We start from the raw sequence: 57,671 nt of genomic DNA, 5'->3' as shown, positions 1-57,671 counted from the left end.
GTACGAACGCTTGATGCGCGTCGTTCCCTGCGCGGCTTGCGGCGGCAAACGCCTCAGAAAAGAAGCGCTCGCGGTCACGCTCGGAGAAAAAAATATTGCGGAATTATGCGATAAAAGCATAAAAGATCTGCAAATCTTTTTCGATGATCTCGCGTTGAACGATCGCGAAAAACTGATCTCGAATCAAGTGATGAAAGAGATCAAAGCGCGCCTCAATTTCTTGGTCAACGTCGGGCTCGGATACCTTACGCTTTCGCGCTCTTCCGCGACCCTTTCGGGCGGCGAATCTCAGCGCATCCGACTCGCCACGCAGATCGGAAGCGGACTCGTCGGCGTTTTGTACGTTTTGGACGAGCCGAGCATCGGACTCCATCAAAAGGATAACGAGAAACTTATCGCCGCGCTCAAACGCCTACGCGATCTCGGGAATACCCTGATCGTCGTCGAACACGACGAAGACACGATCCGAAGCGCGGATTATATCGTCGATATCGGTCCGATGGCGGGCGTCCTCGGCGGCGAAGTCGTGGCGACGGGAACCCCCGAAGATATTCAAAAATCTCCTCGCTCGATCACGGGCAAGTATCTCTCGGGCGAGATGAAGATCGAAATTCCGAAAGAGAGAAGAAAGCCCGACGGACGCTTTTTGGAAGTCCTCGGCGCGAGCGAAAACAACCTTCATAATATCGACGTAAAGATCCCCGTCGGGCTCTTTACCTGCGTGACGGGCGTCAGCGGAAGCGGAAAGAGCAGTTTGGTCGGCGGGATTTTGTATCCCGAACTAACGAAGAGGCTGAACGGCGCGAAAAAAGTCGTAAACGGAAAATGCAAGGAGATCCGCGGGATCGAGAATTTCGATAAGGTCATCGATATCGATCAATCCCCGATCGGGCGCACGCCGAGGAGTAACGCCGCGACGTATACGGGCGTTTTCAACGACATTCGCGATCTCTTCGCGCATTCTCCCGACGCGAAAGAGCGGGGGTACTCTTCAGGGCGGTTCAGTTTCAACGTCCCGGGCGGCAGATGCGAGAATTGCTCGGGCGACGGCGTGATGCGCATCGAAATGAATTTCCTTCCCGACGTCTACGTTCCCTGCGAAGTCTGCGGCGGGAAACGCTATAACCGCGAAACCCTCGAAGTCCGTTACAAAGGAAAAAATATCGCCGAAGTCCTCGATATGACGGTCGAGGAAGCCTGCGATTTCTTCCGCAATATTCCGAAAATCTATAATCGAATCAAGACGCTTTACGACGTGGGTCTCGGCTATATCAAGCTCGGACAACCCGCGACGGAGCTTTCGGGCGGCGAAGCGCAGAGGGTAAAACTCGCGACCGAGCTTTCGAAGCGCGGCACGGGAAAGACCGTCTATATTTTGGATGAGCCCACGACGGGATTACACAGCTACGACGTGGATAAACTTATAAAGATTTTGAATCGCTTGACCGAGAGCGGGAATACCGTCCTCGTGATCGAGCATAATCTCGACGTGATCAAGGTCGCGGATTATATCGTCGATCTCGGACCGGACGGCGGCGACGGCGGCGGTAGGATCGTTGCCGAGGGAAGCCCCGAAGAGGTCGCGAAAGTCCCCGGCAGTTATACGGGCGAATTCTTAAAAAAGATTCTTTCTTAAAAAGAGATCCGACGCAGACGGCGTCGGACTTCTTTTTATTTATCGGATTTTCCGATCAAACAAAAAAAACCGCGATCGGGCGAACGCTCCGTAAACGGATTTTAAGATTGCTGATTTTCGGCAAAAGTGCAGAAGGGTTGCAAGTGCGAGGCTCGACGAGGAATCGGGTATAGCTATTTCCAATGAGATCGGAGCGCAGTGATTAGGCGAACGCTCCGCAAGCGATCGGATGGGAGAATACTGCTTGTATATGATCGACGAGAGCGATGCGGTAGAGAAGCATAAGCGCCCTATATGATCTCATTAAAAAATGTGTTGCCAATGAAAACCCAATATATGCGGGGTGTTTTCGCACATTTCGACGATGATCGCCGCAGTCGCCGTCGCGGACTTATCGTCCTCCGCTTCGATATATCCGATAAGCTCCGCGATCCTCAAAACCATCTCTTTCGTCTCGTTATGCGGAGTGACCGCTTCAAGGAAACTGCGCTTTCCGAGCCATTCTTCTTGCAAAGATTTCGCGGCGGGGAGCGCGGTCCGAACGTCCGCTTCCACGGCGCATTTTACTTCTTTCGCGCTCGATCCCATTTTATCGTAGATCCTGACGATGCAGATCTGTTCCGCGATCCCGGCGGCGAGGATCAAGAGGAGGACGGACAGGGCGAGGATCAGCCGTCTCATACCGTTTCTCCCGTAATGGCTTTTCCCTTATAGGGTTGCAAAAAGACTTCTCGGTTTTTATCCACAGTCAGCAAAAGGACGTCGCTTTTTCGGATCCCGTGCCGTTCGAGTAGCGTGCGGATCGAGTCTTCGCCTACGCCCGTGATCACGAGGTTTTCGGAGAAAGTCGCGCCTTCGCAGATGATCGGGTAGGGCATTTCGCTTGCGTCCACCGAGACTTTCATATCGTTCGGCGTGACGGGCGCGAACGCGCTTTTCGGCAGGACGCTGAGCGTTCCGTTCGTCTCCATAATCGCGTACGCGACCTCGCTCGGATAGAAGTAACCCGCCGCGCGAAGCGCGTGCAAAAGGTCGGTCACGTTCATATCCAATTTGTCGAGAAGGCGATGATCGATCCCGCTCGGCGAGATGACGACGACGGGTACGCCGTTCAAAAACCGATTGAATTTATGATTTTTACTCGCAAGTTTCGTGATCGCGATATGAAGGATAAACATCGTAAACATCGGAATGATCCCATAAGAAAGCGGGATCGAAGTGTCCGACATCGGGATGCAGGCGAGTTCCGCAACAATCAATGTTATGACGAATTCGAAGGGCTGCAACTCGGATAATTGGCGTTTGCCCATAAGGCGCATTATGAACAACAGAAAAACGTAAGTGATGATCGATCGAATAAAGACGGTTAGCATAATGGTAGGTTGCGCGATCCGTTCTCTTTTTATCACGAACGGCTTCGACGAATGGAATCGAAAACGTCCCATTTTTCGTGCGTACTTCGAATTATCTCAAATCGTAAAGCAAGAGGCGCATTTCGAAAGCCTCGGAATCGGAGCTTAAAAACGGGATCGAAACGTGAGTAAAATGCGAATAATATGCATTTTGAATTTTGAACGGAAAATTTATGGCACGAAGTTTGCAATTTTGAACAAAAATGAATTATGATTAAAATATGGGCGAAAAAGGCTTAAAAATCGCCAAAAATTGACTTTTGTTCAAAAATATATCCAAACATACGAAAGATTTAATACGTTCTTTACAATTTTTGTTTTTATGCGAAAATAGTGACACGTCCGCATTGACTTTTGAGGGAAACGTGATATATTGATGATGTGAACATTTGTTCGCATTACAACGGGCGATTTTGAGAAGGAGGATAAAAATGGAAGACAGATTGTTGGTAGCAAAGGCGCTCGTTTCGTGTTACGCGCATATCGATGACGTTTGCGAAGCGCTGGAAAGGAGCGCGGAGAAATGCGCTCTCGATGGGTTCTATGCAATTTATCCGAGCGATCAGATGAGACTTTACGAACGCCTTATTAAGAATAACGAAAGAAAAAGAAATTTGGTAAATATGAAATACGTGATCGAGAGGGGACTCTCCGGAATCAAAACCGGAAACGCCGCCTTGCTTCGCGAGAGATACGAATTCACACTGGCAAGATCGGATCTGATGAAAAAACTCGGGATCTCGCTTCGAACGCTGTATCGAAGGTTCGATCGGGCGCTCGAAGAATTCGCTTGCGCGCTCGATCGATTCGGGTTCGATCAAAAGAGGATTCTTCGGGAATTCGGTAACGAACCTTTGTTCTCCGTTTCGCTGAATCGGGTCATTAAAGAGGACGACGAGGCGCGAGAGATGCGCGAAAAAATGAAGAACGCCGCGTTCGATGCTTATTCCGAACGGTATCAAACGCGCGTGATCGTCTTCCAGCAAACGGCGGAAAGCGGATTCTCGCGAACGGAACAATGCGTTTAAGACGAGGAGGAAATTTTTACAAGATCAATCGTCGTAATAATCGTCGTAATCGTCCTCGCGGTCGTAGCGGCGGCTCCTTTGCGGAGCGGAAGGGCGGCGACGGGGTTTGAATAAAAGAAAGACGATGACTAAAAGGGGAACGATCATTCCGATGATCAGAAGCAGTCGAACGACGTCGAAAGAATCTTTCGTCGGCTCGGATGAGGCTTCTTTCCCGCTTGCGGGGTTCGAAGGATCGGGCTGAACGACGCTGTTTGGATGAACGGGCGCGAAAGAACTTTCGAGCAGAGATAAATTATTCGTCAGCGAACAATGCAAATAATAGACTTCGTTCGCATACAAGACGGCGAACCAGACGGGCGTGTCGTACGTCCCTTTTTCTCCGTTCACTTTCCCGAGATAGGTCAAAGAAAGCCCGCTCGCGGCGATCTCGGTGCGCGAGGAAAAAGAGGGGGAAGAATATAAAACCGTCTCTATATGCGCGGTGACGGAAGTCGACGTGTAATAAGGATTCGGGACGTTTTCTTCCGGCGTATCCGAAAAATCGGAAATTTTGATCAAGCCTTTGACTCCGTTATACTCGATCAAATGATAGGTCGGAGCGTAGGAGAGGCGAAGGATCTTTACGTAGTAGGTTTTCGGCAGAGTAAACATCGCGGCTTGGATCGCGGTGTTTTCATAAAGAGAGATTCCGTCGCGCTCGACTTTCAAATAAAAAGAGGTTTCCGCGGAAGCGGAAGCGGGAGCGGCAAGGGTAAAGCAGGCGATCACCGCAAGGAGAAGAAAAACGGGCAAAATGCGTTTCATACCGCTATTATATATCATTTTTCGAAAAATGGGAAGAGCGGAACGCAAATGAAGGTGTCGGGAAATGAAAAAAAAGATCGGACAAGAAGAGATCATACGGAAGATCGCCGAAATCGAGCGACTGCAAACCTTTCGGGAAAAACACGATAAGCTCGGAAAATACAACAAAGAAAAAGTCCACGAAAAGCAGATGATCTTCCATAAATGCCCGAAACGCAATCGCTGGGTCTTCGGCGGGAATCGCAGCGGAAAAACGGAATGCGGCGCGGTGGAAGCCGTTTGGTGGGCGAGAGGGATCCACCCCTTTCGGCAAAACAGGAAAGACGTCTGCGGTTGGGTCGTCTCGCCGACGTACGAAGTCCAAAGAGAGGTGTCGCAAAGTAAGATCTTATCCTATCTTCGACCCGAATGGATCGAGGACGTCACGATGCAATCGGGCAGAAAAAGCGCGCCCGAAGGCGGCGTCATCGATTATATAACGATCCGTAACGTCTTCGGCGGCGTCTCCCGCATCGGATTCAAAAGCGCGGATCAAGGCAGAGAACGCTTTCAGGGCGCGTCGCTCGATTTCGTCTGGTTCGACGAAGAACCGCCGCGCGACGTTTACGAAGAATGTCTGATGCGCGTAATGGATCGAAAGGGCGAGATCTGGGGAACGATGACGCCTTTGAAAGGCAGGACGTGGGTCTACGACGAGATCTTTATGAACCGAAAGAACAATTCGGAGATCTGGTCGATCACGATGGAATGGGCGGACAATCCTTATCTTGATCCGTCGGAGATCGAGCTTTTGACCGGCGCGTTCGACGAGGAAAGCGTCCAAAGTAGGCGATACGGAAAATTCGGCGACGAAGGGGGATTGGTCTATCCCGAGTTCGACGAAAGCATCCACGTCGTCGATCCGTTCGAGATCCCGCGGGAGTGGTACGATACGATTTCGATCGACCCCGGACTTCATAATCCGCTGTCCTGCCATTTTTACGCGGTCGATTACGACGGAAACGTCTACGTCGTCGCGGAGCATTACGAGAGCGGAAAGGATATCGATCACCACGCGAAACGCATTCACGAGATCGCGGACGAACTCGGCTGGCATCGGGATGAAAAGGGAAGACTTCGCTGCATTATCGACAGCGCCGCGAATCAAAAGACGCTCGCTTCCCTGCGGTCGGTCGCCGATCTTTTCTATGAAAAAGGCGTCATCTGCAACACGTCGGTCGACAAGGATCTTTGGTCGGGGATCGCGCGCGTCAAAAGTTGGTTCAAAGAGCGACCGCCGCGCATCGTCATCTTTCGGAATTGCGTCCATATGATCCGAGAGATCAAGGGCTATTATTGGGGAAACGGTGACGCTCCCGTAAAGGCGGACGATCACGCGATGGACGAACTCCGATATTATCTGATGAGCAAGCCGCGCCCTTGCGCTCCGAAAAAAGAAGAACTGACGCCGCAGGCGAGATTTAAGAACAAACTGCTCGGTCGGCGCGGGAAAAACTATTGAGAAGGAGGAAACAATGATCGATGAAAGGCTCGTAAACTCTCTCTACAAAAAGGCGATCGGCTACACCGCAAAAGAAAAGACGACGGAGTATTCCGCGGAAGGCGACGTCATCAAACAAAAAGTAACGAGCAAGCATTATCCGCCGGACATCTCCGCCTTGAAAGCCTATTTGGAGATCGTCTCGGAGGAAGGGGCTTTGGAAAAAATGACGGACGAAGAACTCGCGGAAGAAAAGAAGCGATTATTAAAACTCTTGGAGGAAACGGAAAATGGAACTGATAAAACTGAAAGTCAAAGCAAAGTGCGACGTCGGGTTTTGTAAGAATCTCGCCGCGTTCGCCGTGGCGCCCGATCTCTCTCGGCCGCGCGTGCCTTGGAAAAGGGAAGCGGGCGGCTTGTATCTTTGCCGCGCGTGTATGGAAAAGATGTACGAATTGTTCGGAAGGGAGATCGTCCCGAAAAGCCCGGACAGCCTAATCAAGAAAGCGGAAAAAAGGAGGGAACAGAATGAAAAAAGATGAGTTCGAAACGCAGGAAGACCTCGTCGCGGAGATAAGAAAGGATTTCGAGGCGCGTCGCGAAGCGAGGAAAAACCTTGAAATGCAATGGCGATTGAATTTGAATTTCGTCATGGGGAATCAATACTGCGAGATCGGGCAAACGGGGGATATCGAAGACTACGGAAAGCAGTACTTTTGGCAGCAGCGCGAAGTTTATAACCATACCGCGACCATCCTCGAAACGCGAACGTCCAAACTCAGCGCCATTAAACTCGGCATGTCCGTGCGCCCGCTGACCGCCGACGAATCGGATAAAGCCGCGGCGGCTTTTTCCGGAAAGATCCTGAATTCCGTCTTCAACGAGTTGAATTTACAGCAGCTCATTTACGAAGCGAATATGTGGAGCGAAGTTACGGGAACCGCGCTTTACAAGGTGACTTGGAATAAGCATAAGGGCAGAAAGATCGGGAAAAACGGGAAGGAAGAACTCTTTGACGGCGACGTCGAGATCGAAGTCGTCCCGCCTTTCGAGATCTATCCCGACAGCGTGACGAACGCGCACGTCGACGACTGCCGCAGCCTGATCCACGCGAAAGCGTATTCGGTCGAGGAGATCGAGGATATTTGGGGCGTGGAGGTCCCCGCCGAAAGCGTCAGCGGGTTCGTGGTCTCGGGCGGAAGCACGATCGGCGGGCTCGGTTACAGCGGATTCGTCCGCGCGATGGGAGCGGAAACTCTAGAAAATCACGCGATGGTGATCGAGCGTTACGAACTGCCGACGACGGCGTATCCCCAAGGCAGGCTCGTCATTTGCGCGGGGAATAAAATCGTCTTCGACGGACCGCTTCCCTATATCAATAAGGAAGGCTCGCTCAGAGGATATCCTTTCGCGAAGCAAACCTCCGTCATGAATCCGGGGAACTTTTTCGGCGCGTCGATCGTCGAAAGGATCATCCCGATCCAACGCGCGTTCAACGCCGTCAAAAACCGTAAGCACGAATATCTGAACCGAATGACGATGGGCGTGCTCGCGGTCGAGGACGGAAGCGTGGACGTCGAGAACCTCGAAGAAGACGGGCTTTCGCCGGGGAAAGTCATTATCGTCAGGCAGGGCGGAAGGATGCCGCAAATGTTGGAGATCGGTTCCGTCCCCGCCGAACTCGTCCGCGAAGAGGAGAGACTCCTCGAAGAGTTTACGATCATCAGCGGCGTCAGCGCCTTGATGAAGTACTCCGAAGCGCCGTCCACGAATACCAGCGCGAAAGCGATCTCGCTTTTGATGGAGCAGGACGATTCGAGACTCAAAGTTACGGCGAACGAGATCCGCGGCGCGATCAAAGAAGTCGCGAAGCAAGTCCTGCGGCTTTATAAACAATTCGCGGTCAAACAGCGGATGAAACGGATCGCCGGTGAGAACGGGGAGATCGAGTACAAGCTCTTCGATCGAAACGATATCAGTTCGGACGACGTCGTCTACGACGTCAGCGGCGACGTCCTCGAAACGGCGTCCGCAAGGCGCAATCGCGTGATCGAGCTTTTGAACCTCGGTCTTTTGGCGGACGACGACGGAAGAATCAGCGCTTCGAACAAACGAAAGATCCTCGAAATGCTCGGCTTCGGAAACTGGGAAAGCGCGAGAGAACTCGACGATCTTCACGTCAATCGGGCGAAAGAAGAGAACGAGCGCGTCCTCAAAGGCGAAATCGAATGCGAGGAAGTGGATGACGACGCGCTCCATATTGCGGAACATACCCGCGCGATCATCGGAAAAGAATATCCCTACGACGAGGCTGCGAAGAAACGCCTTCTCGATCATATCAAAATGCATAAACGCAGACAAGCGCTCATCAAGAGCGTGGAAGCAGGCGCGTAAGCGCAAATATAAGGAGGTAAATTATGCTTGAAGAAATGGAACAAACGGCGGCTTTGCCCGAAAACGACGATCAAAACGAACGCGTTTCGGATAACGAAAAACCCGTCTCCGTCGGAAAATTCGCAAACGGCGAGGAACTGTGGAAAGCGTATCGAAATCTCGAATCGGAATTCACGAAGAAATGTCAGCTGATTAAAGAGTTGGAGGAGAGAAGCGCATCTTCCCCCGCCGAAAAGGGAGGCGAAAGATCCACCCCTCTGTACGAAAAGGAAAACTGGGATGATAAAGTTGCGTCCTTCGTCGAAGAATATCCGATCGCGAGAGAGTACGCGACCGAGATCAGTTCGATCTTGAAATCCGATCCCGAACTCGCGGGAAACGAGCGTTGTCTCGAAATCGCGCTCGGGAAAGCCGTTTCGAAAAACTACAAAGATCCCGAAAGCATAATGCAAGACGGAGAGTTTTTGGAAAAGTACGTCTATAAAAACGAAAAGATTCGCGATAGATTCGTCAAAGAGTATCTTTCCGAACTCTCTCCCCTCAGCGGCGTTCCCGATTTGATCACGCATGGCGGCGCCGCTTCCGTTTTACCGCCGAATCGAGCGAAAACCTTCGAAGAGGCGGGAGCCATGACGGAAAAAATGATAATGGAAAGGAGGATGTAATATGATTTCTTTATCGACTGCCGATAAAGCGTTGAAGACGCTTTATCTCGGAGTAATCACCAACCAACTCAACACCAAAACGAACGCTTTTCTCGGAAAAATCGAGCAATCCACCGCAAACGTTTGGGGTAAAAACATCGTCCGTCTCGTGCCGTACGGCGTAAACGGCGGCGTAGGCGCGGGAAGCGAAACGGGCGATCTCCCCGCGGCATCCGGCAATTTGTACGTGAACTTTACGACCACGCTCAAAAACCTGTACGGAACGATCGATATCTCGGATAAAGCGCTCCGCGCCAGCGAAAACAACGCGGGCGCGTTCGTCAATCTGTTGAACAGCGAGATGGAAGGGCTTCTCAAAGCGAGCAAGTTCCATTTCAGCCGTATGCTGTACGGCAACGGATCCGGAAAACTCGGCGTCACCGTCGCGAATCCCGGAAATAGCGACAGAAACCTGATCAAGTTCAGCAACGTCAGAAATTTCCTCGAAGGAATGTTGATCGACGTTTACGCCGACGGGCAAAACACCCCGATCGTCTCGCAAAGGCGCATTTTGGCGGTGGATCATAACGAAAACACCGTCAAGATCGACGGAACCGCGCCTTCGGAGCTCATCGGCGCGAACTATTTCGCGACCCTTCAAAACAGCAAGGACTCCGAGCTGACCGGATTGGAATCTCTTTTCAATATGAGCGGTCTCGTTTACGGGCTCAACCGCGCGACCTACAAGTTCCTGAATCCTTATATCCGAGCCAACGCCGGCGCGATCCATTCGGGAATGATCCAAGAAGCGATCGACAAGTTGGAGGAAGTCTCCGCGTCCGACGTGGATTTCATCAGCACGTCTTACGACGTCAGACGTTTCTACCTCGATTATCTTGCGATGAGCCGCACGAATATCGACTATATGAATCTCGACGGCGGCTTCAAGGCGATCTCCTATAACGGAATCCCCGTCATCGCGGAACGCTTCGTGGATAACGGGACGATGTATCTTTTGAGCAGCAAAGACTTCAAGATCCATCAGCTCTGCGATTGGAGATGGCTCGAAGGCGAAGAGGGCAAGGTCCTTACGCAAAAGCCGGGAACCGCGACCTTTACCGCGACCCTCGTCAAGTATGCGGATATGATCTGCGACAAGCCGGGCGGTCAGGGTAAGATCACGGGCATTACCGCGGCTTCGGCATAACGCGGGAGGCGGCGCATATGCGGAAAGAACGATTGATCCCGATCCGAAGCGACGTGTTCGACGTGTCGGATCGGATCCGCGAGGTGGACGAGCGGTATCTTTTGTTTTACAACTTGGAGCGATCCCGTTTCGAAGTCCGACTGAACGGAAAAGAAGACGAGATCGTCGTAACTTGGAACGACGCGCTCGACGCTCGCCTCGTGACGAAACTTCGCGAAACGCATGTGCGCCGCATAAAACGATTCTTGGAAGAACTCGAAGAACGGGAGCGGAAAGCGAAGCTTGAAGAAGAGCGCGAGATCTGCGAAAAGGCGGGCGAGACCGCGGAAGCATTTATGAACGCCGCGTGGAAAACGCGGGGATAGGAGGAATTATGCAAGTCAATGAAATATTGAATAAAGCGGCGACGCTGCTGGGCGAAAACCTAACGGCGGAAGGCAGCCCGATGGACGAGAGAACGGCGCGCCTCGTAAACGCGCTCGGCGTGGCGTATATGCGCTTGATCACCGAGTACGCGCCCCTCGAAGAAGAGGAATCGATCACGGTTTCGAACGGGTCGTTCGAGCTGTCCGCTCTTACGAAACGGTTTTTCGACGTCGTAAAACTCGTTCGTTCGGGCGGCGGGAAGGCAAAGTGTAAAGTTCGCGGGGGAAGCTTGTTCGCCGAAGACGGATCGTACTCCCTGCGATATTGTTACACGCCGAATTCCTATCCCGCGCTCGGCGGGACGATCGAAATGCCGCCGCGCGTCTCCCCGGATCTTTTCGCAAGCGGAGTCGCGGCGGAGTACGCGCTCGAATCCATGCTTTTCGAAGAAGCGACGCTTTTCGAAAAACGTTACAAAGAAGGGTTGGCGAACGTTCTTTCTTCGCGTAGGGAAATTACGTTGCCGTTCGGGAGATGGTTATGATCCGACGCTTTATCAACTCGACGCTGTCTTCTCCCGCCCGAAAACGCTTTAAGCTCTCCTCGTTCAAAGGCGTCGATACGCGCGTCGCCGAAGAGGAACTCCCTTTTTCGTACTCTCCGAAGAGTTATAACTTCGCTTTCGAAAAAGGAGTTTTGGAGACGGGAACGGGGTTATCGCTCGCCGCCGAAAAGATCGACGGCAGAACGTGGCATATCCGTAAGCCCGACGGAGTCCGCTTCCTGCGGCTGTTTTCCTACACGATGCACGCCGCGCAATATCGGACCGATCGCTTGATCGCCTATGCGGACGACGGAATGCTGTACGATCTTCGCTTGAATGCGTTCGTGATGTTTTCCGAACTCGACGCTTACGGAGAGGTCTTATGCGCGATCCCGTATTTGTTGGACGAGAGAGAAGGGCTTCTTTTCTCTTCGACGCAAGGACTCTTCTTTTTGCGCGGAATGACGGCGCAGAATCTCGGAATGAACGAGCCGATCACGACGATGTGTTCGCATAGCGACCGCGTGTTCGCTTGCTTCGGAAGCGATCCTTTCACGCTCCGATTCAGCGACGATTTCAATCCGTCGAATTGGAACGTTTCTTTGAAAGAGGGCGGCGCGATCTCGTTTTCGAGCGAGATGGGGCAAGTGATAAAAGTCCTGAGTTTCGGCGGCTACCTGTACGTCTTTTTCGAGCACGGGATCGCGAGGATCACCGCATATAACGATCAAACGCAATTCGTCGTCAAAAAACTCTTTCTTTCGGTCGGATTGATCCATAAAGACACGATCACCGTTTGCGGCGACAGGATTATGTTCAGCGCGTCGGACGGCGTCTACGTCTTCGACGGTTTGGCGGTCGGGAAAACTTTGCAGGAACTCGAAGGACTGTTTTCGGCGAATCAGCCCGAAGCGCACGGCGCGTTTCATAACGGCAAGTATTATCTCGCCTGCTCGCTCGATATGGACAGCGCGATCCGAAACGCTCCGAACAGCCTTTTGATCTATGACGTATGGAACGGAAAAATCGAGATCGCGCACGATTTGACGATCACCTGTATGATCGGCGTGAATAACGAAGCGATCGGCGGCGTTATCGCAGAGGCGAACTATCCCGTGAATTTCCTCGGACTGATCGACAGATCCGGCAGCGTGAATTCGACGGCAACCTATAAAGTGTGGCGTTCGCCCGTGACGACGCTCGGCGCAAATCGGGGCAAAAAACTGCTTCGGGAAATGCGCGCTCGCGCGGAAGGGGAGGCCTTGATCTCGGTCGAGCTCGACGGCGTCTCCTTCTTATACCCCGTCCATACGGGACTGAATAAGATCAAAGTCAAACGACCCTTCGACAAATTGTCGATCACGATCGCTTCCTCCGCAGAAAGCGTTCGGGTGACGGAAGCGGATATGGTCGTCGACTTTTTCGGAGAATGAAAATGGATTATCGGAAAGAAACGTTTTTTAATACGGAAGAATTGATGGCGAATCGCGAAAGACGCAAGACCGTCCGGACCTCGTTGCCTTCCGCAAAGCGAGTCGGCGGCGTCCGCTTTTATTCGGACGCGAAATGCGAAGTCGAATTCGAAATGACCTTTTTCGATCTGACGGGCGCTTACACGCCTTATATCGACGGAGTCCCCGTCTCGGAAAAAAGGTCGCCCGCCTTTCACCTGACCTGCGTTTTGGAGAAGGGAGAGCATATCTTCGACGTCGTCTCGGACGGAAACCATAAAGGCGCGTCCGTTACGGTTTCGGGCGGCGCGATCCGCCGTTACGGTCGTTATCTGAACGATATCGGATCCGCCTATCTTCCGACGCGCGCGATCGCATTCGTCCGCTTGGGAAAACGAAAGATCGAAAAGTACGAACGTTCGAATAACCAGACGACGGTGTCGGATATGAACGCGGAGCACGTCGACGCGGCGTTTTACTATAATAAATCCGTCGGCGCGTACGCTTCCGATCTCGTCGTCCTTTCTTCGACGTCGGACAGTGAAGTCAAGGTCATCACGGGGAATCACATCGAGACCATCCCCGTAAACGGACTGACGTCCTGCGCGTTGATCGACGGGCTGGGATTGTCCGCCGATTTCGATTTCATCGCCGCCGTCGCGGACGAAAGCGGGGATCTTCGGTTTTACGCCTTTCCCTTCGACGGAACGCCCGCGCTCTGCGCGAACGTCATTTCGGGGGTGAAAGAAGTAAAAAGCGCGGGGCGCGGCTCGCTCCTTTTGTATTCGAACGGGGACGGGCTTTGGAAGGCGATGCAGTTTTGGCAGGGCGGTTTGTATTCCGTCGTCTGCGGCAACGCGTTCGTTCCGTATGATCTTTTGACGATCACCCGAAATAAAACCTTCGCGCCGTCGTGTAACGTGGAAGTGGATATGCGATATCCCTTTTTCTACTACAAAAAAGATTCGAACGTTCTCGTTCGTCGGAATTCGGCGGGCACGGAAACGGTCGTTTCGTATGCGGACGCTTTCGTCTCCGGCGCGTTCGCGGGTTTTTCCATATCGGAAAACGACGTCAGTTATACGTCGTAAAGGAGGAAAGTATGAAACTATTCGATTTGGATCCCCCGAGGTCGCTTCCGAAGAGAGAGATCTCGGGCGTCGGGCCTCTCATCGATTCCGATCCTACCCGCCCGATCCTGGTCGGGCTGAGCAAGATCCGAAACGAGTACGAAGAAGGCGTCAAGATCAAGGCGGAGGAGTACGCGAACGGAGCCGTTTCCGCGCCGAACGCCGAGACGGACGAGGAATTGATGGAGAAGGCGAAAGATTCCATCGCCGATTCGTTTGCCGAGAGAAAGAACAAACTCGAAACGAAGACCGCGAAAGAGCTGGATTCTCTGATCGAGCGAAAGAAGTCGGCGTACGACGATTATTCGGATAAGACCCGAAGCATCGATCGATTGCACTCGGATAAAGAAAGGCGGGCGTTCGAAGCCCTTTCGAAGAACGGAATGACGCATTCGACCGTTTTCGATCTTCGAAAAGAACAGCTTGCGGACGACCATGCGTACGACCGGGCGCGATTGGACGCAAAACTCGAAAGCGAGGTGCGGAATCTGGACGGAAGGATCGAGGAAACGCAAAGATCCTATCGCTCGGCGCTCGCGTCTTTCGAGATCGATTACGCGCTCGCCTTGGAAGATAAACTGCAAAAGCTTACCGCCAAGCGCGACAAGATCTTGCAGTCGTTCGAAAAGAGCAAGCAGTCCAAACTCGGTGAAAAGGAACGGGAATACGTCGAAAATCTCGAAAAGGAGAACGCGGAATACGAAAAAGAATTCCGCGATTACACGGGAGATAAAAGGACGAATTACGAAAAACGCCTGAATTTCGCCGTCGAGGAGACCAGGCGATTGCCGAAGAGTCAGCGGGATCGTTTCGTCAGGCAAAACGAAGACGAGCTTCGCTCGTTTCTCGGGTTCTATTACCCGAAATATATCAAAGAAATAGGAGGTTGATATGTGGGAACAATTGGTGGACTATATGGCGTCGAACGGCGTCTGGGCACTTCTTTTTCTCGCGCTTCTCGTCTATCAGTTGCAAGACAGTAAGCGCAGGGAAGAGAAATACACTTCTACGATCACGAGTTTGACGCAGGGGCTGAACGCCCTCGAAGGAATCAAACAGGATATCAAAAATATCATTCAAACCATCGATTCGACGGTCTCCGGCGTGCAGAACATTTTCCCGAAACGGAAAAGTCACGCGAAGAGCAGCGCGTCTGTCGAAGAAGAGGAAAAGTCGGATAAATCCGCATAAAGCAAAAGAGCCGAGAATTCGATCCGCGCAAACGGAAGGGGTTTTCGGCTCTCTTTTTTTTTTGTCCTTCGAAACCGTGAACGGCGGCGGTTTTTCGTGAAGTTCACGGTCTGCTCGGATAATTCTCTCATTTTGTCGCGTCGATATTACGATTTTCGTTTCCTTATTGACAAGGACTGTTTCTTATATGATATAATTCAAAATAAGATAACGCAAAAAGGACTTTTTCGTTTTCGAACCGCTGCATTCGGACGAAAATGTAAAAGCCAATGGATGAGTTAATCAAAAACGATCAAAAAGATATTTACGTACTTGCGGAATCAAGCGCAAATAGCTTTGTTATCAGAGTCATGACCATTATCGCCGGTTTGGCGATTATTTGTTTCGGGTTGAATGAGTTGCAAGTTTTTAGGGTTCCTCGCGTGATCATGTTGGTCACGATGCTCGTGTCGTTTCTGATTTTTATAACGCCGCTCGTTATTTTCGTGATCCACGATAAACTTTTGAAAAAGCCGAATTCGATTTGTCGGCATTATTCGTTTAAGGTCATAATGGTGACGTTTATGTACGTAGGGATCGCATTGGTCGGTATTGCGCTTTCCTTCCACGCGATCCTTTTGCTCGTAATCCCTTCTTTGATGATCGCGCAATATCGTTACAGCAAAAAAATGTCGGTCTACGTCTTTATCGCGGCGCTGCTTTTGGTCCCCGCGACCGTCTACGGAAGTTTCTTTATCGGATTGCCCGATCGAAACTTCATTAAAGGCGGGTTATCGGATGAAGAGATGTTGGATCTCGCCAAACGGTTCGCTTTGGGGACGCCTCGCCGCCTGATCGAGATCTTATTCCATTACGTTTTTCCGCGTATGCTCGCTTTGATTTGCGTCAATCTTTTGGCGATCGGGATCTCGAAACGTAACGCGATCATGCTTGATAAACAGAAAGAATTGATGGCGATCGCGCGCGAAGAAATGGAGCAAAAAAACAATATGCAGGTTCATGTCATCGAGGATCTCGCGGGAATCATCGAATCGCGTGACGTCGGTACCGGCGAGCACGTTATCCGAACGAAAAAGTACGTCGGACTTATCGCGCGCGAATTGCAGAAATACCCGAAATATCGCGATCAATTGACCGATCGGGAGATTGATGAGATCGAGACCGCCGCGTCTTTGCACGATATCGGGAAGATCGCGATCCCCGACACCATTCTTTTGAAGCCCGGTCGCTTTACGCCCGAGGAATTCGACATTATGAAAAAGCACTCGGAAAAGGGCGGTGAAATGGTGAATAGCATCTTTGTGAATCTCGGCGACAGAGCGTTTTTGGATAAAGCCTATAATATTGCCGTCGCGCACCATGAAAGATGGGACGGAACGGGCTATCCCAAGGGATTGAAAGGCGAGGAGATCCCGCTTTCCGCGCGCATTATGGCGATCGCGGACGTCTACGACGCGCTCGTAAGTAAACGCGTCTATAAAGACCCGATGGCGCCCCACGACGCTTTCAAGATCCTCTTGGAAGAATCGGGAACGCATTTCGATCCGAATATCATCGATATTATCAAAGGGATGGAAAAAGACTTTTACGACATCGCGACGATGCCGATCGAGCAGGCGGTTTACCCGAATCGCCGTTCGGCGTAGAAGAGAAACGAACGCAATTTTGAAAAGCGAGGGTCGGATCGACTATCGCCTTTTTCTTATATCCTTCGGAGTAAAATATCCATCGATTTTCACCGTATCCTTAATGTGATTTACGATGCTTTTGCAAAGGTTCGGCAGCAGATCCGAAAAATTATTCCAAAGGCGCGATATTTGATGTTTGGCGTAGCTACGTTCGAAGAATATGGCGTCATCCTCTTTTAACGAGCGGATCAAATCTTCCAAAAATCCTCGATAATCGGTTAGGTACCCGTCGATCATCATTTTTGATAAGTTAAGATCGTATGTGCTGTCGAACAGGAGATGACAGTCCGAATAGCGCAAAAGCAGTAAGTTCGTCCCGCCGGAATACCGCCAAGAGGTCAATTGTTCAAGTTGCCGTATGAAGTCGACGAAATCCCGAGAGCTGAACGATCTTTCCGTTTCCGAATTTTCAATATGGCTGTATCCGGGGCAGAAAAAGTCAATCTGCTCACCGAGTCGATAATTGAAGTAATCGAAACGGTGCGAAAGGTAACCGCTTATCAAATCGTCGTTGCACGGGTCGAGGAAAAGAATGCAAACGATGCGTTCGTCTTCACCGTATTTGCGGCTTAAAAGTTTTAGAAAAAATGAATAGGATTGAACGAGTTCCATAAACCCCCCGAGTTCTCGAATAGAATAAAAAGTGCCGATTGTCGTAATCGTAAGGCAAATCTTTAATTTAAGTATAACAAACGGAAAGAATGGAGTCAATGCATCGAAACGAAAAAACACCTCGCCGCGGCGAGGTGTTTTTTTCGTTGTGATAGGATAGGGGATTACTCTTTGAAGTTCTTGATGTACTTCGCAAGCTCGTTGAAGATGACGTCGAGTCCGTGCGCGCCTGCGTCGGGGTAGCCGATGCTGCGCTCGCCGACCGTGCCCGCTCTGCCGAGCGTCGCGACGTGGGTCTTGGTCGCTTCAGCGCCGTCGTGCGCCGCTTTCGCGCCGAGGTCCAAACCTTCTTGGAGTTTTTTGCCTTCTTCCGCCGCTTTGGTCAAAGCCATCGCGCAGGGTTTCAAAGCGTCCACGAGGGTCTTATCGCCGATTTCCGCGCCTTTGCCGAAGCTCTTCTTGCCCGTCTCGTAAACGCCGCGATTCGCCTCGGTGAAGAGGAACGCGATGTCGGTCAGGTTGACTTCTTTCTTTCCGAGCATCGCTTTGCCCGCGTACTTGAACGCGCTGCCCCAGATCGGGCCGGACGCGCCGCCGCAGTACTCTTTGATGATCTCGGAGCAGGAGACGAGGAATTCGCCGACGTCGCCCTTTTTGCGGGTCGCCCAGTCGGTTTTGAGCTGTTTGAAGCCTTTGGCGATGCTCATTCCGAAGTCGCCGTCGCCCATCTTATCCGCTTCGCAGAAGGGAACTTCGTTCTCGATGATGACGTCCGCCATCTTGTCGACGATCTTGACGAACGCGGCGGTGTTGATGGTTTCACCGATCGCGGGCGTGCCTTCGACTTCGTAGACGGCGTTCGCGTCCTCTTCTTCCGCGGCGGCTTTCTTCGCTTTCTTTTGCGCGGGCGCCGCGACGTTCGTCACGCCAAGCGCTTTCGCGATCGCGTTCATCGCTTCGACGGCGGCTTCCGCTTGTTCGCTCATCGCCGCGCCCCAAGTAAGGGCGGGGGTGTTGACGGGATAGTCGACGTACTTTTTGAGATCGTCGTCCACTTTAAGGACGGTAATCGACGCGCCTGCCATATCGATGCTCGTCATGAAGTTGCCGACGATCGTGCGATGGATCTTGACGCCGGAAGCAGAGAGCGCGTCCGTCGTGCTCTTATTCAAAATGTAAAGCTCTTGGAGCGGGGTGCCGCCGAAACCGTTGATCAAAAGAACGACTTCGTCGCCCGATTTGAGACCGAGATCCTCGTTCAGATCTTTGACGATCCTTTGCGCGAGGTTGTCGGAGAATTTGCCCGAAGAGTAGTCGATCTTCTCGCGGAAACGACCGGGTTCGCCGTGGATACCGACGCCGAATTCCATCTCGTCGTCACCGATCTCGAAGGTCGGGTGACCCGCGGCGGGGACGGTGCAGGAAGTAAAGGCGAAACCGAAAGAGCGGACGTTCGCGATGACTTTATTCGCGATCTCCTTGACTTCGGAAAGTTCTTTGCCCATTTCCGCAGCCGCGCCGGCGCATTTGTGAACGAGGACGGTGCCCGCCACGCCGCGTCTGCCGACCGTGTAAAGGCTGTCTTTAACGGCGATGTCGTCGTTTACGTAGACGGCGTCCACCTTGATTCCGTCGTCGATCGCGTCGCTCATCGCGTTGTTGAAGTTCATGCAGTCGCCCGAATAGTTCTTGATAATGAGAAGGACGCCCTTGTCGGTCGCGCATTTTTTGATCGCGTTATAGACCTGAACCTGCGAAGGGGATGCGAACACGTCGCCGCAAACGGCGGCGTCAAGCATGCCTTTCCCGACGAAACCGGCGTGCGCGGGTTCGTGACCCGAACCACCGCCGGAGATAAGGCTGACTTTATCTTCGTTGATCTCCTTCTTCTTGACGATCTTGAACTTCTCGACGAATTCGAGATCGGGATGCGCCATCGCCAAACCGTGGCACATATCGTAGACGAAGGTCTCGGGGGTGTTCATTATTTTTTTCATAGTTCTCTCCTTTATGATATTAGCCGAGAGAGATTCCCTCGGCTAACAGTAAATCCTTGCTTGAAATTACGCGTCCAAACCTTTGTACTCGCGACCGATCTTGTCCGCCGTCTTGATCGCGGCGACGACCATATCCTCGGTAACGGGGAAGGGCATATTGTGGATGGATTCCTCGGGGATGCAGGTCTTCGCGGCGACGGCTTTGAGTTCGTCGTCCGTGAGAGAGGTCCTCGCGACTTCGCCCGTCTTGCGGTTGGTCATAAGATCTTGCAAGCAGATCGGGAGACCGACGGTGTCGCAGAAATCGAGAACTTCATAGAGCTCGTCTTCCGGAGCGTTTTCGAGGATGAGTTGGCAGATCGTTCCGAACGCGACGACTTCGCCGTGGAAGTTATTCGCGTGGATCTCGTGGACGATCGTGATACCGTCGTGGATCGCGTGCGCCGCGGCGAGACCGCCGGATTCGAAGCCGAGACCGGAAAGAAGGATGTTCGTTTCGACGATCTTTTCGAACGCTTGGGTCACGCAGTTGCCTTCGCAGGCGACTTTCGCTTTGTAACCGTCGCTGATGAGGTTCTTATAGCAGAGCTCGGCGAGAGCGAACGCGGTATGCGTGCCGTAGCCGAGGAGAGTTCCCTTCGCGCGGTTCGCGCCGCAGGGGAGACCGGCGTTTACGTTCGAAACGCTCTTGACGTTCGCGCGAGCCTCGAAGTAGGTGCTGAGCGCGTCGCCCATACCGGAGACGAGGAAGCGAGCCGGCGCGTTCGCGATGACGTTCAGGTCGATCAAGACGACGCTCGGGCTTTGACGGAAGTATGCGTAATCGTCAAACTCGTGATCGTCGGTGTAAAGAACCGCGCTGTGAGAAGTCGGAGCGTCGGTCGCCGCGATGGTCGGGCAGATGATCAGGGGATCGCCGGCAGCGACGCACTTACTGGTGTCGATCGCTTTACCGCCGCCGAGACCGATCGTGCAGGCGCATTTATTCGCTTTCGCGATCTCTTGGAGCTTGGCGACGACGGTGCGGGAGCATTCGCCTTTGAAGACGTCTCCTGCGGGAACGAATTCGATTTTGTATTTTTCCGCGGTAGCGGCGAGTTTGTCTTTTACGAGGTTCAACGCAAACGGATCGGCGATCAAAAGGGCTTTTTTGCCGAACGTTTTGACGAAATAGCCCAAATTGAGCAATTCGTCTTCGCCTTGGACGTACTTGGTGGGGCAGATAAATGCTTTTCTCATATGATATCTCCTTAAATTTTATTTTGCGGAAACTCCGCAAGTGAGATACGGTAAATCACCGTCTACTAAAATTCTAACATAAAAAAACGGGTTGTCAAGACCGATTTTCGATTTTTTTGCGAAAACCCGCTGAAAAATCGCGGTTTTTTAGGGTTCTCTTTCGAAAAAACCTTGATTTTTGAGAGTTTTTTTTGAGAAAACCTTAAAAATTTCAAAATTGATTTTTGCGGATAGCCCGAGCTTTTTCCCGATTTTCGCTCCTTTTTCGGGTCGATTCTTCCGTTCGTTTTTCCCGCTATTTGTCCTTTGATCGCAGGAGTCGTTACGGCGCGCCTCGGTTTTTCGCCGCGGCGTAAAGGGCTTCCGCGAGAATGGACGGAGTGTTTCGGTCATACGCGGGCGCGGGCGCGCTATTCTTTATACTTTTGTCGATCGCCGCGAGAAGGCTTCTTGCGGAAAGCTCGCTTTGCGGCAGGACGCGGATCTTCTTTTCGGATAGATAGTACGCCGCGTTCTCCTCCTGATCTCCTCTCGATTCTCCTTTCGGAAGCGGAACGGCGACGACTTTTTTTCCGAGCGCGGTGAGTTCTCCGAGCGTGGAGGCTCCCGCGCGACAGACGACGACGTCCGCCGTTTTATAAAAATCTTCGATGGAATCGGTAAACGGGACGGAGACGTAGGAAGGCGATTTGATCGGCGGGGCGGATTTTCCCGAGATATGGAGAATATTATACTTTTCAGTTAGTTCGGCGAACGATTTCGAAAGCGCGTCGTTGATCGCGGCGGCGCCGAGCGATCCGCCCATGAAGAGCACGACGGGTTTTTCGGGGCGGGAAAAGAGATCGAGCGGTTCTCCTCGGAAGATCTCTTCTCGGATCGGGGTCGCCAAAACGCTTGCTTTTTTATACGTTCCGGGAAATGCCGTGTAGGTTTTTGCGGCAAAAAGCGCGGTCAGGCGATTCGCAAGCCCCATCGTGCGATCGCTTTCGTGGCAGACGATCGGGATCCCGATGGATCGAGCCGCAAGGACGGTCGGGATCGCGGCGTAGCCGCCCTTGGAAAAGACGACGGAAACGTTCTCTGCTTTGAGGACGCTTTTCGCTTGACGTATTCCTTTTATAAGGGTCAGGGGAAGCGCTGCGTTCTTCCAGACGCGCTTTCGGTGAAACTTGCTTGTTTCGGTCGGATAAAACGGAAGATTTGCCTTTTTGCAAAGTGCTTCTTCCATTGAGGACGGCGCGCCTAAATAGATGATTTTGTCAAATCGGGTTTTGAGTTCGGGTAACAGGGCGAGGTTCGGCGTGATATGACCCGCCGTGCCGCCTCCCGCGAGGGCTACGTTCGTTTGCATGATCCTCCTTATTCTCTCGAACGCGCGTTTTGCGCGAATTTTTTTTGATTTTTCAACATTTTTGTAACAATTATTCTACAATGATACTTGATTTTATACTATTATTTATGTATAATATTCGTGTGAAATTAACTTTTTTTCATAATCTTTACACAAGGAGGTTACAATGAAAGAGTTTTTGTTAAATACTTTCGACGCGACGGAAATTGCCTGCTATTGCTGGGATGAAGTCAAAAATCCCGTCGGCGTCGTTCAAATAGCTCACGGTATGGGCGAGCATTGCGGCAGATATGATAATTTCGCTTCTTTTTTGAATGCAAACGGATATATTGTTGTGGCGGAGGATCATCGCGGTCACGGGAAAACCTGCGGATACGATAACCGCGGTATCGTCGAGGGCGACAGCTATAACGATACCGTCAGCGATATGATCGCTTTGACCGGATACGCCGAGAAGAAGTACAAGCTTCCGATCGTCCTTTTGGGTCATTCTTACGGAAGTTTTCTTTCTCAGGCTTACATCGAGAGGAACGGGGAAGCGCTTTCCGGCGTCATTCTTTCGGGTTCTGCGTATATGAATACCGCGCAAGTCGCGTTCGGCAGGGTGGTCGCCAAGTTGCAGAACGCCTTGTTCGGCGGCAAAAAGCCCGCGAAACTCATCGGAAAACTGTCTTTCGGAGCGTATGATAAGCAATTTAAGTCGGAAAATCAGCCCTTCGCGTGGCTTACGCGCGATAAGGAAGTCGTCAAAGCGTACCTCGCGGACGATTTCTGCGGCGGTTCTTTCGATATGTCCATTGCGTTCCAAAAGAGCTTTTTCGAAGGTTTAAAGACGGTGTACACCACCGCCGCGCTCGAATCGATCCCGAAAAATCTTCCGGTTTTGATCGCAAGCGGCGATAAGGACCCCGTCGGCGGAAACGGCTCGCTCGTTTCCAAGCTTTACGAGGAATATAAAGCTCTCGGTCTTGCCGATTTGGATATCAAGCTTTATCCCGAAGCGCGTCACGAGATTATGAACGAGATCAATAAAGACGAAGTTTATTCGGATTTTCTCGCATTTATCAAGCGCGTTACCGCAAAGGATATTAAACAAGGTTAATATTCAACAAGTTCAATATTTAATAGCCGCTCGGCGGTTTGAAAAGAAAGCTCGGAAGGCTCTTAAAGCGCGTCTTTCGAAACTTTCTTTTTTTTATGCGACCGAATTCGACCGACTTCTCGAAAAATCGTGGCACGAAACTTGAAAATCGACCTTTCGGGCGTGATAAAATGAAAACGTCGATAAAATGCGCTCAGTCGCTTGCTCGCGATTTCGGAGCGTGATATAATACAATGCAGTTAAGAAAATAGGTAAAAAGGAGGACATATTGGAAATATGAAAATCAAACCTTTATTCGACAGAATCGTTATCAAACCCATGGAAGAAAAATTGACCACCGCAAGCGGGATCGTTCTTCCCGGATCGGCAAAAGAGAAGCCGCAAATGGCGGAAGTCATCGCCGTCGGACCCGGCGGAATGGTGGAAGGCAAAGAGATCCCCATGGCGGTCAAAGTCGGCGACGTCGTTCTTTACAGCAAGTATGCGGGATCCGATTTCAAAATCGACGGCGAGGAATTGACGGTGCTTCGTCAAAGCGACGTTCTCGCGGTCGTTGAAAAATAAGGGAGGTTATTATGGCTAAGCAATTTAAGTACGGACAGGAAGCAAGAAAGGCGCTCGAAGCAGGTGTAAACGTGCTTGCGGACACCGTTAAGATCACTCTCGGGCCGAAAGGCAGAAACGTCGTCCTCGATAAGAAGTACGGCGCACCGCTCATCACGAACGACGGCGTTACGATCGCGAAAGAGATCGAGCTCAAAGACGCGTTCGAAAATATGGGCGCGCAACTCATTAAAGAAGTCTCCGTCAAGACGAACGATATCGCCGGCGACGGAACGACGACCGCGGCGGTCCTCGCCCAAGCGATCGTCCGCGAAGGCGTAAAGAACGTCGCGGCGGGCGCGAACCCGATCATCTTGAAGAAAGGGATCTTGAAAATGACCGAAGCGGCGGTCGAAGAGCTCAAAAAACTCTCCGTCCCCATTTCCGGCAAAAAGAACATTGCGCAGGTCGCGAGCATTTCCGCGGGCGACGACGCGATCGGCGAACTCATCAGCGACGCGATGGAGAAGGTCGGGACGGACGGCGTCATTACGATCGACGAAGGAAAGACGATGAAGACCGAGCTTTCCGTCGTGGAAGGAATGCAATTCGATCGCGGCTATGCGTCTCCGTATCTCGTCACCGACACGGATAAGATGCAAGCGATCCTCGACGATCCTTATATTTTGATCACCGACAAGAAACTTTCCAACGTCCAAGAGATCCTTCCGATCATCGAGCTCGTCTACAAAGCGGGCGCGAAGCTTCTCATCATCGCGGAAGATATCGAAGGCGAAGCGCTCAGCACGATCATTTTGAACAAGCTGAAAGGCGTGTTCAACTGCGTGGCGGTCAAAGCCCCTGCTTTCGGCGACAGAAGAAAGGCGATCCTCGAAGACATCGCGCTTTTGACGGGCGGTCAGGTCATCACGGACGACCTCGGCTTGGATCTCAAAACCGCGGAGCTTTCGATGCTCGGTCGCTGCCGCCAAGTCAAGGTGGATAAAGATAACACGACCATCGTCGGCGGCGCGGGTTCCGCGGAAGCCATCAAGGCGCGCGTGCAATCCATCAAAGCGCAGATCGCGGAAACGACCAGCGATTACGATCGCGAAAAACTTCAAGAGAGAGTCGCGAAGCTTTCGGGCGGCGTCGGCGTTATCGGCGTAGGCGCGGCGACGGAAGTCGAAATGAAAGAAAAGAAACTCCGCATCGAGGACGCGCTCGCGGCGACGCGCGCGGCGGTCGAAGAGGGTATCGTTCCGGGCGGCGGCGTCGCTCTTCTCAGCGTGATCCCCGCTCTTCAAAACGTCCTTTCCACCCTTTCCGGTGACGAGAGAACGGGCGCGGCGATCGTTCTTCGCGCGCTGGAAGAACCCGTCAGACAGATTGCGGTCAACGCCGGAAAAGAAGGCAGCGTCGTTGCGAACGCCGTCTTGGAAGGCGTCAAGAAGACGAAGAATTTCGGCTACGACGCTTTGAACGACGAGTACTGCGATATGGTCCAAAAGGGCATTCTCGATCCGACCAAGGTCACGAGGACGGCGCTCCAAAACGCGGCGAGCGTTGCGGCGACTCTTCTTACGACCGAATCTTTGATCGCGGATATCCCCGAGCCTCCCGCACCCGTCGCGCCGCAAGGCGGAATGGACGGAATGTATTGATCCGATCTCTTATGAGCGCGGCGCGAAGCAATTCGCGCCGCTTTTTTTTTGAATAATCGCGCGCGCATCGTCATATCTTCGAGTATGGCGTACCTTTGTGATCTTCGTTCCCGATTCTTTTCTCCCGATTCCTTTCCTGCACCTTATGAAATAACCGTTTACGGCGGCGCGTTCGCGCTGGTTTCCGGTCAGAAGGGGCTACTCGTCATCTCGGATCGGGAGATTGTCGCGCGCGTGAAAAAAGGAAAGGTGCGCGTGTTCGGCGAAAAACTCAAAGTGAATTGCGCGAGTCGAGAGGAGATCTACGTCTCGGGAGAGATCCGCGGCGTCGAGACGATTTATGACGACTGATCGCGCGCGCTTTGCCGTTCCGACTGCGAGGGCGGCGTTTTTGATCCGAAAGGCGGGAAAAGAAGGCGTGACCGTCTACGACGTTCGAATCGGGGAAAAACGGACGTCGTTTTCCGTGGCAAAGGTCGACGAACGCGCGCTCGACCGCATCCTGACCGCCGAAGGTCTTCGCGGGAAACGTTTGCGAGAGCGAGCGGGGAAGAGAATTCTTTCTTTCGTAAAAGCCCGCTCGGTCCTCGTGATCGCGTCTGTCGTCGCGCTTTGTTCGGTCGCGTTTTTTCAAAGTTTCGTTTATCGAGCGGAGATCCGCGGAAATACTTTCGTGAACACGAAGACGATCGCCGCCGTTTTGGAAGCGCATAAGATCGACGGATTTACTTTTAAGGGAAAGGTGGACGTCCCTTCGATCCGAAAAGACGTCGCTTCGATCGAGGGGATCTCGTTTGCGTCCGTTCGCGTCAAGGGGAATAAACTCTTCGTGGACGTCAAGGAAGAATTGCCGCCTTCCGAAGCGGACGAAGTCTCTTTCGATCCGATCGTTTCGAAAGTTTCCGCCGTCATAACGAAGATCGTCGCGGAAAGCGGAACGCCGCGCGTCAAGATCGGCGACCGAGTCTCTCAGGGCGACGTCCTGATCGACCCCGTCTATTCCTTTACGGAGGGGGAAGCCGCCGCGCCGGCGAAAGGGGAAGTCTACGGAATGACGACCTATGAGAGACGAATCGCTTTGCCCGAAATATCCGTGCAAAACGAGTTAACGGGAAAGAAAAAGAGTTTTCGTCGGATCCTTCTTTTCGGAAGGGAATGGGGAAAAGAGGAAGAGCCGCCATTCGCGTCGTTCGACCTTTCGGAAAGGATTGTTTTTTCTTCCGTCGGAAACGCGCTCCGCGTCGTCGAACGGACGTATTTCGAGCGAAAAGACGTCACGGTTTATCACGATTTCGGGATCGAAGTTCCCGCGCGTATCGAAAAGGAGACGCAGGCGATGCTTTCTTCCGTTCCTTTTTACGCTTCCGCGGTCGGCGGCGTCAGCGTGGAACAAAAAAAGATGGACAATATTCTCTATATAGTGTTATACTATACCGTAGTACGGAGACTGGATTCTCTGTTCTCGCCCGAATAAGGGTTCGGAGGGTACTTTGGACAAACAAACGAATTCCAAAAGAAGGATCGCGTTTTTTACGTTTACGTTGCTGTCGTTTGCGGTGCTTGCCGTCGTCCTCGTCGGCGTCGTGGCGGCGTTCCGCTCGGTCTACGGCGTAACGTTCGATCCTTTGACGCTCATTACGTTCGGCATCGTGATCTATTCGCTTTTAGCGTCGAACTTTTTGATCCTCAGAATGATCGGGAAGGGTGATCCCGTTTCGGTCATTCTCGTGTACAGCGTGCTTTTGATGGAAGCCGTGGCGTCGATTACCTGCATGCATTTCGATCACGCGTTCGCGATCCCGCTTGCTTTCCTCCCGCTTCTTCTCGGAACGGATTTCGATAAACACGTCGCGCTTTCTGCGCATTTTACGAGCGTTTCCATCGTCGCGACGTGTATGGTTCTGTTTTTCTACAATTCATCCAAATTCATTTTCGACGAATTGTCTTTGCAAATGATGACGCTCGTCGTCAACGTCGGTATGGGTTCGCTGCTGATCTTTTTGATCAAGCCTTTTTCGAGCCGCATGCGCGTCTTGTTTACGTCGTCTTGCGTCGTTATTTCTTTCGGGATCCTCGGTTTTATTTCCGCGGCGGCAGTCGGCGGAAAACCCAATATCGATCAAATGATCACGGTCGGCGTCTCCGTCCTCGTCGGCGGCGCGATCAGCGTCTTTGCGTATTTCTGTTTTTCTCCCGTTTTCGAGCGCGTCTTTAATTTGAACACGGGGCTTCGCCTAATGGAGCTTTGCTCCTTCGACCAACCCCTTTTGAAAGAGCTCGAAGAAAAAGCACCCGGGACGTTCAATCACTCGCTTACCGTCGCGAATATTTCGGAGCGGGCGGCGTACGCGATCGGCGAAAATCCGAACCTCGCGAAAGCGGCGGCTTTGTATCACGATATCGGTAAAATGGAGAACCCCGAATTCTTTACGGAAAACCAGACGGACGGCTATAACCCGCACGACGATTTGATCCCCGAAGCTAGCGTCAAGATGATCACCCGCCACACCGAAGCGGGCGCGAAGATCCTCGAAAACCGCGGTTTCCCGAAAGAGATCGTTTCCGCCGCGCTTGAACATCACGGCGACAGTTCCGTCGGTTATTTCTATCATAAAGCGCAGAATATAACGGAGGGAACGCTCGAAGAAAAGGGTTATACCTATCTCGGACCGAAACCTTCCACGAAGATCAACGCGATCATTATGATCGCCGATATCGCCGAAGCGGCGACGCGCTCCGTTCGCCCGTCCACCCGCGAAGAACTCGAAAAACTCGTCGATAACCTCGTTCGCCAGAAAATGCAGGAAAGGCAGTTCGACGATTGCCCGATCACGATCCGCGAACTCACCAAGGTCAAAGCCGCGGTCGTTACGACGCTTATGGGCGTTCACCACGAGCGCATCGCGTACAACACGCAACAGTTGAAAAAATGATCTCGATCACGGGCGCGGGGAAAGAAGAAAAAGAATTTTTGGCGAAGGTTTGGGAAAAAGGACTCGCCGTTATGGGCGCGGAGGATTCCGACGCGGACTTGACGTTCGTCGGCAGAGAAAAGATTCGCGCGTTGAATCGAGAAATGCGCGGCGTGGACCGCGTGACGGACGTTTTGTCCTTCCCGACTTTGGAAAACGTCCGATTGCCCTTGCGGGCGGAAGACTATCCGTTTGACGTTGATCCCTCGACGGGGCGGGTCAACCTCGGCAGCGTCGTGATCTGCCGCGCGCGAGCGAAAGAGCAGGCGAAAGAATACGGACACTCTTACGAACGCGAGGTCGCGTATTTATCCGTTCACGGGCTTTTACATTTACTTTCATTCGATCACATAGAAGAAAAAGATCGGGCGGCGATGCGGAAGGAAGAGGAAAAAATCCTTTCCGCCCTCGATATAAGGAGATGACCTATGCAAGAAGAGACGCTTGACAGTTTGATCGACGCGGCGACCGAAGCGAGCCGCAATTCCTATTCTCCCTATTCGAATTTTCCCGTCGGCGCGGCGGTTTTGACGGATAGCGGTAGGATTTACAGCGGGACGAATATCGAGAACGCAAGCTACGGCGCAACCGTTTGCGCCGAGCGCGTCGCGATCTTTAAGGCGGTGTCGGACGGGGAGACCAAGATCTCCGCGCTCGCCGTCTACACGACCGCCGCGAATATCGCCTTTCCCTGTGGAATGTGCCTGCAAGTTATGTCCGAATTTTGCGAAGATATCCCCGTTATCCTCGCGAGCGACGCAGTCGTTCGCGTCTATCAACTTTCCGAATTGATGCCGCACCGATTCGGAGATCCGTCCTGACGCGGCAAATAAAAAGGAAAAAAGTATGAAATCGGGTTTTATTGCAATTTTGGGATTGCCGAACGCGGGAAAATCGACTTTGATCAACGCCCTCGTCGGTGAAAAAGTTTCCATCGTCAGTTGGCGTCCGCAGACGACGCGCGACAAGATCGTCGGCATTATGAACGGCGAAGATTTTCAGATCGTCTTTATCGACACGCCGGGGATCCACACGGGCGCGAGCAAACTTTCGAAGTTTATGGCTGACGAAGTCTCTTCCGCGAAAAACGACTCGGACGGCGTTTTGTACGTCATCGACGCGTCCAAGCCCCTCGATAAGGATTCCGTCGCGTTTTTGGAGAAGCTCGCCGCCACGACCGCGACCGTCGTCGCGCTGAATAAAATGGATATTGCGGACAAGGGCTTCGCGATGGAAAGCGTCAAGCGGCTTTCTTCGATCAAGAATATCGAGATAGTTCCGATCTCCGCGGAGAAAAAGGAAAATCTGGACGAGCTTCTTTCCGTCCTTCGTTCGATGCTGAAAGACGGCGTTCGCTATTATCCCGAGGATATGTACACCGATAAACCGCTCCGCTTTATGGCGGCGGAGATCGTCCGCGAAAAGGCTCTGAAATTCCTGCTTGCGGAGATTCCGCACGGGATCGGCGTCGAGATCAAGAAGTTCGACGTGGGCGAGGACGGCATAACGCGCATCGAAGCGGACGTTATTTGCGAAAAAGAGACCCATAAACCCATCATTATCGGGAAAGGCGGAGAGACCTTGAAAAAGATTTCCGTCGCGGCGAGAAAAGAGCTCGAACAGCTCGTGGACGGGCAAGTTTATTTGCGCCTTTTCGTTAAGGTCAAGAGCGGCTGGAAGGATAACGGGGCGATCCTCGATCTCCTCGGTTATTCCAAAAAAGATTGACCGCTTACTAAGAGTATAATTCTTTCGATTTCGTTCGATACTTTTATCGGAGGAAATCACCGTGAAAGAAAATTCCGAAAAAAACAATAATAAAGACGCGCTTTGGGATCTCTTCGTCAAGACGGGCTTGCCCGAAGCCTACTGCTTATACAAATCGGAGGAAAGAAGAGTTGACGGAGGAGAAGAAAGTTGAAGGCGTTTGCCTTCGTTCCACCGAGGTCGGAGAGGGTGACAGAATTATCACGCTTTTAACGGATTCTTGCGGCAAAATCGCCGTAAAAGTCCGCGGCGTTTCGTCCCCGAAATCCCGCCTTCGTCAAGCCGCCGTTCCGTTCGCTTTCGGGCAGTACGTCCTTCTTGAAAAGAACGGCTATTATTCTTTGAAATCTTTTGATTTTTCCGATCCGTTTACGCAAATATCCGACGATCTTCTTCGCTATTATCTCGGCGCGTCCGCGCTCGAAATCGCCGATAAGCTGACCGAAGAAGATATTTCCGTTTCGCGGGAACTCGCGCGGCTTTTGCGCTTTTTGATGTCGATCTGTTACGACGGAGGCGGCGTCTCCGCTTTTATTATGTACGTTCTCGATTTTTTGAAGATCGCCGGTTACGGGATGCAAAAAGGGGATTACGACGGGAAACTCGAAGCCCGTTTCTTTGTCTTCGACCTCGAAGAGGGCGCGCTTCGTCTCGCGGAGAGCAAACCGCCTTACGTTTTTCGCCTGTCTCCGACCGCCGTTCGCTTTCTCGCCGCTTATTCGGACGGGGAAGAACCGGACGCCGAAGCGAACGTCTGTTGCGAACTTTTTTCGCTTTTCGCCCAATATATCCGCTATAAAACGGGCAGCACGGTGAAGTCCTTTTTCGAGCTGTCCGATCTAATCAAACGCGCGCTTTGAGTGTTTTTTTTTCGCAGTTTTTCCGCGAAAGAAAATCGAAAGTAAAATTCAAGCGTTTTTTCGAAAACTCTTGCTAAATGATTTGAAATGAATTATTATATTTATAACCGTTTTTTCTACGAGTTTTTATCTTAGGAGGATTTTACATGAAAAAATACGTCTATCTTTTCACCGAAGGCGACGCAACCATGCGCGAACTTCTCGGCGGTAAAGGCGCGAACCTCGCGGAAATGACCAAGATCGGTCTTCCCGTTCCGCAAGGCTTTACGATTTCCACCGAAGCTTGCACGCAGTACTATGAGGACGGCAGATTGATCAACGACGACATTATGGCGGAGATCATGAAGAACGTCGCGAAGATGGAAGAGATCAACGGCAAAAAGTTCGGCGATTTGAAGAACCCGCTTTTGGTTTCCGTCCGTTCGGGTGCGAGAGCGTCCATGCCCGGTATGATGGATACGATTTTGAACCTCGGTTTGAACGATAAGGTCGTCGCGGCGATGATCGCAGGCAACCCCGATCCGAAATTCGAGAGATTCGTTTACGACTCTTACAGAAGATTTATCCAAATGTTCTCCGACGTCGTTATGGAAGTCGGCAAGAAGTACTTCGAAGAGCTCATCGACAAGATGAAGGCGGAGAAGGGCGTGCAGTACGATATCGAACTCACCGCCGCCGACCTCAAAGAGCTTGCTTATCAATTCAAAGCTGAATATAAGAAGCAGCTCGGCACCGATTTCCCGGACGACCCGATCGAGCAGCTCAACGCGGCGATTCGTGCGGTCTTCCGCAGCTGGGATAACCCCCGCGCGAATATCTATCGTATGGATCACGACATTCCGTACAGCTGGGGTACCGCGGTCAACGTCATGCCGATGGTCTTCGGTAACTTGAACAACAATTCCGGAACGGGCGTCGCCTTTACCCGCAACCCCGCGACCGGCGAAAAGAAACTTATGGGCGAATTTTTGATCAACGCGCAAGGCGAAGACGTCGTCGCAGGCGTCCGCACCCCGATGCCGATCTCCGAGATGGAAGAGAAATTCCCCGATGCGTATAAGCAATTCGTGGACGTTTGCGCGATCCTCGAAGACCATTACAGAGATATGCAGGATATGGAGTTCACCGTCGAAAACGGCAAACTCTTTATGCTCCAATGCCGTAACGGTAAGCGCACCGCGGCGGCGGCGATCAAGATCGCTTGCGACTTGATCGACGAGGGCATGATCTCCGAGAAGGAAGCTCTTCTCCAAATCGACGCGAAGACCTTGGATATGCTTCTCCACCCGACCTTCGACGCCGCGGCTCTCAAAGCGGCGGATAAAGCGAACGTCGTCGGAAAAGGTATCGCGGCTTCCCCGGGCGCGGCTGCCGGCTCGATCGTCTTTACCGCGGAGGACGCCGTCCGCCTCGGCAAGCAAGGCAAGAAAGTCGTTCTCGTCCGCTTGGAAACCTCTCCCGAAGATATCGAGGGTATGAAGTACGCGCAGGGCATTTTGACGGTCCGCGGCGGTCAGACCTCTCACGCGGCGGTCGTTGCGCGCGGTATGGGAACCTGCTGCGTCTCCGGTTGCGGCGATATCAAAATGCATGAAGAAGAGAAATTCTTCGAGCTCGCCGGAAAGATCTTCCGCGAAGGCGACGGACTTTCCTTGGACGGCTCCACCGGAACGATCTACGACACCATCATCAAAACCGTTCCCGCCGATCCGAACAGCGGTTACTTCGGCAGGATCATGAAACTTGCGGACAAGTATAAGGCTTTGAAAGTCCGCACGAACGCCGACACCCCCGCCGACGCAAAGAGAGCGGTCGAACTCGGCGCGCAAGGTATCGGTCTTACCCGTACGGAGCATATGTTCTTCGGACCGGGCAGAATCGAGAAATTCCGCGAGATGATCTGCTCGGAAGACAAGAAAGAAAGAGAGCGCGCTTTGGACGCGATCGAGCCGATGCAACAAGCCGACTTCGAAGGCTTGATGGAAGAGCTCAAAGGCATGCCCGTTACGATCCGTTTCCTCGATCCGCCGCTCCACGAGTTCGTCCCCACCCTCGAAGCGGATATCGAGCTCCTCGCGAGAGCGAAGGGCAAGACCACCCAAGAGATCCGTTTGCTCTGCGAGAGCCTGCATGAGTTCAACCCGATGATGGGTCACCGCGGCTGCCGTTTGGCGGTAACGTATCCCGAAATCGCCGTTATGCAGACCAGAGCGATCATCAAAGCCGCGATCAACGTTCAAAAGCGTCATCCGGATTGGAACGTTAAGCCCGAGATTATGATCCCGCTCGTCGGCGAAGTCAAAGAGCTTAAATTCTGCAAAGACACCGTCGTCGCCACCGCGAACGAAGTCATCAAAGCGGCGGGCGCGAAGCTTGAATACGAAGTCGGAACGATGATCGAGATCCCGCGCGCGGCTCTTACTGCGGACGAGATCGCGAAAGAAGCCGAATTCTTCTGCTTCGTAACGAACGACTTGACCCAAATGACCTTCGGTTTCAGCCGTGACGACGCGAGCAAGTTCCTCCCGAGCTATTACAGCGCGAAGATCTACGAGTCCGATCCGTTCGCTCGTCTCGACACGAAGGGCGTCGGCAGATTGATGGAAATGGCGGTCAAACTCGGCCACGCTTCGAGAAGCAATATCCATTGCGGTATCTGCGGAGAACACGGCGGCGATCCCTCTTCGATCGAATTCTGCCATGCGATCGGTTTGGACTACGTCTCCTGCTCGCCGTATCGCGTGCCGATCGCTCGTCTTGCCGCGGCGCAAGCCAACATCAAGAATCCGAGAAACTAATAGATAAAACGGTTAAATCAAAAGGCTCGGCGGGAGACTGCCGAGCCTTTTTCCGTCGAACGGTTGAAAGCAAGCCGCATTTACGATATAATAGATAAAGAAACCTTTTAGGGAGGAAACTATGATTATTGCTGTGGACGGATACGGCGGCGATCACGCCCCGGAAGAAATCGTCAAAGGCGCGCTTGCCGCGCTGAAAGCGGATAACGAGATCAAAATTTTATTGACGGGAAAGGAAGAAGAGCTTCGCTCGCTTGCGGCGGGCGAGGGCGGAGACCGTCTTTTGTTCAAAAACGCTTCGGAGATCATCACCTGCGAAGAACAACCGATGGTCGCGGTTCGGACGAAGAAAGACAGCTCTCTCGTCGTCGCTTTGGACGCCGTCCAAAAGGGCGAGGCGGACGGGCTTGTTTCCGCGGGTTCGACGGGCGCCGTCCTGATCGGAGCGACCTTGAAGATCGGGCGCGTAAAAGGCGTGGAAAGACCTGCGCTTTGTCCCGCGCTGCCGACGGTCAAAGGGGGTGTCGTCCTGCTTTGCGATTGCGGCGCGAACGTCGATTGCAAACCGACTTATCTCGTCGGGTTCGCTTTGATGGCGGCGGCTTATATGAAGGGCGTGTACGGCGTTTCTTCGCCGCGCGTCGGCCTTTTGAATAACGGCGCGGAAAAGACGAAAGGCAATGCGTTCTCCGTCGAGGCGCATAACCTTTTGAAAAAAGATCCGCGCGTCAATTTCGCGGGGAACGTCGAAGCGCGCGATATTTTATCGGGCGACGTGGATATCGTCGTCGCGGACGGGTTTGACGGAAACGTTGCTTTGAAGAGCGCGGAAGGGACGGCGAACGCAGTTTTTAAGCTTTTGAAACAAGGCGTTATGAAATCTTTCCGAGCCAAGCTCGGCGCTCTTCTCTTGAAGCCCGTTTTCAAGAATCTGAAAAAGACGATGGATTATAACGAGCACGGCGGCGCGGCGTTTCTCGGCGTCAAAAAACCCGTCGTCAAGGCGCACGGCGCGTCCAAAGCGAAGTCCGTCTGCGGGGCGATCCTGCAAGTCCGCGATGCGATCAAAGGCGGCGTAAACGAATATCTCGAAAAGGATCTGCAAAATGAGTGATTTTCGGGCTTTGTATGAAGAGATCGGTTACGCGTTTCATAACGAACGCTTGCTCGCTCGCGCGCTGACGCATAAATCCGCCGATATCAAGGAGAACTACGAAACGCTCGAATTTTTGGGCGACAGCGTCGTCAATTACGCGGTCAGCGAAATGCTTTTTCGGAGTCCTTCGCTCGATCCCGGCGAGATGACGGAGCGGCGCAAATCCATGGTTTCGCGCGAACCGCTCGCCGCGCTTTCGGATCGGCTCGGTTTTTCCGAGCGCTGCGTTAAAAACGGTTGCGCTCTTTCGGAAAAAATGCGTTGCGATCTCTATGAAGCCGTAACGGCGGCGATCCTTTTGGACGGCGGTTTCGAAGCGGCGGTCTCTTTCGTCAAACGGACGATCTCGCTCGCGGATTCTTTCGTTGATTTCAAATCGAAAGTAAAAGAGCTTTGCGAGAAAAACAAGTGGTCGTACGACGCGCCGCACACGGAATCGGGTCCCGAAACGAATAAGAAGTTTACCGTCGAGGTCTACGTCAACGGGAAGAGCCGAGGTTTCGCCACCGCGCGCAATATCAAAACCGCGGAAAACGAAGCCTGCGCGATCGCGTTGAAAGCGTTGAAAGGAGAATAACCCGTTTGCCCGAGGTCGTCGGCGCAAATTCGTGGGATCGCAAGAACGGCAAAAGCAAAAAATACGGAAAAGAAACGGCGAATCGATTCGCCGTTTTTCCGTTTGTAACAAGTTTCTTTTTCTTCAAACGGTTTTTTCTTTTCGCTTATGCAAAATGTAAATCAAAATACTTTATTTCTTTCTCTAAACTATGATATAATTCTATGGTATAAGCGCGCTTATGCGCCAATGCGGGAGAAAAATGGTCAACTTCAAAAGGCTCGAACTGCAAGGATTTAAGTCCTTTGCCGGCAAAACCGTGATCGATTTTCAAAATAGTTTCACGGGGATCGTCGGTCCGAACGGCTGCGGCAAAAGTAACGTCGCGGACGCCGTCCGTTGGGTGCTCGGTGAAATGAGCGCCAAGGCTCTTCGCGGTTCCAAAATGCAGGACGTCATTTTTAACGGAACGGAAAAACGCCCCTCGATGTCTTATTGCGAGGTTTCTCTCGTCTTCGATAACTCCAATCACATTTTCAAAACCGACCGCGAAGAGGTCGTCGTCACCCGCAAGCTGTATCGCTCCGGGACGAGCGAATATTATCTGAACCATAATATTTGCCGTCTACGCGATATTTTGGATATCATGCGCGACACGGGCGCGGGCAAGGACGGCTATTCGATCATCGGGCAGGGCAAAGTCGCGGAGATCATGGAATCTAAGCCGATCGATCGCCGCCAGATCTTCGAAGAAGCCGCGGGCATCGCGAAGACCAAAGCGGAAAAGGTCGAGACCGAGCGCAAGCTCGCTCGCGCGGGCGAGGATATCACCCGTTTGCAGGATATCGTCTCCGAGCTCGAACGCCAAATGGTGCCTCTCGCCAAGCAGCGCGACGCGGCGCAGAAATTCTTCGAGTACAAAGAGCAGATGCGCTATCAGGAAGTCAATTTCTATTTGCATTCCCGTGAGGACAGCGTCCGCAAAAAGCAAAAGATCGCGGAGAACGTCAAGGCGTTTACCGAAGAGCTTTACGCGAAGGAAAGCGAATCCATTCGCTTGACGACGCAGTATAACAAGAGCTTGGAAGAGATCGACAAGAACGAGAAAACCGTTCGCGCCCTTCTCGAAGAAAGGGAAAAGCTCAAAGTCAGCAGTGAAAAGAACAGCGGTTTGATGGCGGTTTTCAAAAATAAACTCGCCCATTTGACCGAAGAAAAGGAAAGGATCGAAAAAGAACTCGCCGAGACCGAAGGCGAAAGGGAAGTCCTCTCCGAGACCTTGAAAGAGGCGAATGCGATTCTCGATATTCGCAGGAAGGAATCCTATCTCGCGGATCAGCGTTTCGAAGCGTTATCCGCAAAACTTCTCGCGCTTTCCGAAGAGATCGCGGGGAACGAAAGCTCGATCGAAAAGTCCAACAGCGAAGTGTTCGACGTGTTCGGTCGTTTGTCGGACGTCCGCTCCTCTCTCGCGGGATTCAACGCGGAAGCGGGCTCGTTGGAGCAAAGGCGTTCTTCTCTCGAAATCAGTGTCCGAGCTTCGGCGGCGATCCTCGAACGCGAAGAAGCGCAAAAGCAAAAATCGCTCGCGCTCATCGATTCTTTGACGAAAAAGAAACTCGCGCTTCGCGAAAAGCGCGCGCTTCGTTCGGGCGAATATAACGATCTCAGGCAGACGACTTACCATATGAACGTCGCCTTGAATGAAAAGAACGCGGAGTACGCGAATAAAGAGGGCAGAGTCCGCGCGATGGCGGATATTGTCGGGCAACACGAAGGATATCAGCAAGCCGTCAAATTGCTTTTGAACGACGCGGAGACGGACGCTTCTCTCGCGAAGCATATCGAAGGCGTCGTCGGTCAGCTTATCAAAGTCCCGAAAGAGTACGAGGTCGCGATCGAGGCGGCGCTCGGCGCTTCGGTGCAACACGTCGTCACTCCGACCGATCTCGACGCGGTCTATATCGTCAATTATTTGAAGTCGCACGAGTACGGCGTCGCGACGATGATCCCCGCGAACAAAGCCCGCCCGCAAGCGCTCGCATACGAGTACAGGGGCGTTTTGAATATGCGCGGCGCGCTCGGTATTTGCTCCGAACTCATCAAATTCGATCCCCGTCATTCGGACGTCATCGAGCAACTTCTCGGCAGAACGGTTATCGCCGAGGATCTCGAATGCGCGCGCGAAATGGCGGATCGCTATGATTACGGCGTAAAGATCGTGACGTTGGACGGCGATATCATCGATCCGAGAAGGACGATCACCGGCGGTAGCCGTCGCCAAAAGAACGCGATGCACCTTTCCAAGGAACGCGAGCTGAACGAAGCCCGCGAGGCTTTGAAGGCGCTTTTCGTCGAGCGCGAAAAACTCCGCGCCGAAGTCGAAAAGAAAGACGCGGAAGCCAAGAAAATCGAAGAAGAGATCTATTCTCTGCGCGACGAAATTCAAGCCGTCGATTTGGAGATCGCGACCGAAACCGAAAGGATCGCGACGTCCGATAAACTCATCGCCGAGACTAACGAACGTATGACGCGCGAGCAGGGCGAACTGAACGAAGTCATCGGCAGGCTCGCCGCCGTCCAAAGCGAGATCAAGAGCGCGGAGGGTTTGAATCAGGATATCGAAGGCAAGCGTCAAAGCGTCCAAGGGCAGGCGAAAGCCTCCAAGGAAGACGCGGAGGCGAAGCGCAAACTGCGCGATTCTTTGACCGCGGCGGTGACGAACGCGCAAGTCGAATGCTCGTCCGTCCGCCTCGAACTCTCTCAGATCGAATCGGATATCAAGAGATTCGAAGGGGAAAAAGCGCAAGCGGACGAGGCTTGGCAAGAGAAAAAGACTTCCCTTCTCGGCGTGGAAACCGAGCTGGAAAACACGAAGAACAGCTCCCCCGAACTCGAATTCTCGGGAGAGGAAAAAGCGCGTCTCGAACAGATCGAAAAAGAGATGCAGCTTAAAGATATGGAAAAAGCCGCGTTGCGCGCCTCGCTCGCTCAGACGGACGAAGCGAGAAGCAAGGTTAACGACACGATCGCTTCCATTATGGATAAGCGCGCGCGTGAAGAGAGTAAGGTCGAGAAGATCGAAGGCGACCTCGCGACCCTTCGCGACCGCGTTCTCGGAGAGTACGAGCTGTCCGAAGAGGAAATGCTCGCTTTGCGCGACACGGAGAATTTCAATCCCGCCGAAGCGCCTTCCGCGATTTCGAGCCTGCGCGGTAAGATCGCCCAACTCGGGTCGATCAACTTCAACGCGTTCGAAGATTACGAGAACGTCAAAAACCGCCACGAAGAGCTGTACTCCCAACTCGAAGACCTCGTCAAAGCCAAAGAGGATCTCGAAAAACTCATCGCGGCGATGAACGCGGATATGCTCGGCAAGTTCAACGCGGCGTTCGAGCAGATCAATCAAAACTTCAAAAAGACTTTCTCCGATCTTTTCGGCGGCGGTAACGCCGACCTCGTCCTCGTGGACGTCGATCCCGAAAAGGCGGGAGAACTCGAAAAAGGCGTCGACATCGTCGTTAAGCTGCCCGGAAAGGCGCAGGCGAGTCTGCATTCTTTGTCCGGCGGCGAGCAGGCTTTGACCTCGATCGCGATTCTGTTTGCGATCCTCAGGCTTCGCCCGATGCCGTTCTCGATCTTGGACGAGATTGAAGCCGCGCTCGACGAGAGCAACACGATCCTTCTCGCAAACTATCTCAAAAAATACAGTCGCGACACGCAATTCGTCGTCATCACTCACAAAAAGCCCGTTATGGAACTTGCGGACGAACTGTTCGGCGTAACGATGGAAGAAAGAGGCGTGTCAAAAGTCATCGCGGTCAAGCTCAGCGAGATTCGCGCGGAGGCGTAATATGGGGTTTTTCAGTAAGATTGCGGACGGGTTGAAACGCACCAAAGAAGCGTTCTCCAAAAAAATCTACGAACTTTTCAAGGGCAGGGCGCTGGACGACGATTTTTACGAGGAGCTGGAAATGGCTTTGATCGGAGCGGACGTCGGCGTCGAAACGGCGTCGCAAGCGGTCGAAGAGCTTCGCGATCGTTGCTATCAAAAAAGGATCTCCGCGACCGAGGACGCGAAGGACGTCTTCGCCGAGATCTTAAAGGAAATGATCGATTACGACGTTCCCGAGTACGAGTATCCTTTGTGTCTTCTCGTGGCGGGCGTAAACGGCGTCGGAAAGACGACGGCGATCGGAAAGCTCGCGCATTATTTCACCTCGATGGGAAAATCCGTTACCCTCGCGGCGGCGGATACCTTCCGCGCGGCGGCAGCGGAACAGCTCGGCGTTTGGGCGGATCGCAGTAAAGTCAAGATCATCAAGCACGAAGAGGGCGCGGATCCCGCGGCGGTCGTCTTCGATGCGATCGCTTCCTGCAAGGCGAAAAAGACCGACGTTCTTTTGATCGACACCGCCGGCAGACTTCACAACAAAAAGAACTTGATGGAAGAGCTTAAAAAGATCAATCGCGTCGTTTTGCGCGATTATCCCGAAGCCGATTACCGCAGCTATATCGTCCTCGACGCGACGACGGGGCAGAACGCTTTGTCGCAGGTCGAGATCTTCAAAGAAGCGATCGACGTGGACGGGATCATTTTGACCAAGCTCGACGGGACCGCGAAAGGCGGCGTCGTCCTCGCGATCTGCAACGAGATGGAGATCCCCGTCCTGTTCGTCGGCGTGGGCGAAGGAAAGGAAGACCTTCTTCCCTTCGACGCGAACGACTTTATTTCCGCGATCGTTCCGTAACGAGCGCGTATAGCGGCGCATATACTTTGCCAACTACCTCGTTGCCGCACGGTTACCTATAAAAAGTACGCGCCTGCGCGCCCTCGTTTTTTTTCGGTTTACGAAGTATGAAAACGCGATTGTTAAGTAAAAATACTTGACAGCCGCGTTTTCTTTTATTATAATGTGTAAAGTAATTTTGCTTGATAGGAGTGCGATATGGAGATCGAAGATCGGATAAAAATAGCGGCGCTTCTGTCGGAGTACGGCGGGCTTTTGACCGAAAGACAGCGGAAAATGCTGTCCGATTACGTCGAGCTCGATATGTCGCTTTTCGAGATCGCGGAAGAGGCGGGCGTCACGCGCCAAGCCGTCAGAGACGCAGTGAAGCACGCGGTCGGGTCCTTGGAAAAAGCGGAAGCGGCGGTCGGAAAGATCGCTTGGAAGAGTCGCGTCGCCGCGGCTTTGGACGAAGTTTCCGCGGGTGATGAAGCGCTCAAAGCAAAACTCAAAAAAGTCTATGAAGCATTGGAGGGATAAATGGGAGCGTTCGACGGACTCGGAACAAGGCTGAATCACATCTTTTCCAAAATGAAGAATAAAGGCGCGTTGACCGAGCTTGAAATCAAGCAAGCGATGCGCGAAGTCAGGATCGCCCTTCTCGAAGCGGACGTAAACTTTACCGTCGCAAAAAATTTCATCGCCGCCGTGACCGAAAAAGCCGTCGGCGAAGAGGTCTTAAAGAGCCTAACGCCGACTCAGCAGGTCATTAAGATCGTAAACGAAGAACTCATCAACCTTCTCGGAGGCGCGCATACCAAGCTCGCCGTAGCCGACCGCCCGCCGACGATCATCTTAATGTGCGGCTTGCAGGGCAGCGGTAAGACGACGATGTGCGGCAAGCTCGGCATGATGCTTAAAAAGAGCGGAAAGAGACCCGCGCTCGTCGCGTGCGACGTGTATCGCCCGGCGGCGATCCTGCAACTCCAAAAAGTAGGAGAAAAAGCGGGCGTTCCCGTCATCGAAAAAGGGCAGATCGCTCCTTTGAAGATCGTAAAGCACGCTTTGGACGTCGCGGAGAAATCGGGCTACGATACCTTGATCGTAGACACTGCGGGCAGACTGCATATCGATGAAGCTTTGATGGGCGAGCTCGAAGAACTCAAAGCCTTCCTGAAACCGCAGGAGATCCTGCTCGTCGTCGACTCGATGACCGGTCAAGACGCGGTCAACGTAGCGGAAAAGTTCAACGAACTTCTCGATATCACGGGCGTAATCCTGACGAAGCTGGACGGCGATACCCGCGGCGGCGCGGCGCTTTCGATCAAAGCCGTAACGGGAAAGAGCGTTCGCTATTGCGGCACGGGCGAAAAGATGGGCGATATCGAGCCTTTTCATCCCGAGCGTATGGCGTCGAGGATCCTCGGTATGGGGGACGTCCTGACCTTGATCGAAAAGGCGCAGGAAGCCTTCTCGGAAGAAGAGGCGCGCGCCCTCGAAAAGAAACTTCGCGAATCGAGTTTCACGCTGTCCGATTATCTCGTTCAGCTGGATAAAATGAAGAAAATGGGAAATCTTACCCAAATGATCGGGATGATCCCCGGGCTTTCCCAAAAGCTGAACGGGCAGGATCTCCAAGTGGACGAAGGAAAGATCGCGCGCACCAAAGCGATCATCCAGTCGATGACGGAGAAAGAAAGAAACAATCCCGACCTCATAAAAGCGAGCCGCAAAAAGCGCATCGCGGCGGGAAGCGGGACGGAGATTTCGGACGTAAACGCCTTGCTGAAACAGTTCGAGGCGACGCGCGAAATGATGAAGCGCATGAAGAACGGAAGAAGAGGGGGATTCCCCTTTTAATAAAAGGTAATCAATACGGAGGTATAAACAAATGGTAAAACTCAGACTTACGAGAATCGGCGCAAAAGGCAAACCCTGCTACCGCATCGTCGCGGTGGACAGCAGAAAAGCGAGAGACGGCATGTACATCGAGCAGGTCGGCTATTTCGATCCCATGACCAATCCCGAAACCATCAAGGTGGATGCGGATCTTGCGAAGAAGTGGATCGCGAACGGCGCGCAACCCACCGATACCGTGCGCGTTCTTTTGAAGAAAGCCGGCGTTATCGAGAACAAGGGTGAATAACGATGCAAGAATTGGTTTCCTACATCGTTGAATCGTTGACCGGAAATTCCGATTTTTCGGTCGAGATCAGCGAAGAAGAGCGTTTGATCACGATTACGCTTTCGCCGGATGATATCGGTCGCGTGATCGGTCGCGGCGGAAAAACCGCGAAAGCGATCCGTCTCATCGTAAAAGCCGCGGCGGCGAAGCGCAATAAGCGTTACGACGTCGAGATCCGTGAGATCAATGAGGCTGGCGATAGCGAAAATAACTAAACCGCACGGCGTGAAAGGAGAAGTTCGGGCGATCGTCCTTTTGGACTCACCCGAACTTTTTTGCCGTGTCAAAGAGGCTTATCTCGGCGATAGGAAGGTCAAGATCCGCGCGCGCAGAGCGGACGATCAGGCGATCGTTCAAATCGAAGGCGTCTTGAATCGAGACGACGCCGATCTTCTTCGCGGCAAGCTCCTCGAAGTGGATCGCGCGGACGCGGAGAACCTCAAAAAGGGCGAGTTCTTTATCAGCGATCTCGTCGGTCTTCGCGTCCTCGTCGGAGGAAAAAACGTCGGAGAGATCACGGACGTCTATCAAAACGCCCGCGCCGCCGACGTCCTCTTGATCAAAGGGGAAAAAGAGATCATGATCCCGTTTTTGAAAAAACTGAACGCGGTCGCCGATCTCGCGGCGAAGACCATCGTTTTCGACGAAACGGCGTTCGGGGAGGCGGCGGTCTATGAAAATTAAAGTTTTGACCCTTTTCCCGGAAGCGTACGACGGACTCAAAGTCGGGATCCTCGAAAAAGCGATCCAAAGCGGTAAATTCGAGCTCGAACTCTATAATATCCGCGATTATTCCGCGGATAAGCATAAGAAGACGGACGACTATCCCTTCGGCGGAGGGGCGGGAATGCTGATGACGCCGCAGCCGATCTACGACGCGATACAAAATGCCGACCCCGATCACGAATGCTTGCGCATTTTCCTTTCTCCGCGCGGAAAAACGTTCTCGCAGAAAAAGGCGGTCGAACTCTCCGAAAAGAGCGATCTTCTTTTCCTTTGCGGCAGTTACGAAGGCGTCGATCAACGCGTGATCGATCTTTGTATCGACGAGGAGCTTTCGATCGGCGATTACGTCTTGACGAGCGGCGATCTCCCCTGTATGGTTGTCATAAACGCGCTTTCCCGATACGTTTCGGGCGTCCTCGGCAGCGAGCAAAGTACGGAAGAAGAGAGCTTTTCCGGCGCGCTTCTCGAATATCCGCAGTACACGCGCCCGCAGGAGTTTATGGGGCTTAAAGTCCCCGACGTCCTGCTTTCCGGGGATCACGCGGAAGTCGCGAAATGGCGAAAGGCGCAAAGCCTTGAAATCACGAAAAAACTCAGACCCGATCTCTTGGAGAAAAAATGATTATTCAATGGTTTCCGGGACATATGGCGAAAGCGAAACGCCAAATGGAAGAAAGCCTGAAAAAGGTGGACAGCTTGGTGTACGTCTTGGACGCGCGCGCCCCTTTTTCCTGCATCAATCCGGAATTCGATAATCTCATTCAAAACAAACCCGTTTTGTACGTCATCAACAAGTGCGATATGGTCGAACCCGCGGACGCGCGTCTGTGGGAACAATATTTTAAGAGCAAAGGGATGACCGTGATCGCGACGTCGGGGACGGCTTCTCGCGACGCGCAAAAGATCCTCGCGCTCTTGAACGAGATCAATAAAGAGAAGATCGAGCGCAACGCGAATAAGGGCGTTCGTTACGCCGTAAAGGCGATGGTCATCGGAATGCCCAACACGGGAAAGTCTACTTTGATCAACGCGCTTTGCCGCGGCAAAAAGACGGTGACGGGCGATAAGCCCGGCGTCACGAAAGGGGAGCAATGGGTCCGACTTCCGGGCGGCGTCTCCCTCTTGGACACTCCGGGGACGCTCTCTCACAGCATGAAGTCGGAAACGGTCGGTCTGAACCTCGCGTTTATCGGATCGGTGCGCGACGCCGTCGTCGACACGGCGGAACTGTCGCTCGCTTTGATTGCTTTCTTTTGTCGGAAATTTCCGACGAATCTCAAAAACAGATACGGGGTCGAAGCAAGCGGAACTCCGCTTGAAATCCTTTCCGAGATCGCGAAAAAAAGAGGCTTTATGATGAAAGGCGCGGAGCCTGATCTCGATAAAACGGCGCTTGCCGTGATCGACGATTTCCGCAAACAGCGGCTCGGTAAGATCACCTTGGAGAAACCCGATGAAATTTGAAACGAAAGAGAATTTGAGCTTTGAAAAGGAGCTGCTGTCCGAAGGCGTGACCTTGATCGCGGGAATGGACGAAGCGGGCAGAGGACCTCTCGCGGGCCCCGTCGTCGCCGCCGCGGTCATTATGCCTTTGGACGATATTATCCCCGGTGTGGACGACAGTAAAAAGGTCTCCGAAAAGAAAAGAGAGATCTTTTTCGAGAAGATCAAAGAGAAGGCGATCGCCTATAAGATCGTCGCGGTGGACGAAAAGACGATCGACGAGATCAATATCCTCGAAGCGACGAAAAAAGCGATGAAAGAGTGCGTGGCGGGTTTATCCGTTCGCCCGGAGATCGTCCTCGTGGACGCCGTGAAACTCGATCTCGGCGTTCCCTCGAAAGCGATCATAAAGGGAGACGCTCTGTCGTACAGCATCGCGGCGGCTTCCATCCTCGCGAAGGTTTTCAGGGATCGCTTGATGGAGTCTTACGACGAATCGTATCCCGCTTACGGCTTCAAAAAGCATAAGGGTTACGGCACGAAAGCCCATATCGACGCGATCAAAGAGATCGGTCCCTGTCCGATCCATCGCCGCACGTTTATCAAAAATTTCGTTGAAAAAGATGAATAGCCGCGAGACTTGGATCAAAGGCGAAGTCGGCGCGCGCGGCTTTCTCGAAAAGAAAGGGTATAAGATCATCGAGACGAACTTCGCGACCAAGATCGGCGAGATCGATATCATCGCGGCGGACGGGGAAGAACTCGTCTTCGTCGAGGTAAAAGCGCGAAGGACGACGGAATTCGGGGAACCCATCGAAGCGGTAACGCCGCAAAAAGTCCGAAAGATCGCTCTCGTCGCGAAACAGTATCTGACGATGAAGAAAAAAATGGGCGTTCCCGTTCGGTTCGACGTCGTGGAGTGTATCGGCGGGGTGTATCGCCATACCGAAAACGCGTTTACGCTGAACGACGCCGCGCGCTATTCGAAATATTGAAAAACTGTGAAATAATGCCGTAAAACGCTTGCTTTAAGGGGCGGAATATGGTAGTATATCATAGACTTCGGGTGGTCCTCTGCGCTATATTCAGGCACGAACACTTAGTAAATTAGGAGGAAAAGTCAATGAGTAACGTAATTGAAACGATTGAAAAAGAGGCGATGAAAGCGGAAATGCCGTCTTTCAGCGTCGGTGATACGGTCAAAGTCCATATCAAGTTCAAAGAGATCACCCGCGGCGGAACGGATGCGAATAAATCCAAGAACGCCCGTTCGGATAAGTCCGTTAAGGAAGAGATCAAGACCCAGTCTTTCGAGGGTCTTGTGATCTCTCGTAAAAACGGCGGTCTTCGCGAGACCTTTACGGTCAGAAAGATCTCCTACGGCGTGGGCGTCGAAAAGACCTTTATGCTTCATTCTCCGCAAATCGAGAGCATTGAAGTGGTCCGTAAGGGCGCGGTTAGAAGGGCGAAGCTCTATTATATGAGAGGTCGTACCGGTAAGGCAGCGAAAGTCAAAGCCGCGAAATAAGCAGAGAAAAAAAAGGTTCGCAAGCGATTGCGAACCTTTTTTTTGTCCGCTCGAACGTATCCTTCGATCGACATAAAATTATTATATATAATAATAAATTTAATTTATTTTTTTTATTTAATAAAATACTTGATTAAAATACTTGCGTAACGGTCGCAAAAATATTTAGAATAAGATTGATTATCTGTGCGAGGTAACTCTATGAAAAAAGTCTTATTGATCCTTTTGATTTTGACCTTGACGCTCGCGCTTTTCGCGGCGTGCGGTTCTTTTTCCGTGGAAACGGGAAAGGAGCTCGTAAGCGAAGGTTCTTTCGAGAATAATTCTCTCGGCGCTTGGACGTTGAAATCCTCTTCGGACGACTCGGCTTTGCCCGAAATCGTTTCTTGGGCGAACGGCTCGGACGATTACAAAGAAGCGGGCGAGCACAGCGTTAAATTCTCCGCGACGAAGTTCCAGACTTATTCGCAGAGAGTCAAGCTTCAAAAGAACAGCGTCTATTATCTTTCCGCTCTCGTAAAGGTAACGAACGCGATCACTTCTTCGAATAACGAAGCGCTTGCCGGCGCGTTCGTCGCGATCGATTCCGACTATGCGACCGCGTCGGATATCGTAAAATCCGCTTCGGGCTGGAAGAAGATCGGCGTTTATTTCAACAGTGCGGAGCAATCCGTCGTCGAAGTCCGCTTCGGCGTCGGCACCGCGGCGTATAACGCAAGCGGAACTGCGCTCTTCGATTCGATCTCCCTCGTAAAAGTGGATAACGCGCCCTCGGGCGTGCTCGTTACGAATCTGACGAGATCCGCTTCTTCCGATTCTTTGCGCTTCGACGTCAACTATCGTACGAACGGCACGGGCGTCTTGTTTACGACCTTGACCGCCGTCCTCGGCGCGGCGCTTCTCTTCGCGGCGTACGCGGTTTTCCGCTCCCTTATGGCGAAAAAGGACGCCTTCCTTACCCCTGAACTTTCTTCGGCGAAGGTTCCTTTCTTCAAGAGCGCGGCGTTCTTCCTGATCCTTTGCGAGATCCTCGGATTCGCCGTCCGCTTGATCGTCGTGAACTTCGTTTACGGCGGACCGGGCTTCGGAACGTACGTCAGCGAAGCGACCAAACTTGCGGATCTCGGCGCGAAGACGTATTATTTCGGAAACACCGTGACGACTCCGATCGGTTCTCTTTACCTGCTTTGGGTCCTCGGGCTTCTTTCCGATCCTTTGAAACTCGTCTCGGGGACGCTCGGTTTCGCGATCTTCATCAAGATTCCCGCAATTCTTGCGGATCTCGTCGCGATCTTCGTGGTCTTCTATCTCGCGAATCGCAAGTATAATCAATTCATTTCCGCGACCTTCGCGGGAACCTACGCGCTTTTCCCGCTCTTCTTCTTCGCTTCGTCGGGGTGGGGCGTCTATTCCTCGATCGGCGCGCTCTTCATTTTGCTTTCTTTGATCTCGATCCTCGACAAGAAGTACGTTTCCTGCGTCGTCTATTACAGCCTTTCCTTGCTCTTCCTTGCGGAAGCGTTGTTGCTCGCGCCGCTCTTCTTGATTTATCTGTTCTACGTCTTCTTTAAGACGGACGATTACAAGATGGCGATCTCGATCTCCATCACGTCTTCGGTCATCGTCTTGTATCTCTTGTCGCTTCCGTTCATTTTCTCGTACTTCGCGTCGGGTCGTCCGTTCGTCGTCGTCGCGAGATATTGTCAAGCGATGCTGGTTCATACCGGCTTTACGGAGAATGCGTTTACGATCTACGGGTTCTTCGGTCTCGCCGCGAGAAAAGCGAGCGTCGTGTCCTACGTCTTCAACGGGATCTTGGTCGGCTTGTCGATGATCTACGCGCTGCTCTTGTTCTTCAAATCGAGAAGCAGGCTCGACTTGATCCTTCTTTCCGCTTTTATTTTCGCGACGACGTTCGTCCTGACTTCGGCGGTGGATTCCTTTATGATCTATCCCGCGCTGATCCTGCTCCTCGCTTACGGTATCGTTTCGAGCGACAGGCGCGTCTTGAAGCTCTTCGGCGGATTCTCTCTTACTTCGCTTTTGAACGCGACTTATGCGATGATGATCGGCGGTTACTTCGGATCGGGCACCAATTCCGCCGCGATCTTTATGTCGGCGGGCGATCCCGTTTTGATCGTCTTCTCCGTTTTGAACTTCCTTTTGCTTGCCTATTTTGCCTACGTCACTTATTCTCTGTGCGTAAAAGAAGAGATCAAGGGCGTCGTCATTATCGAAGGAAATTACTTCAAGTTCGCCGCCGCGAGGATCAAGAAATGCGGCGAAGCGATCAAAGGCGTCTTCTCGAAAAAGAATAAGGAGCAAACCGAGAATGCTGGCGAAAATAAATAGTTTTGCGCTGACCGGACTGGACGGCTATAAGGTCGACATCGAGATCGACATCAACGCCGGACTGCCGAAAGTCGAGATCATCGGTCTTCCCGATGCGGCGATCAAAGAATCCGCGGAAAGGGTGACGTCCGCCGTCAAGAACAGCGGATATCATTTCCCGATCAAACGGGTCATCGTCAACCTCGCTCCGGCGGACACGAAGAAGGAAGGGTCGCTTTTCGATCTTCCGATCTCGATCGGCGTTTTGATCGCGTCCGAACAGCTCTTTACGAAGTGCTATAAGGACTACGTCATCCTCGGCGAGCTTTCCTTGGACGGCAAACTTCGCCCGATCAACGGTCTTATTGCGATCTTGATCTCGGGAATGCAGCAAGGCTATAAAAAATTCATCATTCCCGCGGAAAACGCGGCGGAAGCGAGCTTCGTCAAAGGGATCGAATGCTATTGCGTTCGGACGCTCAAAGAAGCCTGCGAACTTCTCGAAGGAGAAAGCGAGATCGTCCCCGTCCCCTATAACGAGTTCAAGTCGGACGATGCGGAAGATCTGTTCGACGTCGATTTCAGCGAAGTCAAAGGGCAGGTCGCCGCGAAGCGCGCGCTTGAAGTCGCGGTCGCGGGCGGGCATAACATTTTGATGATCGGGCCTCCGGGCGCGGGCAAAAGTATGGTCGCGAAATGCGTCGTCAGCATTATGCCGGACTTGACCTTCGAAGAGGCGATCGAAGTGACGAAAGTGCATAGCATCGCGGGGATCTTGGACGAAAAGAAGGGGATCGTTACCCGCCGTCCGTTCCGCACCCCGCACCACACGACGACCGTTCCCGCTTTGATCGGCGGCGGCCATAAAGCGAAACCCGGCGAAGTGTCCCTCGCGAATCACGGCGTCTTGTTTTTGGACGAAGTCCCGGAGTACACGCGCCACGCGCTCGAAACCCTGCGTCAACCGCTCGAAGACGGATTCGTAACGGTTTCCCGCGTCCAGCAGACCGTCCGCTATCCCGCGAACTTTATGCTGATCGGCAGTATGAACCCCTGCCCGTGCGGCAATTACGGCTCGAAAAAGCACGTTTGCACCTGCACGCCGCAGGCAATAAGAAAATATATCAACAAGCTTTCCGGACCGCTTCTCGATCGTATCGACATTCAGATTGAAATGGACGCGGTCGAATTCGGCGAGATCCGAAGCGACAGGGAAGAAGAGAAGAGCGCGGTCGTCAAAGAACGCGTGATGAAAGCGCGCGAAATCCAATCCAAGCGATTCGAATCGCTTCCGATCTACTCGAATTCCGATATGAACAATCGCTTGATCCGCGAGTACTGCAAAATCCCCGCGGAAGCCGAACAACTGATGGAGAACGCGTTCAAGAAACTTTCGCTCTCCGCGAGAGCGAGTTTCAGAATCCTTCGCGTGGCGAGAACGATCGCCGATCTCGAAGGCAAAGAAAAGATCGAGACGGCGCACGTCGCGGAAGCGATCCAATACCGTTCGCTCGATAGGAAGTACTGGAATTGATGAGAGCGTATTCGGACGATCAAATCGCGCTGATGGAGCTTTCGGCGGTCCAAGGGCTGACCTTCCGCCAAAAGACGGCGCTTCTTTCTCTGACGGATTCTCCGAAGGAACTGTTTCCTTCTTTGGAGATTTTGTCCGAAGAGATCGCACGGATCGGCGAAGGACTGTTCGATCGGTTGCTCGAAGTTCGGGAAGGGTTTCAAAAAGAGCGCGTCCTGAACTATATGGAAAAGACGGATTCGTTCGCTCTTTTCGAAAATGACGACGAATATCCCGCGTCGTTCGGGATTTTGGAAGATAAACCGCTCGTCCTGTACGGAAAGGGCGACCCTACGCTTCTCTCTGAGAATTGCTTTGCGATCGTCGGGACGAGGGAACCCACGCGCTACGGGCGCGACGCGGCGGAGCTCTTCGCGAAAGATCTCGCTTCGGCGGGGCTCGTGATCGTCAGCGGGCTTGCCCGCGGCGTGGATTCGATCGCGCATAAAGCCGCTCTCGAAGTCGGCGGAAAGTCGATCGGGGTCATCGGTTGCGGCGTCGATCGCGTCTATCCCTCGGAGAATAAAGGGCTGTATGACGAGATGGCGGAAAAAGGACTCGTGCTTTCCGAGTACTTCTTCGGAGAAAAACCCGTTTCTTTCCATTTCCCCGAAAGAAATCGGCTCATCAGCGCGCTCTCGAAGGGAATCCTCGTCGTCGAAGCGGGGGTGAAGAGCGGGACGCTTCTGACCGTCGAACACGCGTTCGATCAAGGGAAGGACGTGTTCGCAGTCCCGGGGAATATATTCAGCGATAAAAGCAAGGGCTCCAACGAGCTTTTGCATAATCCGCTCGTCCTGCCGGCGTGTTCGCCCCGAGACGTTTTGGATTTTTATAAAATCGACGCTCCCGAAAAAGAAGAGCAAGCGGTGCAACTCACGACGAATGAGATCATCGTTTACGATCTTTTGAAGGACGAAGATAAACACTTTGAAGAGCTCATCGCCGCCACCGGGCTTCCGATGGGCGAACTCATGCAGACGCTGACCAAACTCGAAGTGTTGGGCGTGATCAAAAAACTGCCCGGAAATTATTACGGAATTTGATAGCGGAAACGCAAAACGGAGAGATATGAAATTAGTAATAGTAGAATCACCACACAAAGCAAAAACGATCGGCAAGTATCTCGGACAAAACTATAAAGTTCTTGCTTCCGGCGGGCATATCAGCGATCTTCCCGAAAAGCGTCTCGGCATCGACGTCGAGAATTCTTTCGAACCGGAGTACGTCATTTCGCCCGATAAAGAGCGGACGATCTCTCAACTCAAAACCGCCGTCAAACAAAGCGACCAAGTCTATCTCGCGACCGACCCGGACCGCGAAGGGGAGGCGATCAGCTGGCATTTGCAAACCGTTCTCGGTCTGCCGGACGACGATATCCGCATCGAGTTCAACGAGATCTCGAAAAAAGCCGTCTTGAAAGCGCTCGAAACTCCGAGAAAGATCAATAAAAGGCTCGTGGACGCCCAACAGGCGCGCCGCGTCCTCGACCGCATCGTCGGTTACAAGATCTCTCCCGTCCTTTCGAGGAAGATCAAGAGCGGTCTTTCGGCGGGGAGAGTCCAATCCGCCGCGCTTCGCATGGTCGTGGACAGAGAGCGCGAGATCCGCGATTTCAAACCCGAAGAGTACTGGACGCTTCACGCGTTCTTCAACGGGAAGAAGCCCTTCAAAGCGATCTTTTACGACGTGGACGGGAAGAAATTCAAGATCCCGAACAAGGAAGCGCTCGACAAACTCCTTTCCAAGATCGACGGGAAGCCTTACGTCGTGGACGAGGTCAAAAAGAACGTTCAAAAGGTTTCTCCGATGCCGCCGTTTACGACGTCCACCCTGCAACAGGACGCGACCACGAAATTCTCGATGAGCGCGCCGCAAGTCATGCAGATCGCGCAGCAGCTTTACGAGGGCTGTGAGATCGAGGGCGAGGGACACGTCGCGCTCGTTACTTATATCCGTACCGACTCGGTCCGCGTGGCGGACGACGCGGTCTTCGCCGCAAAGCGCCATATCGTGGATACCTACGGAGCGGAATATTATCCGAAAGTTCCGAATAAATTTGCCGTAAAACAGCAAGCGCAGGACGCGCACGAAGCGATTCGCCCGATCTCCTTGGATCGCACGCCGGAATCGTTGAAAAGCAAATTGCAGAAGAATCAATATGCGGTGTATAAACTCATTTACGATCGCTTCGTCGCGAGCCAAATGGCGGCGGCGCAGTACGACACGCTGAAAGTCCATATCAACGCGGAGGGCGACGAACATAAATTCGGGTTCAAAGTTCAAGGCAGGACGATGAAATTCCCCGGTTTTACTGCGGCTTACGCAGATTTCCGTTCGCACGTAAACGAGGACGAGGGCGAAGACAACGCGCTTCTTCCCGCGCTCGAAGAGGGTGACAAGCTCGATCTCAAAGAGTTGAAGTACGAGCAGAAATTCACCAAACCTCCGCAGCGTTACACCGAAAGTTCTTTGATCAAAGCGATGGAAGAAAACGGGATCGGCAGACCGAGCACCTACGCTTCAATCCTCGCCGTCCTCGCGAAACGCGCCTATACCGAAAAGGAAGGGAAAAGCCTGAAAGCGACCTCGCTCGGCGAGACCGTTTGCGATTCGATCGTTAAATTCTTCCCCGACATCATGGATCTGAAATTTACCGCGAAGATGGAAAAAGAGCTCGACGAAGTCGAAGAAGGGCGCAAGTGGCAGGACCTCATCGGCGCGTTCTATCCGGGCTTTATCCTCGAAGTCAAAAAGGCGTTCAAGGACGGGACCGCGGTCAAGAAAGAATATGAGGTTTCGGACGTAAAATGCGATAAATGCGGCGCGATGATGGTCATCAAAGAAGGGCGTTTCGGCAAGTTCCTCGCTTGCCCGAATTTCCCGAATTGCCGCAATATCCTCTCGATGGAAAGCGAAAAAGTCGCGACCTGCCCGATCTGCGGAAAGGACGTCTTGAAAAAGCGCAGCAAGGCGGGCAAGACTTTTTACGGGTGCAGCGATTATCCGACCTGCAAATTCGCGAGTTGGGATATTCCCGCGCCGTATCTTTGCCCCGAGTGTAAATCGACGATGATCGTGAAACGCTCGAAAGGGGCGACCAAGTACGTTTGCACGAACTGCAAACACGTTGAAGAAAAATGAAAGTAAGGGTCGTCGGCGGCGGTTTGGCGGGCGCGGAAGCGGCGTATCGCCTGCTCGAAGCGGGCGTCGAAGTCGAGATGTTCGAAATGCGTCCCGACGTTCAAACTCCCGCGCATAAGACGGGCGGGCTTGCCGAACTCGTCTGCTCGAACAGTCTTAAAAGCGACCTTGCGGATACCGCGAGCGGCGCATTGAAAACCGAGATGCGCGCGTTCGGAAGCGTCGTCCTTCGCGCGGCGGAAAAGGCGAAAGTTCCTTGCGGCGGCGCGCTCGGCGTGGATCGCGAGATCTTCTCGAAAGAAGTCGAAAGGATCCTCTCGTCCTACGCGGGTTTTCACCTCGTTCGCGAGGAAGTCCGGTCGCTCGATCTCTCGATTCCGACCATCGTCGCGACGGGACCTTTGACAAGTAAAGCGATGTCCGACGCGCTCCTCGAACTTACGGGGGAAGAAGGTCTTTCCTTCTTCGACGCGGCGGCTCCGATCGTGACGGCTGAAAGCGTCGATATGGATCACGCGTTTTTCGCTTCGCGTTACGGAAAAGGGGATAAGGACTATCTGAACGCCCCGATGAACAAAGAGGAGTACAAAGCCTTTTACGCCGCGCTTATTTCTGCGGAAAAAGCGAAGCAGGAAGTCGGCGGCGCGTATTTCGACGGCTGTATGCCGATCGAGATCATGGCGAAAGGCGGAGAGGATTGTCTGCGGTTCGGACCGTTGCGCCCCGTGGGACTTCGCCATCCCGAGACGGGGGAAAAGTACTATGCTGTCTTGCAGCTTCGCAAGGAGAATGCGGCGGGCGACCTATATAACCTCGTCGGGTTTCAGACCAGCCTGACCTTCCCCGAGCAAAGGCGCGTCTTCGGATTGATCCCCGCCTTAAAAAAAGCGGAGTTCGTCCGTTACGGCGTGATGCATCGCAACACCTTCATCAACGCCCCGAAGATCCTCGACGGGTTCTTCAAGGTCAAAAAAGCGAACGCGCTTTGGATCGCGGGTCAGCTTTCGGGCGTCGAAGGCTATATGGAAAGCGCGATGAGCGGGATGATCGCGGGGCTGTCCGCGGCGGCGTTCGTCAAAGGAAAGGCTCTTTCGCCTCTTCCGGAGACGACGATTATGGGCGCGCTTTCTCGCTATATTTCCGCGGAAAACGCGGCGTTTCAGCCGATGAACGCGAACTTCGGGATCTTGCCCGCGCCCGAAAAAAGGATCCGAGACAAAGCCTTGCGCAAAGCCTTTTACGCCGAGCGTTCGGCAAACGATATAAAAGCATACGTTCTTTCTCTCGAAAGCGCGTTAAAGGAGTAAAAAATGGAATTTAAGGGAACCACGATTTGCGCCGTCAAAAAGGGCGGCGTCACCGTGATCGCCGGCGACGGTCAGGTCACGATGGGCGAAAGCGTCGTCTTCAAGGCGAACGCGGTCAAGGTCAAAAGGATCTACGGCGGCAAGGTCGTCGTCGGGTTCGCGGGCAGCGTTTCGGACGCTTTTTCTTTGAGTGAAAAGTTCGAAAAAATGTTGCAAAAATTCAGCGGAAATTTGATGCGCAGCGCGGTCGAACTCGCGGAGCTTTGGAGAAACGATAAAATGCCCCGTCAGCTTCAAGCGATGCTGATCGCCGCGGATAAGGATAATCTGTTGGTGCTGTCCGGGACGGGTGAAGTCATCGATCCCGATTCGGGCGTTTGCGCGATCGGAAGCGGCGGCAATTACGCGCTCGCGGCGGCGCGCGCTTTATATGATATCGAGGGTATGGGCGCGGAAGAGATCGCGCGGAAAGCGATGAAAATCGCGTCCGAGCTTTGCGTCTTTACGAACTCGAATCTGACGGTGGAGGTGCTGTGATGGAACTGTTTACCCCGAAAGAGATCGTGCAGGAACTCGATAAATATATCATCGGGCAGGACGAGGCGAAAAGAAGCGTCGCCGTCGCTCTTCGCAACCGTTACAGACGCAGTCGTCTGGACGATGCCGTTCGCGAAGAGATCACCCCGAAAAACATCATTATGAAAGGACCGACGGGCGTCGGTAAGACCGAGATCGCCCGCCGTCTCGCCAAGCTCGTAAAAGCGCCGCTCGTCAAAGTCGAAGCCACGAAGTTTACCGAAGTCGGTTACGTCGGGCGCGACGTCGAGTCGATGGTCCGCGACCTCGTGGAAGCCGCGATCCGCCTCGTAAAGGAAGAGCGTTACGAAGAGCTTAAACCCCGCGCCACCCAAGCGGCGGTGCAAAAACTCGTAAAGGTCATTTTGCCGATCCGCAAAGAGCTTTCGCCGGACGTTCCCGAAGCTCAGCTTTCCGAAGCGATTTCCGAAGAACTTACGGATGGGAAATTGGACGAAATGCAGATCGAGATCGAAGTTTCCGAGCCGCAAAAACCCGTGCAGATGATGCAGACCGGGCAGGGCGCGGAGATCAATCTCGGCGATATTTTCAAACAATTCGGAGGCGGCAAGAATAAGAAAAAACGCAAGCTGTACGTCAAGGACGCGATGAGGATGCTGATCCTCGAAGAATCCGATAAGCTCATCGATACCGACAGCGTCGCCGCGGAGGCTCTCCGCCGCGCGGAGCAGGAAGGCATCATCTTTATCGACGAGATCGACAAGATCGCCGGTTCGAGTATGGGTTCTTCCCGCGGCGGTCCGGACGTTTCGCGCGAAGGCGTGCAAAGGGATATCCTTCCGATCGTCGAAGGTTCCACTGTGACGACGAAGTACGGCAGCATTCGCACCGACTTCATTCTCTTCATCGCGGCGGGCGCTTTCCATATTTCGGAAGTTAAAGATCTGATCCCCGAACTGCAAGGCAGATTCCCCGTCGTCGTCGAGCTCAACAGCCTTACGAAAGAGGATTTCGTCCGCATTTTGACCGAACCGTCGAACGCGCTTCTCAAAATGTACAGCGCGCTCTTGAAAGTGGACGGCGTCGATCTGAAATTTACGAAGGAAGCCATCGAGAAGATCGCGGAACTCGCCTCTCTCGAAAACACGAACAGCGAGAATATCGGCGCGCGTCGCCTGCATTCTCTGATCGAAGCGCTTTTGTCCGACGTTTCTTACGAAGCGAACGGCGAGCCCGTCGAAGTCGTCGTCGATCTTCCCTACGTCGAGAAGCATCTCGGTAAACAGCTCGTCGACCTCGATCTCAAACGATATATCATTTAAGGAGCGAAAGAAATGATCAACATAATGAAAGGGACGAAAGATCTTTTGCCTCAGGAAAGCTATAAGTGGGCGAAGATCGAAGAGGAGATCCGCGCGGTGACGCGTCTTTTCAATATTCGCAAGATCGCGACCCCGACCTTCGAGCATACGGAGCTTTTCCTTCGCGGCGTCGGCGACACGACGGATATCGTCAATAAGGAAATGTACACTTTCCTCGATAAAGGCGGCAGAAGCGTTACCTTGAAACCCGAGGGAACGGCGGGCGTCGTCAGGAGTTTTATCGAAAACAACCTTTCAAGCCTTCCGCAACCCTTGAAAATGTACTACGAGACTCCCGTCTTCCGTTATGAAAGGCCGCAGGCGGGCAGGCTTCGCGAGCATCACCAATTCGGCGTCGAGATCTACGGCGCGGACACTCCGGAGCAGGACGTCGAAGTTATGCTGATCGCGAAGACGCTGTTCGACCGTCTCGGGATCACGGGGCTGGAACTTCGCATCAACAGCATCGGTTGCCCGGAATGCCGCAAGGAATATAATAAAGCGCTCAAAGCCTATTTCGCGTCGAGGATCGACGATCTTTGCCCGACTTGCAGAGAAAGGTTGGATAAAAACCCCCTCCGCATTTTGGACTGCAAGGAAGAGAAATGCGCCGCCGTCGCGGCGGGCGCGCCTTCCGTCCTTTCCTATCTCTGCGAGCCTTGCCGCGCGCATCACGCAAAGGTCAAAAATCTCTTGACGCTTTCCGAGATCCCCTTCGAGGAAGACGATAAGATCGTCCGCGGACTCGATTACTACACCAAGACCGTTTTCGAATTCGTCGCGGGGAATATCGGAGCGAAAGCCACGGTTTGCGGCGGCGGCAGATATAACAATCTCGTCGAAGAGATCGGCGGAAAGCCGTGTCCCGCGGTCGGATTCGGAATGGGGATCGAGCGTTTGATCCTGACGATGACCGCGCTCGGCGCGTCCTTCGGCGATGAACCCACGCCGGACGTCTTTATCGCGAATATCGGCGCGTCGGACGAAGCGTTCAAACTCACCTCCGCGCTCAGAAAGCAGGGCGTCGCCGCCGAATGCGACGTTATGGGCAGAAGCCTGAAAGCGCAAATGAAGCTTTCGGATAAGCTCGGCTCGAAATTCAGCGCCGTGATCGGCGAAGACGAGATCAAAAAAGGCGTCGTCAAAGTCAAAAATATGAAAACGGGAGAAGAGGAAGAAACCGCGATCGAAAAACTCGCGGAATATATATC

Annotated in this window: 54 protein-coding genes (2 of these 54 cut by a window edge); 48 read left to right on the top strand and 6 right to left on the bottom strand. The window is 52.8% G+C overall.

Annotated features, from left to right (window positions below):
- Window positions 1-1,636, top strand: partial view of an excinuclease ABC subunit UvrA gene (uvrA, locus tag K5753_01280; protein MCR4725834.1) — the 3' portion only. It extends 1,184 nt beyond the left edge of the window; the window shows 1,636 of its 2,820 coding nt (coding positions 1,185-2,820); its start codon lies beyond the left edge, outside the window; the stop codon is at window positions 1,634-1,636.
- Between the two features lie 303 nt (window positions 1,637-1,939).
- Here the strand turns inward: uvrA and K5753_01275 are convergent, their stop codons facing one another.
- Together K5753_01275 and K5753_01270 are read right to left on the bottom strand one after the other, a co-directional pair.
- A complete protein-coding gene (locus K5753_01275; GenBank protein MCR4725833.1) occupies window positions 1,940-2,317 on the bottom strand; it encodes a DUF4363 family protein in 378 nt (125 codons plus the stop codon).
- Window positions 2,314-3,009 (bottom strand): DUF421 domain-containing protein, encoded by a 696-nt coding sequence (locus tag K5753_01270; protein ID MCR4725832.1) that lies wholly within the window; start codon window positions 3,007-3,009, stop codon window positions 2,314-2,316. The genes K5753_01275 and K5753_01270 overlap by 4 nt, the downstream gene beginning before the upstream one ends.
- Window positions 3,010-3,479: 470 nt before the next feature.
- Here K5753_01270 and K5753_01265 point away from each other — a divergent pair, with 470 nt between their 5' ends.
- Window positions 3,480-4,076: a hypothetical protein gene (locus K5753_01265; protein MCR4725831.1), complete on the top strand. Its 597-nt coding sequence runs from the start codon at window positions 3,480-3,482 to the stop codon at window positions 4,074-4,076.
- 24 nt (window positions 4,077-4,100) lie between these two features.
- Here K5753_01265 and K5753_01260 read toward each other — a convergent pair whose 3' ends face one another.
- Entirely contained in the window at window positions 4,101-4,883 is a 783-nt protein-coding gene (locus K5753_01260; protein ID MCR4725830.1) for a hypothetical protein, read from the bottom strand.
- Window positions 4,884-4,947: 64 nt separating this feature from the next.
- Between K5753_01260 and K5753_01255 the strand changes: the two genes are divergently transcribed.
- The 13 genes from K5753_01255 (at window position 4,948) to K5753_01195 (ending at window position 16,936) form a co-directional block, all read left to right on the top strand.
- Entirely contained in the window at window positions 4,948-6,384 is a 1,437-nt protein-coding gene (locus K5753_01255; GenBank protein ID MCR4725829.1) for a terminase family protein, read from the top strand.
- Between the two features lie 13 nt (window positions 6,385-6,397).
- The gene (locus tag K5753_01250) at window positions 6,398-6,706 is read left to right on the top strand and encodes a hypothetical protein (protein MCR4725828.1); all 309 of its coding nucleotides are present in this window, start codon (window positions 6,398-6,400) and stop codon (window positions 6,704-6,706) included.
- Entirely contained in the window at window positions 6,654-6,905 is a 252-nt protein-coding gene (locus tag K5753_01245; protein ID MCR4725827.1) for a hypothetical protein, read from the top strand. Before K5753_01250 ends, K5753_01245 begins: the two co-directional genes overlap by 53 nt.
- Entirely contained in the window at window positions 6,892-8,757 is a 1,866-nt protein-coding gene (locus K5753_01240; GenBank protein ID MCR4725826.1) for a hypothetical protein, read from the top strand. Before K5753_01245 ends, K5753_01240 begins: the two co-directional genes overlap by 14 nt.
- Window positions 8,758-8,780: 23 nt before the next feature.
- The gene (locus K5753_01235; GenBank protein MCR4725825.1) at window positions 8,781-9,422 is read left to right on the top strand and encodes a hypothetical protein; all 642 of its coding nucleotides are present in this window, start codon (window positions 8,781-8,783) and stop codon (window positions 9,420-9,422) included.
- 1 nt (window position 9,423) lies between these two features.
- Window positions 9,424-10,608, top strand: coding sequence for a phage major capsid protein (locus K5753_01230; protein ID MCR4725824.1), 1,185 nt, complete (start codon window positions 9,424-9,426; stop codon window positions 10,606-10,608).
- 17 nt (window positions 10,609-10,625) lie between these two features.
- Window positions 10,626-10,973, top strand: a complete 348-nt coding sequence (locus tag K5753_01225) for a hypothetical protein (protein MCR4725823.1) — start codon at window positions 10,626-10,628, stop codon at window positions 10,971-10,973.
- An 8-nt stretch (window positions 10,974-10,981) separates the two neighbouring features.
- The gene (locus K5753_01220; GenBank protein ID MCR4725822.1) at window positions 10,982-11,518 is read left to right on the top strand and encodes a hypothetical protein; all 537 of its coding nucleotides are present in this window, start codon (window positions 10,982-10,984) and stop codon (window positions 11,516-11,518) included.
- A complete protein-coding gene (locus tag K5753_01215; GenBank protein ID MCR4725821.1) occupies window positions 11,515-12,951 on the top strand; it encodes a hypothetical protein in 1,437 nt (478 codons plus the stop codon). The genes K5753_01220 and K5753_01215 overlap by 4 nt, the downstream gene beginning before the upstream one ends.
- Before the next feature lie 2 nt (window positions 12,952-12,953).
- A complete protein-coding gene (locus tag K5753_01210; protein MCR4725820.1) occupies window positions 12,954-14,060 on the top strand; it encodes a hypothetical protein in 1,107 nt (368 codons plus the stop codon).
- An 11-nt stretch (window positions 14,061-14,071) separates the two neighbouring features.
- The gene (locus tag K5753_01205; GenBank protein MCR4725819.1) at window positions 14,072-14,989 is read left to right on the top strand and encodes a hypothetical protein; all 918 of its coding nucleotides are present in this window, start codon (window positions 14,072-14,074) and stop codon (window positions 14,987-14,989) included.
- Between the two features lies 1 nt (window position 14,990).
- Window positions 14,991-15,290 carry a hypothetical protein gene (locus K5753_01200; GenBank protein MCR4725818.1) on the top strand — a complete coding sequence of 100 codons (300 nt, stop codon included), beginning with the start codon at window positions 14,991-14,993 and terminating at the stop codon, window positions 15,288-15,290.
- Between the two features lie 269 nt (window positions 15,291-15,559).
- Window positions 15,560-16,936 (top strand): HD domain-containing protein, encoded by a 1,377-nt coding sequence (locus K5753_01195; GenBank protein ID MCR4725817.1) that lies wholly within the window; start codon window positions 15,560-15,562, stop codon window positions 16,934-16,936.
- 818 nt (window positions 16,937-17,754) lie between these two features.
- Here K5753_01195 and dhaK read toward each other — a convergent pair.
- From dhaK to K5753_01180, 3 genes are all read right to left on the bottom strand, one after another.
- Window positions 17,755-19,587 (bottom strand): dihydroxyacetone kinase subunit DhaK, encoded by a 1,833-nt coding sequence (gene dhaK, locus K5753_01190; GenBank protein MCR4725816.1) that lies wholly within the window; start codon window positions 19,585-19,587, stop codon window positions 17,755-17,757.
- 66 nt (window positions 19,588-19,653) lie between these two features.
- On the bottom strand, window positions 19,654-20,826 hold the full coding sequence (locus K5753_01185) for a glycerol dehydrogenase (protein MCR4725815.1): 1,173 nt from the start codon (window positions 20,824-20,826) through the stop codon (window positions 19,654-19,656).
- A 322-nt stretch (window positions 20,827-21,148) separates the two neighbouring features.
- Complete coding sequence (locus K5753_01180) at window positions 21,149-22,177, bottom strand: UDP-N-acetylglucosamine--N-acetylmuramyl-(pentapeptide) pyrophosphoryl-undecaprenol N-acetylglucosamine transferase (protein MCR4725814.1); 1,029 nt, start codon at window positions 22,175-22,177, stop codon at window positions 21,149-21,151.
- A 166-nt stretch (window positions 22,178-22,343) separates the two neighbouring features.
- On the opposite strand from K5753_01180, the gene K5753_01175 reads away from it, so the two are divergent.
- From K5753_01175 to hisS, 33 genes are all read left to right on the top strand, one after another.
- Window positions 22,344-23,279, top strand: coding sequence for an alpha/beta hydrolase (locus K5753_01175; protein ID MCR4725813.1), 936 nt, complete (start codon window positions 22,344-22,346; stop codon window positions 23,277-23,279).
- A 276-nt stretch (window positions 23,280-23,555) separates the two neighbouring features.
- Entirely contained in the window at window positions 23,556-23,843 is a 288-nt protein-coding gene (locus tag K5753_01170; protein MCR4725812.1) for a co-chaperone GroES, read from the top strand.
- Between the two features lie 11 nt (window positions 23,844-23,854).
- Window positions 23,855-25,486: a chaperonin GroEL gene (groL, locus tag K5753_01165; protein ID MCR4725811.1), complete on the top strand. Its 1,632-nt coding sequence runs from the start codon at window positions 23,855-23,857 to the stop codon at window positions 25,484-25,486.
- 84 nt (window positions 25,487-25,570) lie between these two features.
- Window positions 25,571-25,837 carry a hypothetical protein gene (locus tag K5753_01160; protein MCR4725810.1) on the top strand — a complete coding sequence of 89 codons (267 nt, stop codon included), beginning with the start codon at window positions 25,571-25,573 and terminating at the stop codon, window positions 25,835-25,837.
- Window positions 25,827-26,960, top strand: a complete 1,134-nt coding sequence (locus tag K5753_01155) for a sporulation protein YqfD (GenBank protein ID MCR4725809.1) — start codon at window positions 25,827-25,829, stop codon at window positions 26,958-26,960. Before K5753_01160 ends, K5753_01155 begins: the two co-directional genes overlap by 11 nt.
- Window positions 26,961-26,976: 16 nt before the next feature.
- Window positions 26,977-28,419, top strand: coding sequence for an HDIG domain-containing protein (locus K5753_01150; protein MCR4725808.1), 1,443 nt, complete (start codon window positions 26,977-26,979; stop codon window positions 28,417-28,419).
- Window positions 28,416-28,883, top strand: coding sequence for an rRNA maturation RNase YbeY (gene ybeY, locus K5753_01145; GenBank protein MCR4725807.1), 468 nt, complete (start codon window positions 28,416-28,418; stop codon window positions 28,881-28,883). The genes K5753_01150 and ybeY overlap by 4 nt, the downstream gene beginning before the upstream one ends.
- Window positions 28,884-28,886: 3 nt before the next feature.
- On the top strand, window positions 28,887-29,279 hold the full coding sequence (gene cdd / locus K5753_01140) for a cytidine deaminase (GenBank protein ID MCR4725806.1): 393 nt from the start codon (window positions 28,887-28,889) through the stop codon (window positions 29,277-29,279).
- A 25-nt stretch (window positions 29,280-29,304) separates the two neighbouring features.
- Window positions 29,305-30,186: a GTPase Era gene (gene era, locus K5753_01135; protein ID MCR4725805.1), complete on the top strand. Its 882-nt coding sequence runs from the start codon at window positions 29,305-29,307 to the stop codon at window positions 30,184-30,186.
- Window positions 30,187-30,356: 170 nt separating this feature from the next.
- Window positions 30,357-31,085, top strand: coding sequence for a DNA repair protein RecO (gene recO / locus K5753_01130; protein MCR4725804.1), 729 nt, complete (start codon window positions 30,357-30,359; stop codon window positions 31,083-31,085).
- A 146-nt stretch (window positions 31,086-31,231) separates the two neighbouring features.
- Window positions 31,232-33,883, top strand: a complete 2,652-nt coding sequence (ppdK, locus tag K5753_01125) for a pyruvate, phosphate dikinase (protein MCR4725803.1) — start codon at window positions 31,232-31,234, stop codon at window positions 33,881-33,883.
- A gap of 121 nt (window positions 33,884-34,004) precedes the next feature.
- Window positions 34,005-34,997 carry a phosphate acyltransferase PlsX gene (plsX, locus tag K5753_01120; protein ID MCR4725802.1) on the top strand — a complete coding sequence of 331 codons (993 nt, stop codon included), beginning with the start codon at window positions 34,005-34,007 and terminating at the stop codon, window positions 34,995-34,997.
- Window positions 34,990-35,616: a hypothetical protein gene (locus K5753_01115; protein MCR4725801.1), complete on the top strand. Its 627-nt coding sequence runs from the start codon at window positions 34,990-34,992 to the stop codon at window positions 35,614-35,616. Before plsX ends, K5753_01115 begins: the two co-directional genes overlap by 8 nt.
- 241 nt (window positions 35,617-35,857) lie before the next feature.
- The gene (gene smc / locus K5753_01110) at window positions 35,858-39,448 is read left to right on the top strand and encodes a chromosome segregation protein SMC (GenBank protein MCR4725800.1); all 3,591 of its coding nucleotides are present in this window, start codon (window positions 35,858-35,860) and stop codon (window positions 39,446-39,448) included.
- Between the two features lies 1 nt (window position 39,449).
- Complete coding sequence (ftsY, locus tag K5753_01105) at window positions 39,450-40,346, top strand: signal recognition particle-docking protein FtsY (protein ID MCR4725799.1); 897 nt, start codon at window positions 39,450-39,452, stop codon at window positions 40,344-40,346.
- 198 nt (window positions 40,347-40,544) lie between these two features.
- Window positions 40,545-40,865 (top strand): hypothetical protein, encoded by a 321-nt coding sequence (locus K5753_01100; protein MCR4725798.1) that lies wholly within the window; start codon window positions 40,545-40,547, stop codon window positions 40,863-40,865.
- Entirely contained in the window at window positions 40,866-42,185 is a 1,320-nt protein-coding gene (ffh, locus tag K5753_01095) for a signal recognition particle protein (GenBank protein ID MCR4725797.1), read from the top strand. It begins immediately after the preceding gene.
- A 31-nt stretch (window positions 42,186-42,216) separates the two neighbouring features.
- Window positions 42,217-42,471 (top strand): 30S ribosomal protein S16, encoded by a 255-nt coding sequence (gene rpsP, locus K5753_01090; GenBank protein ID MCR4725796.1) that lies wholly within the window; start codon window positions 42,217-42,219, stop codon window positions 42,469-42,471.
- A 2-nt stretch (window positions 42,472-42,473) separates the two neighbouring features.
- Window positions 42,474-42,725 (top strand): KH domain-containing protein, encoded by a 252-nt coding sequence (locus K5753_01085; GenBank protein MCR4725795.1) that lies wholly within the window; start codon window positions 42,474-42,476, stop codon window positions 42,723-42,725.
- Window positions 42,697-43,194, top strand: coding sequence for a ribosome maturation factor RimM (rimM, locus tag K5753_01080; GenBank protein ID MCR4725794.1), 498 nt, complete (start codon window positions 42,697-42,699; stop codon window positions 43,192-43,194). Before K5753_01085 ends, rimM begins: the two co-directional genes overlap by 29 nt.
- Window positions 43,184-43,858, top strand: coding sequence for a tRNA (guanosine(37)-N1)-methyltransferase TrmD (trmD, locus tag K5753_01075; GenBank protein ID MCR4725793.1), 675 nt, complete (start codon window positions 43,184-43,186; stop codon window positions 43,856-43,858). The genes rimM and trmD overlap by 11 nt, the downstream gene beginning before the upstream one ends.
- Window positions 43,855-44,700, top strand: coding sequence for a ribosome biogenesis GTPase YlqF (gene ylqF / locus K5753_01070; protein ID MCR4725792.1), 846 nt, complete (start codon window positions 43,855-43,857; stop codon window positions 44,698-44,700). Before trmD ends, ylqF begins: the two co-directional genes overlap by 4 nt.
- On the top strand, window positions 44,690-45,310 hold the full coding sequence (locus K5753_01065; GenBank protein ID MCR4725791.1) for a ribonuclease HII: 621 nt from the start codon (window positions 44,690-44,692) through the stop codon (window positions 45,308-45,310). Before ylqF ends, K5753_01065 begins: the two co-directional genes overlap by 11 nt.
- The gene (locus K5753_01060; protein MCR4725790.1) at window positions 45,303-45,674 is read left to right on the top strand and encodes a YraN family protein; all 372 of its coding nucleotides are present in this window, start codon (window positions 45,303-45,305) and stop codon (window positions 45,672-45,674) included. The genes K5753_01065 and K5753_01060 overlap by 8 nt, the downstream gene beginning before the upstream one ends.
- Window positions 45,675-45,802: 128 nt before the next feature.
- The gene (rplS, locus tag K5753_01055; protein ID MCR4725789.1) at window positions 45,803-46,207 is read left to right on the top strand and encodes a 50S ribosomal protein L19; all 405 of its coding nucleotides are present in this window, start codon (window positions 45,803-45,805) and stop codon (window positions 46,205-46,207) included.
- 201 nt (window positions 46,208-46,408) lie between these two features.
- A complete protein-coding gene (locus K5753_01050) occupies window positions 46,409-48,559 on the top strand; it encodes a hypothetical protein (protein MCR4725788.1) in 2,151 nt (716 codons plus the stop codon).
- Window positions 48,540-50,072: a YifB family Mg chelatase-like AAA ATPase gene (locus K5753_01045; protein ID MCR4725787.1), complete on the top strand. Its 1,533-nt coding sequence runs from the start codon at window positions 48,540-48,542 to the stop codon at window positions 50,070-50,072. Before K5753_01050 ends, K5753_01045 begins: the two co-directional genes overlap by 20 nt.
- Window positions 50,072-51,157, top strand: coding sequence for a DNA-processing protein DprA (gene dprA, locus K5753_01040; protein MCR4725786.1), 1,086 nt, complete (start codon window positions 50,072-50,074; stop codon window positions 51,155-51,157). The genes K5753_01045 and dprA overlap by 1 nt, the downstream gene beginning before the upstream one ends.
- 25 nt (window positions 51,158-51,182) lie before the next feature.
- Entirely contained in the window at window positions 51,183-53,255 is a 2,073-nt protein-coding gene (gene topA / locus K5753_01035) for a type I DNA topoisomerase (protein MCR4725785.1), read from the top strand.
- Window positions 53,252-54,562: a methylenetetrahydrofolate--tRNA-(uracil(54)-C(5))-methyltransferase (FADH(2)-oxidizing) TrmFO gene (gene trmFO, locus K5753_01030; GenBank protein ID MCR4725784.1), complete on the top strand. Its 1,311-nt coding sequence runs from the start codon at window positions 53,252-53,254 to the stop codon at window positions 54,560-54,562. The genes topA and trmFO overlap by 4 nt, the downstream gene beginning before the upstream one ends.
- Before the next feature lie 3 nt (window positions 54,563-54,565).
- Window positions 54,566-55,099 (top strand): ATP-dependent protease subunit HslV, encoded by a 534-nt coding sequence (gene hslV, locus K5753_01025; GenBank protein MCR4725783.1) that lies wholly within the window; start codon window positions 54,566-54,568, stop codon window positions 55,097-55,099.
- Complete coding sequence (gene hslU / locus K5753_01020) at window positions 55,099-56,421, top strand: ATP-dependent protease ATPase subunit HslU (GenBank protein MCR4725782.1); 1,323 nt, start codon at window positions 55,099-55,101, stop codon at window positions 56,419-56,421. Before hslV ends, hslU begins: the two co-directional genes overlap by 1 nt.
- Window positions 56,422-56,433: 12 nt before the next feature.
- Window positions 56,434-57,671, top strand: the 5' portion of a protein-coding gene (gene hisS, locus K5753_01015) for a histidine--tRNA ligase (GenBank protein MCR4725781.1). The gene runs 16 nt beyond the window's last position; the window shows 1,238 of its 1,254 coding nt (coding positions 1-1,238); it begins with the start codon at window positions 56,434-56,436; its stop codon lies beyond the right edge, outside the window.

This window comes from Clostridia bacterium (genome assembly GCA_024685775.1).
Taxonomy (GTDB): domain Bacteria; phylum Bacillota; class Clostridia; order Christensenellales; family CAG-1252; genus CAG-1252.
This window is presented reverse-complemented; position numbering and strand designations above follow the sequence as displayed.

Coding starts and splice junctions, on each gene's coding strand:
- K5753_01275 (MCR4725833.1), bottom strand. CDS start 2,317: ATGAGACGGCTGATCCTCGCCCTGTCCGTCCTCCTCTTGATCCTCGCC.
- K5753_01270 (MCR4725832.1), bottom strand. CDS start 3,009: ATGCTAACCGTCTTTATTCGATCGATCATCACTTACGTTTTTCTGTTG.
- K5753_01265 (MCR4725831.1), top strand. CDS start 3,480: ATGGAAGACAGATTGTTGGTAGCAAAGGCGCTCGTTTCGTGTTACGCG.
- K5753_01260 (MCR4725830.1), bottom strand. CDS start 4,883: ATGAAACGCATTTTGCCCGTTTTTCTTCTCCTTGCGGTGATCGCCTGC.
- K5753_01255 (MCR4725829.1), top strand. CDS start 4,948: ATGAAAAAAAAGATCGGACAAGAAGAGATCATACGGAAGATCGCCGAA.
- K5753_01250 (MCR4725828.1), top strand. CDS start 6,398: ATGATCGATGAAAGGCTCGTAAACTCTCTCTACAAAAAGGCGATCGGC.
- K5753_01245 (MCR4725827.1), top strand. CDS start 6,654: ATGGAACTGATAAAACTGAAAGTCAAAGCAAAGTGCGACGTCGGGTTT.
- K5753_01240 (MCR4725826.1), top strand. CDS start 6,892: ATGAAAAAAGATGAGTTCGAAACGCAGGAAGACCTCGTCGCGGAGATA.
- K5753_01235 (MCR4725825.1), top strand. CDS start 8,781: ATGCTTGAAGAAATGGAACAAACGGCGGCTTTGCCCGAAAACGACGAT.
- K5753_01230 (MCR4725824.1), top strand. CDS start 9,424: ATGATTTCTTTATCGACTGCCGATAAAGCGTTGAAGACGCTTTATCTC.
- K5753_01225 (MCR4725823.1), top strand. CDS start 10,626: ATGCGGAAAGAACGATTGATCCCGATCCGAAGCGACGTGTTCGACGTG.
- K5753_01220 (MCR4725822.1), top strand. CDS start 10,982: ATGCAAGTCAATGAAATATTGAATAAAGCGGCGACGCTGCTGGGCGAA.
- K5753_01215 (MCR4725821.1), top strand. CDS start 11,515: ATGATCCGACGCTTTATCAACTCGACGCTGTCTTCTCCCGCCCGAAAA.
- K5753_01210 (MCR4725820.1), top strand. CDS start 12,954: ATGGATTATCGGAAAGAAACGTTTTTTAATACGGAAGAATTGATGGCG.
- K5753_01205 (MCR4725819.1), top strand. CDS start 14,072: ATGAAACTATTCGATTTGGATCCCCCGAGGTCGCTTCCGAAGAGAGAG.
- K5753_01200 (MCR4725818.1), top strand. CDS start 14,991: ATGTGGGAACAATTGGTGGACTATATGGCGTCGAACGGCGTCTGGGCA.
- K5753_01195 (MCR4725817.1), top strand. CDS start 15,560: ATGGATGAGTTAATCAAAAACGATCAAAAAGATATTTACGTACTTGCG.
- dhaK (MCR4725816.1), bottom strand. CDS start 19,587: ATGAAAAAAATAATGAACACCCCCGAGACCTTCGTCTACGATATGTGC.
- K5753_01185 (MCR4725815.1), bottom strand. CDS start 20,826: ATGAGAAAAGCATTTATCTGCCCCACCAAGTACGTCCAAGGCGAAGAC.
- K5753_01180 (MCR4725814.1), bottom strand. CDS start 22,177: ATGCAAACGAACGTAGCCCTCGCGGGAGGCGGCACGGCGGGTCATATC.
- K5753_01175 (MCR4725813.1), top strand. CDS start 22,344: ATGAAAGAGTTTTTGTTAAATACTTTCGACGCGACGGAAATTGCCTGC.
- K5753_01170 (MCR4725812.1), top strand. CDS start 23,556: ATGAAAATCAAACCTTTATTCGACAGAATCGTTATCAAACCCATGGAA.
- groL (MCR4725811.1), top strand. CDS start 23,855: ATGGCTAAGCAATTTAAGTACGGACAGGAAGCAAGAAAGGCGCTCGAA.
- K5753_01160 (MCR4725810.1), top strand. CDS start 25,571: ATGGCGTACCTTTGTGATCTTCGTTCCCGATTCTTTTCTCCCGATTCC.
- K5753_01155 (MCR4725809.1), top strand. CDS start 25,827: ATGACGACTGATCGCGCGCGCTTTGCCGTTCCGACTGCGAGGGCGGCG.
- ybeY (MCR4725807.1), top strand. CDS start 28,416: ATGATCTCGATCACGGGCGCGGGGAAAGAAGAAAAAGAATTTTTGGCG.
- cdd (MCR4725806.1), top strand. CDS start 28,887: ATGCAAGAAGAGACGCTTGACAGTTTGATCGACGCGGCGACCGAAGCG.
- era (MCR4725805.1), top strand. CDS start 29,305: ATGAAATCGGGTTTTATTGCAATTTTGGGATTGCCGAACGCGGGAAAA.
- ppdK (MCR4725803.1), top strand. CDS start 31,232: ATGAAAAAATACGTCTATCTTTTCACCGAAGGCGACGCAACCATGCGC.
- plsX (MCR4725802.1), top strand. CDS start 34,005: ATGATTATTGCTGTGGACGGATACGGCGGCGATCACGCCCCGGAAGAA.
- K5753_01115 (MCR4725801.1), top strand. CDS start 34,990: ATGAGTGATTTTCGGGCTTTGTATGAAGAGATCGGTTACGCGTTTCAT.
- smc (MCR4725800.1), top strand. CDS start 35,858: ATGGTCAACTTCAAAAGGCTCGAACTGCAAGGATTTAAGTCCTTTGCC.
- ftsY (MCR4725799.1), top strand. CDS start 39,450: ATGGGGTTTTTCAGTAAGATTGCGGACGGGTTGAAACGCACCAAAGAA.
- K5753_01100 (MCR4725798.1), top strand. CDS start 40,545: ATGGAGATCGAAGATCGGATAAAAATAGCGGCGCTTCTGTCGGAGTAC.
- ffh (MCR4725797.1), top strand. CDS start 40,866: ATGGGAGCGTTCGACGGACTCGGAACAAGGCTGAATCACATCTTTTCC.
- rpsP (MCR4725796.1), top strand. CDS start 42,217: ATGGTAAAACTCAGACTTACGAGAATCGGCGCAAAAGGCAAACCCTGC.
- K5753_01085 (MCR4725795.1), top strand. CDS start 42,474: ATGCAAGAATTGGTTTCCTACATCGTTGAATCGTTGACCGGAAATTCC.
- rimM (MCR4725794.1), top strand. CDS start 42,697: ATGAGGCTGGCGATAGCGAAAATAACTAAACCGCACGGCGTGAAAGGA.
- trmD (MCR4725793.1), top strand. CDS start 43,184: ATGAAAATTAAAGTTTTGACCCTTTTCCCGGAAGCGTACGACGGACTC.
- ylqF (MCR4725792.1), top strand. CDS start 43,855: ATGATTATTCAATGGTTTCCGGGACATATGGCGAAAGCGAAACGCCAA.
- K5753_01065 (MCR4725791.1), top strand. CDS start 44,690: ATGAAATTTGAAACGAAAGAGAATTTGAGCTTTGAAAAGGAGCTGCTG.
- K5753_01060 (MCR4725790.1), top strand. CDS start 45,303: ATGAATAGCCGCGAGACTTGGATCAAAGGCGAAGTCGGCGCGCGCGGC.
- rplS (MCR4725789.1), top strand. CDS start 45,803: ATGAGTAACGTAATTGAAACGATTGAAAAAGAGGCGATGAAAGCGGAA.
- K5753_01050 (MCR4725788.1), top strand. CDS start 46,409: ATGAAAAAAGTCTTATTGATCCTTTTGATTTTGACCTTGACGCTCGCG.
- K5753_01045 (MCR4725787.1), top strand. CDS start 48,540: ATGCTGGCGAAAATAAATAGTTTTGCGCTGACCGGACTGGACGGCTAT.
- dprA (MCR4725786.1), top strand. CDS start 50,072: ATGAGAGCGTATTCGGACGATCAAATCGCGCTGATGGAGCTTTCGGCG.
- topA (MCR4725785.1), top strand. CDS start 51,183: ATGAAATTAGTAATAGTAGAATCACCACACAAAGCAAAAACGATCGGC.
- trmFO (MCR4725784.1), top strand. CDS start 53,252: ATGAAAGTAAGGGTCGTCGGCGGCGGTTTGGCGGGCGCGGAAGCGGCG.
- hslV (MCR4725783.1), top strand. CDS start 54,566: ATGGAATTTAAGGGAACCACGATTTGCGCCGTCAAAAAGGGCGGCGTC.
- hslU (MCR4725782.1), top strand. CDS start 55,099: ATGGAACTGTTTACCCCGAAAGAGATCGTGCAGGAACTCGATAAATAT.